42 protein-coding genes and 4 tRNA genes (1 of these 46 only partly in view) are annotated in these 43,242 nt (G+C 40.8%); 22 read left to right on the plus strand and 24 right to left on the minus strand.

From position 1 onward, the window contains the following. The 14 genes from infB to KZZ04_RS02755 all read left to right on the plus strand — a co-directional run. Positions 1-828 carry the 3' end of a translation initiation factor IF-2 gene (gene infB, locus KZZ04_RS02690; protein ID WP_058403400.1) on the plus strand. 1,830 nt of this gene lie to the left of the window's left edge, so the window shows 828 of its 2,658 coding nt (coding positions 1,831-2,658); its start codon lies off the left edge, out of view; it ends in the stop codon at positions 826-828. A 109-nt stretch (positions 829-937) separates the two neighbouring features. Continuing rightward, entirely contained in the window at positions 938-1,378 is a 441-nt protein-coding gene (gene rbfA, locus KZZ04_RS02695) for a 30S ribosome-binding factor RbfA (RefSeq protein WP_058403399.1), read from the plus strand. A gap of 14 nt (positions 1,379-1,392) precedes the next feature. Next, on the plus strand, positions 1,393-2,337 hold the full coding sequence (truB, locus tag KZZ04_RS02700; RefSeq protein WP_219421717.1) for a tRNA pseudouridine(55) synthase TruB: 945 nt from the start codon (positions 1,393-1,395) through the stop codon (positions 2,335-2,337). A 109-nt stretch (positions 2,338-2,446) separates the two neighbouring features. Next, positions 2,447-2,716: a 30S ribosomal protein S15 gene (gene rpsO, locus KZZ04_RS02705; protein ID WP_004585888.1), complete on the plus strand. Its 270-nt coding sequence runs from the start codon at positions 2,447-2,449 to the stop codon at positions 2,714-2,716. Positions 2,717-3,231: 515 nt separating this feature from the next. Then, positions 3,232-5,358 (plus strand): polyribonucleotide nucleotidyltransferase, encoded by a 2,127-nt coding sequence (pnp, locus tag KZZ04_RS02710; RefSeq protein WP_058552625.1) that lies wholly within the window; start codon positions 3,232-3,234, stop codon positions 5,356-5,358. A 209-nt stretch (positions 5,359-5,567) separates the two neighbouring features. Beyond that, positions 5,568-6,446: a lipoprotein NlpI gene (nlpI, locus tag KZZ04_RS02715; protein WP_058403397.1), complete on the plus strand. Its 879-nt coding sequence runs from the start codon at positions 5,568-5,570 to the stop codon at positions 6,444-6,446. Between the two features lies 1 nt (position 6,447). Then, complete coding sequence (locus KZZ04_RS02720) at positions 6,448-7,557, plus strand: hypothetical protein (RefSeq protein ID WP_219421718.1); 1,110 nt, start codon at positions 6,448-6,450, stop codon at positions 7,555-7,557. A gap of 200 nt (positions 7,558-7,757) precedes the next feature. Continuing rightward, complete coding sequence (locus tag KZZ04_RS02725) at positions 7,758-10,550, plus strand: monovalent cation/H+ antiporter subunit A (protein WP_219421719.1); 2,793 nt, start codon at positions 7,758-7,760, stop codon at positions 10,548-10,550. Further along, positions 10,550-10,903, plus strand: coding sequence for a Na+/H+ antiporter subunit C (locus KZZ04_RS02730; RefSeq protein WP_058403394.1), 354 nt, complete (start codon positions 10,550-10,552; stop codon positions 10,901-10,903). The genes KZZ04_RS02725 and KZZ04_RS02730 overlap by 1 nt, the downstream gene beginning before the upstream one ends. Continuing rightward, positions 10,900-12,417, plus strand: coding sequence for a monovalent cation/H+ antiporter subunit D (locus tag KZZ04_RS02735; RefSeq protein WP_058403393.1), 1,518 nt, complete (start codon positions 10,900-10,902; stop codon positions 12,415-12,417). The genes KZZ04_RS02730 and KZZ04_RS02735 overlap by 4 nt, the downstream gene beginning before the upstream one ends. Further along, positions 12,417-12,953, plus strand: a complete 537-nt coding sequence (locus tag KZZ04_RS02740; RefSeq protein WP_058403392.1) for a Na+/H+ antiporter subunit E — start codon at positions 12,417-12,419, stop codon at positions 12,951-12,953. The genes KZZ04_RS02735 and KZZ04_RS02740 overlap by 1 nt, the downstream gene beginning before the upstream one ends. Further along, a complete protein-coding gene (locus KZZ04_RS02745; protein ID WP_006793386.1) occupies positions 12,947-13,216 on the plus strand; it encodes a K+/H+ antiporter subunit F in 270 nt (89 codons plus the stop codon). Before KZZ04_RS02740 ends, KZZ04_RS02745 begins: the two co-directional genes overlap by 7 nt. Before the next feature lie 9 nt (positions 13,217-13,225). Beyond that, entirely contained in the window at positions 13,226-13,558 is a 333-nt protein-coding gene (locus tag KZZ04_RS02750) for a Na+/H+ antiporter subunit G (RefSeq protein WP_058403391.1), read from the plus strand. Between the two features lie 192 nt (positions 13,559-13,750). After that, the gene (locus tag KZZ04_RS02755; protein WP_219421720.1) at positions 13,751-13,966 is read left to right on the plus strand and encodes a TIGR02450 family Trp-rich protein; all 216 of its coding nucleotides are present in this window, start codon (positions 13,751-13,753) and stop codon (positions 13,964-13,966) included. A 162-nt stretch (positions 13,967-14,128) separates the two neighbouring features. Here KZZ04_RS02755 and KZZ04_RS02760 read toward each other — a convergent pair whose 3' ends face one another. Next, the gene (locus KZZ04_RS02760) at positions 14,129-14,371 is read right to left on the minus strand and encodes an RNA recognition motif containing protein (protein ID WP_058403389.1); all 243 of its coding nucleotides are present in this window, start codon (positions 14,369-14,371) and stop codon (positions 14,129-14,131) included. A gap of 218 nt (positions 14,372-14,589) precedes the next feature. Here KZZ04_RS02760 and KZZ04_RS02765 point away from each other — a divergent pair, with 218 nt between their 5' ends. Then, positions 14,590-15,867 carry a VCBS domain-containing protein gene (locus tag KZZ04_RS02765; protein WP_219421741.1) on the plus strand — a complete coding sequence of 426 codons (1,278 nt, stop codon included), beginning with the start codon at positions 14,590-14,592 and terminating at the stop codon, positions 15,865-15,867. A gap of 84 nt (positions 15,868-15,951) precedes the next feature. Here the strand turns inward: KZZ04_RS02765 and lipA are convergent, their stop codons facing one another. From lipA to leuS, 13 genes are all read right to left on the minus strand, one after another. Then, entirely contained in the window at positions 15,952-16,917 is a 966-nt protein-coding gene (gene lipA, locus KZZ04_RS02770; RefSeq protein WP_004585911.1) for a lipoyl synthase, read from the minus strand. After that, positions 16,914-17,567 carry a lipoyl(octanoyl) transferase LipB gene (gene lipB / locus KZZ04_RS02775; RefSeq protein WP_219421721.1) on the minus strand — a complete coding sequence of 218 codons (654 nt, stop codon included), beginning with the start codon at positions 17,565-17,567 and terminating at the stop codon, positions 16,914-16,916. The genes lipA and lipB overlap by 4 nt, the downstream gene beginning before the upstream one ends. Positions 17,568-17,586: 19 nt before the next feature. After that, positions 17,587-17,865: a DUF493 family protein YbeD gene (gene ybeD, locus KZZ04_RS02780; protein WP_006793392.1), complete on the minus strand. Its 279-nt coding sequence runs from the start codon at positions 17,863-17,865 to the stop codon at positions 17,587-17,589. 177 nt (positions 17,866-18,042) lie between these two features. Then, positions 18,043-19,203, minus strand: a complete 1,161-nt coding sequence (locus KZZ04_RS02785; RefSeq protein WP_058403557.1) for a serine hydrolase — start codon at positions 19,201-19,203, stop codon at positions 18,043-18,045. 100 nt (positions 19,204-19,303) lie between these two features. Next, positions 19,304-20,068 (minus strand): septal ring lytic transglycosylase RlpA family protein, encoded by a 765-nt coding sequence (locus KZZ04_RS02790; protein WP_058403386.1) that lies wholly within the window; start codon positions 20,066-20,068, stop codon positions 19,304-19,306. Then, positions 20,068-21,174 (minus strand): rod shape-determining protein RodA, encoded by a 1,107-nt coding sequence (gene rodA / locus KZZ04_RS02795; RefSeq protein ID WP_219421722.1) that lies wholly within the window; start codon positions 21,172-21,174, stop codon positions 20,068-20,070. The genes KZZ04_RS02790 and rodA overlap by 1 nt, the downstream gene beginning before the upstream one ends. Then, entirely contained in the window at positions 21,171-23,051 is a 1,881-nt protein-coding gene (gene mrdA / locus KZZ04_RS02800) for a penicillin-binding protein 2 (protein WP_058403384.1), read from the minus strand. The genes rodA and mrdA overlap by 4 nt, the downstream gene beginning before the upstream one ends. Before the next feature lie 8 nt (positions 23,052-23,059). After that, positions 23,060-23,530, minus strand: coding sequence for a 23S rRNA (pseudouridine(1915)-N(3))-methyltransferase RlmH (gene rlmH, locus KZZ04_RS02805; protein ID WP_002958522.1), 471 nt, complete (start codon positions 23,528-23,530; stop codon positions 23,060-23,062). A 37-nt stretch (positions 23,531-23,567) separates the two neighbouring features. Beyond that, positions 23,568-23,885 (minus strand): ribosome silencing factor, encoded by a 318-nt coding sequence (gene rsfS, locus KZZ04_RS02810; RefSeq protein ID WP_006793397.1) that lies wholly within the window; start codon positions 23,883-23,885, stop codon positions 23,568-23,570. 54 nt (positions 23,886-23,939) lie between these two features. After that, positions 23,940-24,575, minus strand: coding sequence for a nicotinate-nucleotide adenylyltransferase (nadD, locus tag KZZ04_RS02815; protein WP_058403382.1), 636 nt, complete (start codon positions 24,573-24,575; stop codon positions 23,940-23,942). Between the two features lie 24 nt (positions 24,576-24,599). After that, complete coding sequence (holA, locus tag KZZ04_RS02820; protein ID WP_219421723.1) at positions 24,600-25,637, minus strand: DNA polymerase III subunit delta; 1,038 nt, start codon at positions 25,635-25,637, stop codon at positions 24,600-24,602. Continuing rightward, a complete protein-coding gene (gene lptE, locus KZZ04_RS02825; protein ID WP_219421724.1) occupies positions 25,637-26,128 on the minus strand; it encodes an LPS assembly lipoprotein LptE in 492 nt (163 codons plus the stop codon). The genes holA and lptE overlap by 1 nt, the downstream gene beginning before the upstream one ends. 1 nt (position 26,129) lies before the next feature. Then, entirely contained in the window at positions 26,130-28,718 is a 2,589-nt protein-coding gene (gene leuS, locus KZZ04_RS02830; RefSeq protein WP_219421725.1) for a leucine--tRNA ligase, read from the minus strand. Between the two features lie 290 nt (positions 28,719-29,008). On the opposite strand from leuS, the gene KZZ04_RS02835 reads away from it, so the two are divergent. The 3 genes from KZZ04_RS02835 to KZZ04_RS02845 all read left to right on the plus strand — a co-directional run bounded on the left by KZZ04_RS02835 (position 29,009) and on the right by KZZ04_RS02845 (position 32,461). Further along, a complete protein-coding gene (locus KZZ04_RS02835) occupies positions 29,009-29,467 on the plus strand; it encodes a zinc ribbon-containing protein (protein WP_010555995.1) in 459 nt (152 codons plus the stop codon). A gap of 76 nt (positions 29,468-29,543) precedes the next feature. After that, positions 29,544-31,988: a Lon protease family protein gene (locus tag KZZ04_RS02840; protein ID WP_257903508.1), complete on the plus strand. Its 2,445-nt coding sequence runs from the start codon at positions 29,544-29,546 to the stop codon at positions 31,986-31,988. Further along, complete coding sequence (locus tag KZZ04_RS02845) at positions 31,985-32,461, plus strand: FKBP-type peptidyl-prolyl cis-trans isomerase (RefSeq protein WP_058403378.1); 477 nt, start codon at positions 31,985-31,987, stop codon at positions 32,459-32,461. Before KZZ04_RS02840 ends, KZZ04_RS02845 begins: the two co-directional genes overlap by 4 nt. A 49-nt stretch (positions 32,462-32,510) precedes the next feature. Here KZZ04_RS02845 and KZZ04_RS02850 read toward each other — a convergent pair whose 3' ends face one another. Further along, positions 32,511-33,035 carry a CIA30 family protein gene (locus tag KZZ04_RS02850; protein ID WP_058403377.1) on the minus strand — a complete coding sequence of 175 codons (525 nt, stop codon included), beginning with the start codon at positions 33,033-33,035 and terminating at the stop codon, positions 32,511-32,513. 221 nt (positions 33,036-33,256) lie between these two features. Here KZZ04_RS02850 and KZZ04_RS02855 point away from each other — a divergent pair, with 221 nt between their 5' ends. Genes KZZ04_RS02855 through KZZ04_RS02865 form a run of 3 tightly spaced genes read left to right on the plus strand, consistent with a single transcriptional unit; the run spans position 33,257 to position 35,649 of the window. Continuing rightward, positions 33,257-34,267: an RDD family protein gene (locus KZZ04_RS02855; protein ID WP_219421727.1), complete on the plus strand. Its 1,011-nt coding sequence runs from the start codon at positions 33,257-33,259 to the stop codon at positions 34,265-34,267. Between the two features lie 25 nt (positions 34,268-34,292). Beyond that, complete coding sequence (locus KZZ04_RS02860) at positions 34,293-35,159, plus strand: alpha/beta hydrolase (RefSeq protein WP_219421728.1); 867 nt, start codon at positions 34,293-34,295, stop codon at positions 35,157-35,159. A 52-nt stretch (positions 35,160-35,211) separates the two neighbouring features. Beyond that, complete coding sequence (locus tag KZZ04_RS02865) at positions 35,212-35,649, plus strand: hypothetical protein (RefSeq protein ID WP_219421729.1); 438 nt, start codon at positions 35,212-35,214, stop codon at positions 35,647-35,649. A 96-nt stretch (positions 35,650-35,745) separates the two neighbouring features. Here the strand turns inward: KZZ04_RS02865 and lnt are convergent, their stop codons facing one another. From lnt to miaB, 5 genes are read right to left on the minus strand one after another with little or no spacing between them, the layout of a single operon-like run. After that, on the minus strand, positions 35,746-37,296 hold the full coding sequence (lnt, locus tag KZZ04_RS02870) for an apolipoprotein N-acyltransferase (RefSeq protein ID WP_219421730.1): 1,551 nt from the start codon (positions 37,294-37,296) through the stop codon (positions 35,746-35,748). After that, positions 37,277-38,161, minus strand: a complete 885-nt coding sequence (corC, locus tag KZZ04_RS02875) for a CNNM family magnesium/cobalt transport protein CorC (RefSeq protein ID WP_058403372.1) — start codon at positions 38,159-38,161, stop codon at positions 37,277-37,279. Before corC ends, lnt begins: the two co-directional genes overlap by 20 nt. A gap of 22 nt (positions 38,162-38,183) precedes the next feature. Next, entirely contained in the window at positions 38,184-38,642 is a 459-nt protein-coding gene (ybeY, locus tag KZZ04_RS02880) for an rRNA maturation RNase YbeY (protein ID WP_058403371.1), read from the minus strand. 4 nt (positions 38,643-38,646) lie between these two features. Continuing rightward, positions 38,647-39,705 (minus strand): PhoH family protein, encoded by a 1,059-nt coding sequence (locus tag KZZ04_RS02885; protein WP_219421731.1) that lies wholly within the window; start codon positions 39,703-39,705, stop codon positions 38,647-38,649. Positions 39,706-39,756: 51 nt separating this feature from the next. Next, entirely contained in the window at positions 39,757-41,205 is a 1,449-nt protein-coding gene (miaB, locus tag KZZ04_RS02890; protein ID WP_138528589.1) for a tRNA (N6-isopentenyl adenosine(37)-C2)-methylthiotransferase MiaB, read from the minus strand. Positions 41,206-41,449: 244 nt separating this feature from the next. Here miaB and KZZ04_RS02895 point away from each other — a divergent pair, with 244 nt between their 5' ends. Continuing rightward, complete coding sequence (locus tag KZZ04_RS02895; RefSeq protein WP_219421742.1) at positions 41,450-42,631, plus strand: FAD-dependent monooxygenase; 1,182 nt, start codon at positions 41,450-41,452, stop codon at positions 42,629-42,631. Between the two features lie 144 nt (positions 42,632-42,775). On the opposite strand, the gene KZZ04_RS02900 is transcribed toward KZZ04_RS02895, so the two are convergent. The 4 genes from KZZ04_RS02900 to KZZ04_RS02915 form a co-directional block, all read right to left on the minus strand. After that, positions 42,776-42,850 (minus strand) — tRNA-Gln (locus KZZ04_RS02900). A gap of 40 nt (positions 42,851-42,890) precedes the next feature. Next, positions 42,891-42,975 (minus strand) — tRNA-Leu (locus tag KZZ04_RS02905). 66 nt (positions 42,976-43,041) lie between these two features. Further along, a tRNA-Gln gene (locus KZZ04_RS02910) sits at positions 43,042-43,116 on the minus strand. 40 nt (positions 43,117-43,156) lie between these two features. Beyond that, positions 43,157-43,241 (minus strand) — tRNA-Leu (locus KZZ04_RS02915). Position 43,242: the final 1 nt, after the last annotated feature.

A 43,242-nucleotide genomic window follows, 5' to 3' on the forward strand; every position in this document is an offset into this window, starting at 1 on the left:
AAAGACATCAAGTCTGCAGGTCCATCTATCCCAGTAGAGATTTTAGGTCTGTCTGGTATTCCGGCAGCGGGTGATGAAGCAACGGTAGTTAAAGATGAGCGTAAAGCGCGTGAAGTTGCATTATATCGTCAAGGTAAATTCCGTGATGTTAAACTAGCACGTCAGCAAAAAGCGAAACTTGAAAACATGTTTACTAACATGGCAGAAGGTGACGTTTCAGAAGTTAACGTGGTACTTAAAGCGGACGTACAGGGCTCTATCGAAGCAATTTCTGATTCACTAACTAAGCTTTCTACTGACGAAGTAAAAGTGAAGATAGTAGGTTCTGGCGTTGGTGGAATCACAGAGACAGACGCAACGCTTGCTGCAGCTTCTAACGCAATTGTTGTAGGTTTCAACGTACGTGCTGATGCATCTGCACGTAAAGTGATTGACTCTGAAAACTTAGATTTACGCTACTACAGCGTTATTTACGCCTTAATTGAAGAAGTTAAGCAAGCGATGTCAGGTATGCTTGCACCAGAATTTAAGCAAGAAATTATCGGTCTTGCTCAGGTTCGTGACGTATTCAAATCACCAAAAATTGGCGCAATTGCCGGTTGTATGGTGACGGAAGGTATTATTAAGCGCAGCGCGCCTATTCGTGTACTACGTGATAACGTGGTTATATACGAAGGTGAACTTGAGTCACTTCGTCGCTTTAAAGACGATGTTCAAGAAGTGCGTAACGGTATGGAATGTGGTATCGGTGTTAAGAACTACAATGACGTACGTGTTGGTGACCAAATCGAAGTATTTGAAACAGTTGAAGTACAACGTACTTTATAATTGTTAGCTCACTAAACTAATAAATGGGGGCTTAGCCCCCATTTGTGTATCTATAACTTAATTAGCTTATTATTAAATTTCAATAAGTTACATTTTTAGGACAAATTTCATGAGAGAGTTTTCTCGCACTGATCGTGTTGGCCAGCAAATCCAAAAGGAAATTGCTGTGATTTTACAACGCGAAATTAAAGATCCGCGCTTAGGCATGGTGACAGTGTCTGCGGTAGAAGTATCGCGCGATTTATCTTATGCAAAAATTTTCATCACGGTGTTCAATACAAAAGATGAAGATGCAGCTAAGCAAAGCGCAAAAGTTCTTAACGAAGCAACAGGCTATATTCGCTCGTTACTAGGTAAGCGTATTCGTGCTCGTATTATGCCAGAGCTAAAGTTTGTGGTTGATAATTCATTAATGGAAGGGATGCGTATCTCTAACTTAGTGGACACAATCATCAGAGAAGATAACGCAAAACATGTCAATGAAGACAGCGTTGATGAAGCGCAAAATAACGATGACAATATCGAGCAAGCAGGCGATAAAGACAGTTAAGAAGGCATGTAGCGATGGCAAGACGCAGTAAAGGCCGTGCAATAGATGGGATTTTGTTGTTAAACAAACCGCAAGGCATTTCGTCAAATAAAGCATTACAACAGGCAAAAGGTATATATTTTGCTCAAAAAGCGGGGCATACAGGCGCGCTTGATCCGCTAGCGACTGGTATGCTGCCAATTTGTTTTGGTGAGGCAACTAAGTTTACCCAGTTTTTACTTGATACTGACAAAACTTATGTTGTGCGCGCTAAATTAGGTGAAAGAACAACAACATCAGACTCTGATGGTGAAATAGTTCAGACACGAGATGTAAATGTAACTATAGAACAGCTGAAAAAAGAAATTGCAGCGTTTTTAGGTGAATCGGATCAGTATCCATCAATGTATTCTGCACTTAAATACGAAGGAAAACCTTTGTATAAATATGCCCGCGAAGGTATTGAAGTTCCAAGAAAGTGCAGAAAAATAAATGTGTTTAGTTTAACGCTTGATGAGTTTGATGAAGCAAATAATGAAGTACAAATGACGGCCCATGTATCTAAAGGGACTTACATTCGTACTATTGTTGATGACTTAGGTGAAAATTTAGGCTGTGGTGCTCATGTAATTATGCTTCACCGTTCAGCTGTTGGGCATTATCCTGCAGAGAAAATGGTATCGCTCGAGCAACTAGAGTCGTTATTAGCTAAAGCGAAAGACGAAGAAATTTTGCCATCAAGCTACCTTGATGAACTGCTTCTACCCATGGATACAGCATTAGTTGATTTACCTGTTGTAGAGATAAGTGAAGAGCAGGGCATTGCATTTAGCCATGGTCAAGCTGTGGTGCTAGGTAAAGAATTACCAGACGGTGCGATAAAAGTCTTAGCAGATGGCGTGTTTATAGGCACTGGTGAGAAAAATCCTGACGGGCATTTAAAATCAAAGCGCGGCCTATCTAATCAGCAGGCAGAGTAAAGTTTAACTTGTAGTTATTCTTATACTTGTTAGAATACGCCCGCTTAATCGTTTTGGCTGAATTAGTGATCGGCTAAGACACCTTTTAAATTTAATTTTTGGAGTTATTATGTCACTAAGCAATCAAGAAAAAATCGATATCATTGCTAAATTCGCACGTGCTGAAGGCGACACTGGTTCACCTGAAGTACAAGTAGCATTACTTACTTTTGATATCAACAAGCTTCAAGGTCACTTTGCTGATCACAAGCATGACTTCCACTCACGTCGTGGTCTGCTTCGTAAAGTAAGCACTCGCCGTAAATTGCTTGATTACCTTAAAGGTAAAGATATCTCGCGTTATACTGCGTTAATCCAAGAGCTTGGCCTACGTCGCTAAGAACTTGATTACGAGAAAAGGAGCTTTATAGCTCCTTTTTTTGTGCCTGAAATTTAGAAAATAACATCGACTAGTAACTGGCCATAATATTTACACCAATCCGCAATAATACTTAACCATGTTGCGGGGCTAAACGTGTCACTATTCGCGTTAAAAATTTATTTTGAGAACAACTTAATAGCAATTTTTTTGCTTAGTTATTTACACGTTTTTCCACTCTTAAAATAGATCACTTTATTAAGCGGATTAGTATAAAAGTCTTCTATAAAGCTGTGCGCAGTTTTTCTCGTTAATTCAACCCATTTAGATGATAAACATACATACTATAAACTGTTTGCTAGACTCGCATTTTTACGTGGCTTTGGTATATACTATGCGCGTAGATAAAAAGGTTTATCTACAGTTAATAACATCATTGCCAATTGTAGTACTTAATTGATTTCCAACTGAATACAATTATGTACTGTAATTGGTACTTTGATGGAACACTTATTTAGATTTAAAGGATATTTTAAGTGCAAGCAATTATAAAAGAATTTCAACTAGGTCAACACACTGTAACTCTAGAAACAGGCGCAATTGCGCGTCAAGCAGATGGTGCAGTTTTAGCAAGCATTGGCGACACGTCAGTTTTAGTAACTGTTGTTGGTAAGCGTGAAGCACAACCTGGCCAAGACTTTTTCCCACTAACAGTTAACTACCAAGAACGTATGTACGCTGCAGGTCGCATCCCAGGTGGTTTCCTTAAGCGTGAAGGTCGTCCAAACGACGGTGAAACACTAATAGCACGTCTTATTGACCGTCCAATTCGTCCACTTTTCCCAAATGGTTTCGTTAACGAAGTACAAGTTATTGCAACGGTTGTGTCTGTTAACCCTGAGATCCAACCTGATATGGTTGCAATGATTGGTACATCTGCGGCGCTTGCTATTTCTGGCATCCCGTTCAGCGGTCCAATTGGTGCTGCGCGTGTTGGTTACATTGGTGGCGAATATGTTCTTAACCCAACGTTAAAAGAACTTGAAGAAAGCCAACTAGATTTAGTAGTAGCGGGTACAGATAACGCGGTACTTATGGTTGAATCTGAAGCAGACGTTCTTGCAGAAGACGTAATGCTAGGCGCTGTTGTATATGGCCATGAGCAATCTCAAGCTATCATCAACGCTATTAACGAATTTAAAGCAGAAGCAGGCAAGCCTACTTGGGATTGGACTGCACCTGAGAAAAACGTATCTCTTGAAGAGAAAGTAGCTGAACTTGCTGCTGATAAAGTAGGCGAAGCTTACCGTATCACTGATAAAGTAGCGCGTAAAGAAGCACTTGGCGTAGCTAAAGATGCAGTTATCGAAGCACTATCAAGCGAGCTTGCTGAAGGCGAAACGCTTGATAAGCAAGAAGTGGGTAAGGTATTCGGTTCACTTGAGAAGAAAATTGTTCGTGGCCGTATCGCTGCAGGCGAAAAGCGTATCGATGGTCGTGAACCAGATATGATCCGCGCACTAGACGTAATGACTGGCGTATTACCGCGTACTCACGGTTCTGCTATCTTTACACGTGGTGAAACTCAAGCATTAGTTACGGCTACGCTTGGTACAGAGCGTGACTCACAGTTAATCGATGACTTGACTGGCACACACAAAAACCACTTTATGCTTAACTATAACTTCCCTCCATTCTGTGTAGGTGAAACAGGTTTTGTAGGTTCTCCTAAGCGTCGTGAAATCGGCCACGGTAACCTAGCTAAGCGTGGTATTGCAGCAGTTATGCCTACGCTAACAGATTTCCCTTACTCAATCCGTGTAGTATCTGAAATCACTGAATCAAACGGTTCATCTTCAATGGCGTCTGTATGTGGTACTTCACTTGCACTGATGAACGCAGGTGTGCCAATTAAAGCATCTGTTGCAGGTATTGCGATGGGTCTAGTAAAAGAAGACGAGAAATTCGTTGTTCTTTCTGACATCTTAGGTGATGAAGATCACTTAGGTGACATGGACTTTAAAGTAGCGGGTACTGCTGCAGGTATTACTGCACTTCAAATGGATATTAAAATTGAAGGTATCACGCAAGAAATCATGCAAATTGCGCTTAAACAAGCAAAAGCAGCACGTTTACACATCTTAGAAGTTATGGACGAAGCTATTTCTGCTCCTTCTGAAGAGCTTTCAATGTTTGCTCCACGCATTTACACAATGAAAATTCCACAGAAGAAAATCGCTGAAGTTATCGGTAAAGGTGGCGCTACTATTCGTCAACTTACTGAAGAAACAGGTACAACGATTGAGATTGGTGACGACGGTACAATTAAAATTGCCGCTACTGACGGTGAAAGTGCTGCAAATGCAATCAGCCGTATCGAGCAACTAACAGCTGAACTTGAAGTAGGTACTATTTACGAAGGTAAAGTTGTACGAATCGTAGATTTTGGTGCGTTCGTAAACATTCTTCCTGGTAAAGATGGTTTAGTACATATTTCTCAAATTAGTACTGAGCGCGTTAATAACGTTGCTGACCACCTTAGCGAAGGTCAAGAAGTTAAAGTTAAAGTACTAGAAGTAGATCGCCAAGGCCGTGTACGTCTAAGTATTAAAGAAGCAATGGAATCTGCTGCACCAGCAGCTGATGCGCCAACTGACGCGTAATTGCTAATGCTTAATCCAGATATTTACTGGATAATATAAAAGGGGGCTGTTTAGCCCCTTTTTTTATGCTTTAATGAGGAACTTGAATTTAAACAAAGATTATTCAAGGAGGTTCGATTACTTACGATGATATACAGTGTATATGTGATTATGAACCAAATTGGTCGTCGTCAGTCTTAGAGCTACCAACCTTGGTATTAAGGATTTTAATGATATTCAAACACATTGCTTTGGCGTCTTTTGCTATTTTGTCTTTAAGCGCTTGCCAAACAACAACTCAATCAGAACCAACACCAGTGGTGAATGTGCCTTTTACAGCACCATTAGCGTCTGACTTTCGTAGTGAAATAGCCATTGCGCGTTATTCTGAGTTACTCAACAGAGCTGATTTAACACCCGAGCAACAAGCTAAATTATATTATGATCGGGGAGTACTGTTTGACAGCTTAGGTATGACGACATTGTCGCGTATTGACTTCAACCGTGCTGTAAAGCTTAAGCCAGACTTAGCCGAAGTTTATAACTTTTTAGGTATTCAACATACATTAATGCAGCAATACGAAAAAGCGTATGAGCTTTTTGATTCTGCTTTAGAGCTTGATGAAGAACATGAGTATGCTTATTTAAACCGGGGCATTGCATTGTACTATGGCGATAGGCCTAGTATTGCAAAGACCGATTTTAGCCAATTTTTAGCGCGTTCTCCCAATGATCCTTACCGTGTGTTGTGGGTTTATTTAGCACAAGCTAAATTAGATAAAGACTCAGCGCTCGCCGAACTAAAAACCAATTCTAAAGCGCTTGATGACTCACAATGGGCTTATCAGCTAATTTCACTTTTTGCGGGTGATATGAGTGAGCATGCATTTTTATCTGGCGTTAGCGATGGCGTTAAGTCAGAGCAAGAATATGCACAACGTTTGTGCGAAGCTTATTTTTACTTAGCTAAGCTACATCAAGCTGCAGGTGATACCTATGTTGCTGCGGATTATTTTAGATTGGCACTGTCTACCAACGTACATGAGTTCATAGAATACAAATATGCACGTTTAGAACTTGAGCTGTTAATGGAAGCAGACGCAAGTTAGTGTGTTAAGAGCAACAATCGCGTTACTTTTTAGCTTATCAATAGCAGGGTCGAGTAACAGTTATGGCGGTATTGGTTTTTGGCAGGTATTAAATGCCAAGGCCAATCCGTTACAATTATATTGGCAATTTCCACACTACTTTTTAGCACGTATAAATAAGCTGCCTAAAAACACCCTTGGCCTACTTGCTAGGCATCAAATTCCTACTGCGCAATACGAGTATTCTTTACATCTGCTCAAGGTAAAACAGATCAAAGCTGCTAAATTATTTTGGCGTGCAAGTTTACCCAATATAAATAATGCTCAGATTACTAACTTATCGGAGCAACTACTCGCTACTGAGCAATGGGGCGATCTTAATATATTAAACACGTTAGGGTACCTTAAGCCTGGTTTTGTATTAAATCATTTTAATTTACACCATGGTGTTATTCACACACAGATCCCTAAGCCATTTTTACATTCATTGGAGTTTTTATCGTTAGACTCTAATATTTTGGCAAATAAAAAATGCCAGTTTAATGTTTTAACGATGAGCGATCATCGAAGTGGACTTTATAAGTTGTCGGCATTAATAAAAACCTATAATAAAAAACCTGAACCAAGACCGGGCGCTTTTTGTTTTAGTAAACCAGTATATGTGGCAGGTGCTTTAAAATGCAGCAATAGCATGAGTAAAGCGGCTAATTGTGATTGGCAATCAGCGTTAATAAATCAACAGCTTTTAAGAAAATTTGATTTTGTTGTGATGATGTCCAAATATGGAAGTGCTAATGTTAGCCGTGGTGTTATGCAATTAAATTCAGGCGCTAATTATGGTATTTTTTTGCACGAGCTAATGCACTTTAATGGCTTTGAAGATGAATATATTTTACCCAAGTCTAAGCAAGCGTGGTTGTGTAAAAGGAGAGGTTTAGTTGCTCCTAACTTGTATATTGCAAAAAAAGGAGAAAAATCACCAAATGGCTGGCATAAAAGTAAAAGCTGCCAGATTGGCGGTGTAGCCTACAAACCAAGTAAAGACTGGTCAATTCTAGAATATCAGCAGATCACGCTTTCTGATCAATACAGGGCCCTTTGGTTGGCACATATAGATAAAATTAAGCGTTAATATGTTTATAACCATAGGTTTTTAAGTCCCTATTTTCCCTCTTTAAATTAACTCAACATGCTTCGCTTTTTATAGACAAAATATCTGTTATTGAGTATAACTATTACCATTAATGTCGTTTAAAAACAGGCAGTAAAAGCATCACTTAATGTATAAAAGTGGCGCCCTGATAAACTTATGATTATAAAAGGCCCTACATTATGACTTTGCTCTGGATACCCTTGTTATCCTTGATTGGCAGTGTTATTTCTGCATTCACAGGCAAACTTTCTCGCAATCAAAGTACATTTATTACTGTGCTTGCACCGTTTACCGCTTTGGCTATTACTTTATACCACGCGCCTGCGGTTCTTTCTGGTGAAACTATTCGCTATTCATTAGCGTGGATCCCATCTATTGGGCTTGATTTATCGCTTCGTATAGACGGTTTAAGCCTCTTGTTTATGTTTATGATACTAGGCATTGGTTTGCTTGTTATTGTATATACACGTTATTACCTCAGCCCTAATGACTCAATGGCTAAGCTTTATAGCTACTTAATGTTATTTATGACGGCAATGCTAGGTATTGTTATGTCTAATAACGTTATACAACTATGGTTATTTTGGGAATTGACCAGTATCAGTTCTTTTTTATTGATAAGCTATTGGTGGCATAAATCTGAAGCGCGTAAGGGCGCGCGAATGGCGCTAGCTGTAACGGGTGCAGGCGGTTTAGCACTACTTGGCGGGTTAATGTTGTTAGGGGACATTGTTGGCAGTTACGACTTAGATGTTATTTTAGCGAGCAAAGCCATTATACAATCCCATGATTTATACGAATTAGCACTTGTTTTAGTATTGCTGGGTGCATTTACTAAGTCGGCTCAGTTTCCGTTTCACTTTTGGTTACCCCATGCCATGGCTGCGCCTACGCCTGTTAGCGCTTATTTACACTCAGCAACAATGGTTAAAGCAGGTATCTTTTTACTTGCGCGTTTCTATCCAGCTTTAGCTGGGACCGAGATGTGGTTTTTATTAGTTGGTTTAACGGGTTTAGCTACCCTGCTGTTTGGTGCTTACATTGCGTTATTTAAGCACGATTTAAAGGGGTTACTTGCATATTCGACAATTAGCCACTTAGGTTTGATCACGCTATTACTTGGCCTTGATACCGAGCTTGCAACGGTGGCAGCCATATTTCATATAATTAACCATGCGACATTTAAAGCCTCGCTATTTATGGCAACCGGTATTATTGACCATGAAACTGGTACGCGTGATATGCGTAAACTCAATGGTATGTGGCGGTTTATGCCTTATACTGCAACCCTTGCTATGGTTGCTGCTGCAGCTATGGCGGGCGTGCCTCTGCTCAATGGTTTCTTATCTAAAGAAATGTTTTTTGCCGAAACACTCCATCAGCAAGTACTTGGCTCTATGTCATGGTTAATACCGGTGCTTGCGACGGTGGCTGGTGCATTTGCAGTTGCCTATTCAGCCCGCTTTATTCACGATGTATTTTTTAACGGTGACCCAATAGACTTACCGCGAACACCGCATGAACCTCCACGCTATATGCGAGTGCCAATAGAAATACTGGTTGTACTGTGTATTTTGGTAGGTATTTTCCCAAGCTTTACTGTTGATAGTATTTTATCTGCAGCTTCATTAGCAGTATTAGGGGAGGCGATGCCAGAGTATAAATTAACAATTTGGCATGGTTTTAATTTGCCGTTACTGATGAGTGCAATGGCTGTTGTTGGTGGTTTGTTCATTTACGTAAATCGCAAATATTTATTTCAATTTCAGGCGTCATTACCCACACTCAATGCTAAAAAAACCTTTGAGCGTGCCGTGCTGAGTGTCGTTGCATGGTGTCAAAGTAAAATTAACAGTACTGAAAACGGTTCTTTACAGCGTTACTTAGTTATTATGCTGGGCGTGGTATTACTTTGTGCAGGTTGGCCATTATTTGAAATGCAACAATTAGCCGGCAGTATGCCGCGCACACCTGTTGATGTGCATAATGCGATTGGTGCTGGTTTATTAATAATTGGGGCAATAGCCACCGTTATTTGGCACAGATCAAGAATGGTCGCACTGTTAATGCTTTCTATTGTTGGTTTAATGGTGTCGGTCTTATTCACTCGTTTTTCTGCGCCAGATTTAGCGTTAACTCAGCTAACAGTTGAAGTTGCCACCATTATATTGCTAATGCTTGCGCTGTTCTTTTTACCGCAGCATACGCCTAAAGAGTCGAGCTCGTTGCGAGTGCTACGCGACTTAGGGATTGCTTCTACTATTGGTGTCGTAGTTGCTAGTATTTGTTATGCAATACTAACGCGCCCATTAAATTCTATTTCTGATTACTTTGTAGCTAATGCTAAAACGGGTGGCGGTGGCACAAACGTAGTTAACGTTATACTGGTCGACTTTAGAGGGTTTGACACCCTAGGTGAAATAACGGTATTGGGCATTGCTGCACTAGGTATATTTAAAGTGTTATCGCGTATTCCGCTATTTATGCCAGCTAGTGACAGTGAAGGGCGTCCTTGGGCGCGTGAACGATACCCAATTTTACTTGCAAGTATTTCACAAAGTTTATTACCGCTGGCATTGTTAGTATCAGCATATATATTCTTGCGTGGTCATAACTTACCCGGCGGTGGCTTTATTGCTGGTTTAGTTACGTCAATAGCCTTTATTTTACAGTACATGGCGCATGGCTCTAATTGGATCACCGAGCGCTTTGATATCAACTACCGTAAAATTATCGCCTCGGGTATAGGTATAGCAATGTTTACTGGTGTGGGTAGTTGGTTTTTTGGTAGACCATTTTTAACCACGTGGTTCGATTACTTTGATATTCCATTTGTAGGTAAAACAGAACTTGCTAGTGCAATTGTGTTTGACCTTGGCGTGTACCTCACAGTTGTAGGTGCAACATTAATGATTTTAGCTAGTTTGGGTAATATGACTTCCGATGCCCCTAAAAAAGAGGTGAATATTTAATGGAGCTATTATACGCATCGTGCGTTGGTGTATTAGTTAGCTGCGGTATATTTTTACTGTTAAGAGCACGTACGTTTCCTGTTGTACTGGGCCTTACCATGATTTCATATGCAGTAAACTTATTTTTATTTTCATCAGGGCGTTTAACTATAAACAAAGCCGTGGTGCTTGGTACCGGTGCAGATTACGCCGATCCACTTCCTCAAGCCTTGGTTTTAACCGCAATTGTAATTGGTTTTGCAATGACAGCATTTGTGGTTATTTTGGCTATTCGTGGACGTGCTGATTTAGGAAGCGACCACGTTGATGGAAGCCCCGTTAAATCAGCTGCAGCAAGTAAGGAGCAAAAATGATCCAACATTTAGCTTCGTTACCTATTTTACTGCCTATGCTTGCAGCTGTAATTTTGTTACTCCCACCTTGCGGTAAAAGTGTACAAATTCGTCGATACGCATCAAATACTATGGCGCTTATTACATTTGCTGTTAGTGTGTTTTTATTAATACATATTTACAACACAGGCATTAGTGTTTATGCCATCGGTGATTGGTCAGCCCCCTACGGGATAGTACTTGTGGCCGACAATCTATCAACATTACTCGTAGCGCTAACCTCGTTTTTAGGGCTTGGGGCCATTTTATATGGCAGTGCAGGCGATGATGAAAAAGGGAGCTTTTATCACCCACTGGTTCATTTTTTAGTGCTGGGTGTTAATGGCGCTTTTTTAACCGGTGATTTGTTTAACCTGTTTGTGTTTTTTGAAGTTTTACTGATTGCATCGTATGCATTACTTATGCACGGTGGCGACAAACAAAACACACGTGCAGCACTACAATATGTAATTCTAAACTTAGTGGGCTCGAGTGTATTTTTAATCGGTTTAGGTATTTTATATGGCGTATTAGGTACATTGAATATTGCTGATATGGCGCAAAAGGTATCACAACTTAATGGCGACGATGTATTTATTGCTAAAGCCGGCGGTTTATTACTACTTATTGTATTTGCTTTAAAAGGCGCATTGTTGCCGCTACATTTATGGCTTCCAAATACGTATGCTAGCGCAAAACCTGTTGTAGCAGCCTTATTTGCTATTATGACTAAGGTGGGTGTTTATGCCATGCTGCGTGTTTACACCGTTATATTTGGTGAACAGGCGGGTGCACTTGAGCACATGGTACAACCTTGGCTTTGGGGATTAGCGATTGCAACGATTGTGGTTGGCGCCATGGGCGCTATTGCTGCGCAAGATTTGCGTAAGTTAACTGCTAATTTAGTCTTGGTGTCGGTAGGTACTTTAGTTGCACTAGTAGCTTTACAAAATGTAAATGCAACGGCTGCATTGTTGTATTACTTAGTGCATTCAACATTAGTGAGTGCTGCGTTATTTTTACTAGCTGACTTAATTGCTAAGCAACGCGGTAAAGTTGCTGATAGGCTTGTTGGTGGGCGCGCAGTTAAACAGCCGCTTTTACTTGGGGCATGCTTTGTTGTAGCAGCCTTAACTGTGGTAGGTATGCCGCCACTATCGGGCTTTGTTGGTAAAATATGGATACTAAAATCGACGTTAAATAGTGAGCAAGCCTTAGTATTTTGGCCAGTGTATTTAGTGACAAGCTTTGCGCTATTAGTGGCACTTTCTCGGGCGGGTACAAGCTTGTTTTGGGAAAGAAAGGATAAACGCAGCGAAAGCGCAGACTGCGCTGATGCAAACCCATTGCAAGTGACGGTAATAATAGGTTTACTTGCTTGTTCGCCGCTGTTGGTTATTTTCGGTGGGCCGATTAGCGAGTACATGGTAGGTGCTGCTACGCAGTTACATGATATTAGCGGCGGTATAAATGCTGTACTTAAGGGAGGCATGTAATGAGACTACAAGCCCGTTTTCGGTGGTTACCAACGCCATTTCGTAGTTTATTTTTGTTTATAGTATGGTTGTTGCTTAACAATAGTGTGTCGGTTGGCCATATTGTACTGGCAACATTTTTTGCTATTTTTATTCCTATTTTAAGCTTTTCATTTAGGGATCCTCAGCCGCTAATTTTAAAGCCAGGGCTAGCTCTAAAACAATTTGTAATTGTACTTTACGATATTATTGTTGCTAACTTACAGGTTGCGTTATTAATTGTTGGGCCTTCCAAAAAACTACGCCCAGCATTTATTAAAGTCCCATTAGACTTAACTCACGATATGCCAATTACAATTTTAGCAAGCAGTGTCTCATTAACTCCCGGTACTGTAAGTGCTGAGGTGTATCCTATTCCAGAGTCGTTAGCTGAGGGAGAGGAAATGACACAGCGTTATTTGCTCATACATGTACTTGACCTTGACGACGAGGCTGAGCTTATCAAGCATATTAAAAAACGCTACGAAGCTCCACTAAAGGAGATATTTCAATGTTAGATACTGTATTACTTATTGTTTTCGCAATGATAGGACTTTCTTTACTGCTTAATTTATGGCGTTTAATTATTGGCCCATCAATCCCCGATAGAGTATTGGCGCTTGATACTATGTACATAAATGTTATTGCACTCATTGTTTTATACAGTATAAGCATGGGAACAGGGTTGTACTTTGAGGCCGCATTATTAATAGCTATGCTGGGTTTTGTAAGCACAGTAGCTGTATGTAAGTATTTACTACGTGGCGATATAATTGAATAAGGTGGCAAAATGATTAGCGAATGGGTTGTATCAATTTTATTGTTATTTGGTGGCACGTTTATTTTAATTGGTTCGTTAGGCTTATTAAAACTGCCAGACTTTTTTATGCGTTTACATGGCCCAACTAAAGCAACAACGTTGGGTATGGCAAGTATGTTAATTGCCGCTATGGTGTATTTTGCAAACTCTAAAACGGGTTTAAGTGTTAAAGAAATACTGATCACTATATTTCTATTAATAACGGCCCCAATTAGTGGCTATATGTTAATTAAGTCGGCTATTCATCATAAACTCAAACCAAAAGAGGGCACCAAAGGCCTGGACAATATTGAGGATGATTAAGCTTTATTGATTAGTAAACTATTAAGTTTACGTTAAAGCAAAGCGTTATCGATATTAAACCGAATAAAGAAATTTATTCGGTTTTTTGCTAATGGCAAACCAGTTAACGCTTTCATGAGGGGTTTTTAATTGAGCTTAGATGCATATTTGTTCGTATTAGGCTCTATAAATTAATAATAAGCTTTAAATTTTATGAATAACCTCAATCCAAAAAAATTACTTAATAGCAAATGGACTGCAACACCTGCCATTAATAAAGAAAAGCATTTTGTAATTGTAGAAGTAGAGTACGATGAAGATGCTAATGTAATAGCTTGTATTACTGAGTCGGTGTTTTCTAAAAACCAATATCCCATTAGCTGGCGAGATCTTAAAAACACTGAAAAATGGCGTCAAGGTTGGAAGTAGCTTTTAAAAAATCTAATATAAAACAGTAAGTTGGGGTGTAAACGTTCACTTGTCGTAGTCTAAAAGTAGCAAACTTAGGTACGATTTTGAGCTGAAAATACAGCAATACTAATAATTGAAAAAACCAGCATTTAGCTGGTTTTAAAAGTGCATATCAAGCGGCTATTTTTCATCTGCGTATTTTACGCGAATCTTACTTTTATCAACGGTTGATTGATTAAGTGCTTTAATCGCGCTTTTACTTTCAATGTCGTTTGGCATTTCTAAAAAGGCAAAACCTTTAGATTGGCCAGTTTCTTTATCAAGTACCAAGTTACAAGTTGTCACTTTACCGTGAGCTGTAAACAACGTACGAAGGTCTTGCTCTGATGTTGTGCGAGACAAATTACGAACTAATAATTTCATGTTTAACCTAAATAATGGGTTCAGCTTGATTATCTCAAGTAATTTGGCTTTAACCTAATTATATTTTTACTCAGCCATACACTCCTCAATTTAAGCTACTTAATTTAACATTAAGAACAATAGCGTTAATTGGTAATAAATAAATGGTTATTTAAATTTAAAATTGGTAAGTTATATTTTAAATTTATAGATGACCAATGTTTTGTGTGTGGGGTATTATGCCAATGTATCGCTTAGGTATTTTAAAAATTGTTATTGTATGTTTTTTATGTTGCGGATTGGCCGCTTGTGGTAGTTCGGGCTCACAAGGCGAACCAGTAAGTGTTGCCTTGACAGCCCAAACCCACGCTGTAATAGGCGGTGAAACTTCAGTCAATATTAACAGTGACCGTGATAGTGCGGTAACTGGCGAGCTTTCTATATCTGATGCTCAAGCCAGTGAGGCTGTATTTAATGCTCAAAATGATACTCAAACGAGTTATGGTACATTTAGCCTTACAAGTGACGGTAATTGGTTTTATACCTTAAATACACGCAATGCAAATATTAATTCTTTAGATGAAAATGAAATCCTACTTGACGAAATAGTAGTCAGTTCAGCCGATGGGACTGAAGCAACTATCACTGTCACTATCGTAGGTGTTGCCTCGGCTGATGATTTTTTAGTAACCGATGAAACAACACTTAATGCTGACGGTGTTAATTCAGGGCTGAGCGCATATGCACTAATAGAAACTGTTTTTAGCGAAGGGGCTATAGAGTCGCCAGATATGTATGCTGGTAACCATGAAGGTGTTACTCATATAATTGAAGATACCGACTCAATAATTGGTAATCACTTTGTTTTTTTAGCGCATCGCGATGACGACCAAGATAAAGACAAAGGCGTAAGCGACCGCCAGCGCAACGAAATAAAAGCTTACGACAAGTCACCTGCTGCAACCCTTGCTTTTGAAAATGAAACAGTACAATACAGTTGGAAGTTTAAAGTAAGTAGTGAGCTTGAATTAACGAGCAAATTTAGTCATTTTTTTCAAATAAAAGCTCGGAACGAGAGTAACGACAACACCAATGGCAACGATGACCAGCCAATTATTACGCTCTCTGGGGCGCAAAAAAACAGTACAGGGAATCAACTACAGGTGCGTTATAGCGCAGGTTTTGACGTAAATGGTAACAGCACAGTGCTTGATAAAAACCTCATAGAAACCGATTGGTCACTTATTACTGATGAATGGGTAGCGGTATTTGTTCAAGCGACCTTTAGCGAAGAAGGTCAGTTTGATATGACCCTCACCCGCGTAAGTGACAACGAAGAGCTATTTAGTATTAGCGAGCAAAACATAGATATGTGGCGTGGTTTTAGCGATGATGACTTTGCTCGCCCTAAGTGGGGAATTTATCGCTCAATAGTAGAAACCGACAGCCTTCGCGCTGAAGAAGAGCAGGTACGATTTGCTGATTTTGTGATTAAAAAAGGTGTTTTAACAAAGTAGCCGAAGGATGGATGTAGAATACTCACAAAAAAGCCCTTACCAATTAAATTGTTAAGGGCTTTTTTAATATGTTATAAAAAGTAATTATTTTACTTCTTTACCAGCGGCTTGTTGGTCAGCATGATAGCTTGAACGAACAAACGGGCCAGAGGCTGCATGAGTAAAGCCAATTTCATCCGCGTACTCTTTTAATGCATCAAACTCTGCTGGTGGCACGTAACGTTTAACTGGTAAATGATGCTTAGATGGCTGTAAGTATTGGCCAACAGTAAGCATATCTACGTTATGCGCACGCAGATCACGCAGTACTTCTTCTATTTCGCTAATCTCTTCACCTAAACCAACCATTAAGCCTGACTTAGTTTTTACTTCTGGGTGTGCTTCTTTAAAGCGACGAAGTAATTCTAATGACCATTTGTAATCGGCACCTGGGCGCGCAAGTTTGTATAGGCGTGGCGCTGTTTCTAAGTTGTGGTTAAACACATCAGGTGGCGTTTCAATTAAAATTTCAAGCGCACGGTCCATACGACCACGGAAATCGGGTACTAAAATCTCGATGGTGATCGTTGGGTTGTGTTTACGAATTTCGCGAATACAATCGGCAAAGTGCTGTGCGCCGCCATCACGTAAATCATCACGGTCAACCGAGGTAATTACCACGTAGCTTAGCTTCATGTCTTTAATTGTTAGTGCAAGCTTTTCTGGCTCTGCTGCATCAGGTTTTAATGGGCGACCATGGGCAACATCACAAAATGGGCAACGACGCGTACAAATAGCACCTAAAATCATAAAGGTTGCTGTACCGTGGTTAAAACACTCAGATAGGTTAGGGCACGAGGCCTCTTCACATACTGAATGTAAGCCATGCTTACGCATTGCTTGTTTAATACCATCGATACGCTCAGTTGATTTAGGTAAGCGAATTTTAAGCCACTCTGGCTTGCGCAACATTTCGGTTTTTTCTGTTGGTAAAACTTTAACGGGGATCAACGCCATTTTTTCTGCGTCGCGTAGTTTTACACCTGGTTCCATTTTGACTGGTTTATTCATTCGTTTTCAAACCCTTCAGTATGCTTAACCTGTGCTGCATTAAGCTTTTTTATCATGTGTTTTACTAGGCCTTCACCTGCGCTTTGTAGGTTTTGAGGACCATTCAATTCTTTCGTTTGCACCATATTCATGCCGGCATAACCACACGGGTTTATGCGTAAAAACGGGCTTAGATCCATGTTAACATTTAATGCTAAACCATGAAATGAGCAGCCGCGGCGAACTCTCAAACCTAATGATGCTATTTTGCTGTCGTTAACGTAAACACCCGGTGCGTCGGCTTTAGCGTATGCTTTTATATCGTATTCAGCAAGCGACTCAATAATGCACACTTCGAGCCAGGTTACAAGCTCTCGCACACCAATTTTTAAGCGGCGCAAATTAAATAATACATACATCATTTGTTGGCCAGGGCCGTGATAAGTTATCTGGCCGCCGCGATCAACTTTAATCACTTCAATATCGCCTGGGGCGAGTAAATGCTCGTCTTTTCCTGCTTGGCCTTGAGTAAATACACTTTCGTGCTCTACAAGCCAAATTTCATCTGGAGTGCTGTCATCTCGGGTGTCGGTAAAGTCTTGCATTTTTTGCCAAATTGGCATGTAACGCTGACGACCTAGTTGGCGTACGATCAAGGTGTTTTCGTTCACAACAAATCTCAATTATGGCTTAAAGCATGTGACGTACGTCATCGATGTTGCTGATCACGTTGTAAATTTCTTCAATGTGCTTCCCGCTTGTAACCGTAGCCACTAGCGTTACAGACTCATAATTACCTTTACTGCTTGGTTTTACTTTTGGTGCGTAATCACCCGGAGCAATAGGTTGTAATTTTGCTAATATTTGATCTGTTAAATTAACGTTGGCTAAACCCATAATTTTAAATGTAAATGGGCAAGGGTACTCTAGGTACTCATCAAATTTAGTATTTTTAACTGGTTGAACCACGATAGTGACTCCTCATACAAAAGTGTGAACTCTATGTAAAGCTCGAAGCTTAATACAGATAGGCGTTTAGCAGTGTTGCATATATGGGGAGCATTCTAGCATTTTTCAAGCAAAAAAAAACGCCTCATAACAGAGGCGCTTTTTTACAACCCAGCAACTGTGGGTTTATATTTACGTTTACATTATTTGTAAGCGTAAATAGTCGTAGATTTTGCTAAAGAAGCTGCCTTCTTCCACTTCTTCAAGTGTTACTAGTGGGTATTGTGCAATGTCTTCACCCTCTAGTTGCAAGAACAAGGTGCCTACTTTAGTGCCTTTGGCTAGTGGGGCTTCAAGTGTATTGTCTAATTCAAAGTTAGCCTTTAGGTTTTTATGCTGACCGCGTGGAATAGTAATAGGTGTATCTTCTAAAATACCTAACGATACATTTTCTTTGTTACCCATCCAAATACGTTGCTCTGCAAAGCTGTCGCCCGCTTTATAAGGTGTAATTGTTTCAAAAAAGCGAAAGCCGTAGTTAAGTAGTTTTTTGCTTTCTACTTTACGAGCGCGCTCGCTTGATGTACCCATAACAACAGCAATTAAGCGCATACCATTTTTAGTGGCTGAGGTAACAAGGCTGTAACCAGCTTCAGAAGTATGGCCTGTTTTTATGCCGTCAACGTCTAGGCTTTCATCCCATAATAACGAGTTACGGTTATATTGTTTAATACCGTTGTAGGTGTATGATTTTTCTTTGTAGATAGCATATTCTTCAGGTACATCTCTGATAAGTGCTGCGCTTAATGTGGCCATATCACGAGGTGTTGTGTAGTGCTCGTCTGTATCTAACCCGTGGCTGTTAATAAAGTGGCTATTACTCATACCTAATTTAGCGGCATGTGCATTCATTAAGTCGGCAAAAGCACTCTCACTGCCTGCTATGTGCTCCGACATAGCAACACAGGCGTCGTTCCCTGATTGAATAATAATGCCATGATTGAGCTCATCAACACTAATTTGTTTACCCACTTCAATAAACATTTTTGAAGATTCTGGGAAGTTTTTTGCCCATGCTTTTTCGCTAATTGTAACCATATCTGTAGGGGCTATGTTACCTACTTTAATTTCTGTACCAATTACATAACTGGTCATCATTTTAGTTAAGCTTGCTGGCGCAAGTTTAGTATCGGCTTCGCCCTCTGCAATAACCTTACCGGTTGTAAAGTCGACTAAAAAATAACCCTTTGCATTAACTTGAGGTGGTGCCGGAATGATTTGGGCGCTGGCTGAAAATACGGCGGCTGAACAAACTAAGCCACATACACCTTTGAGGATTTTATGTTTAATTGATTTCATCATACTCATTAATGGTTAAAGTTAAAAATTCGCGTTATGCCATTCTATACCCAAACCCCCCTGAGATGCGAGCCTCGTTGGGCTAGTTTGGGTATTTGTCTTACTGAGTGTAAAGCAAGAACGCGTTTTGAAATTGATCTTGTTTTAATTTTTTTAATACTTTTTCTGCGTGCTGCGCGTTTTTTATTGGCCCTAAATGCAGTCTATAAATAGTGTCTTTCTTAACAATATTTGTCGGTAATTTGTATTGTTGGCGTAAACGCTGTGCAAGGGCTTCAATATTTGCCAATGTGCTGCCAGCAGCCACTTGAATATACGTTTTATTAGCTGCAGAGCTAGGAAGCGTAACCGCTTCAAGCTTAACCTTTGCTGTACCATGTTTGTAATAGCCAAGCTTGTATGCGGCTGCATAGGAAAGGTCAATAATTCTGTCATCGTGAAAAGGCCCACGGTCGTTTACGCGTACAATGACTGACTTACCATTTTGCGTGTTTGTAACACGAACAAAACTAGGCAAAGGTAATGTTTTATGCGCCGCGGTCATGGCAAACATATCGTATATTTCACCATTTGAAGTGTGGTAGCCGTGAAATTTTCGGCCATACCACGATGCAATGCCTTCTTCTTTATAACCTGTTTCGTCAAGCATAGGGGTGTAACGTTTACCGAGTACCTCGTAGGGGCGAGAAGCACTGGCACTTTTTTGCACCTCGGTAACTATAGCGTCTTGCATTTCAAGCGCAGTTGGCGCACGCAGGGGGGCTGAATCATGACGCATGTGGTAACGCCCACTCGAACCACTGCTACAGGCACTGACAGTAATAGCGAGTAAAATGGTTATGAGAGTCTGAGCGTAACGTTGCATTATTTTAAAAGCATCCTTTTATCTGTTGCTATCGACATAATAATACCAAAGCCAGCCATTAGCGTAATCATCGATGTGCCACCATAACTTATCAGAGGCAATGGCACGCCTACAACAGGTAGTAGTCCCGATACCATGCCAATGTTTACAAATATATAAACAAAAAAAGTTAAGGTTAGTGCGCCTGCTAACAGCTTTCCAAACGCGTCTTGTGCATTTACTGCAATATACAAGCTGCGGCCAATAATAAACAAGTACAAGCTAAGTAAAACGCAAACACCAAATAAGCCAAACTCCTCACTTAATACCGAAAAAATAAAATCGGTATGGCGCTCTGGTAAAAACTCAAGTTGTGACTGTGTACCTTGCAACCAGCCTTTACCTTCAACGCCACCAGAACCAATGGCTATTTTAGATTGAATAATATGATAACCTGAGCCAAGTGGATCGCTCTCAGGATCTAAGAATGTCAGTACGCGTTGGCGTTGATAAGCATGCATACCGTATTGCCAAAATGGCCAAGCTGCTAAGGCAACGGCCGCGCTTAAAAAGCTAATTAGTCGCCAGCTCAACCCAGATAAAAAAAGTACAAATATGCCAGAGCTTGCAATTAGTATTGATGTTCCTAAATCTGGCTGCTCTTTGATTAATAATGTAGGCAGCATTACTATCGCAAAGCCGAAAATTAAGTGTAGTGGTTGAGGTGGTAAATGTTTGCGACCAATATACCAAGCTACCATCATAGGTACTGCTAGCTTCATTAGTTCAGAGGGTTGAAAGCGGGTTATACCTAAATCAAGCCAACGTTGTGCGCCTTTAGAGCTCACGCCAAATAACAACACACCAACCAGCATTAATAATCCAACGCAGTACATAGGTATAGTGAGCCTTTTAAGTGTAGCAGGGGGGATTTGTGCAAGTACTATCATGGCAATGATGGCCACACCCATCCGCGTCATGTGCCTTATCATCATGGCTGATTCTTGGCCACTTGCGCTGTACACAACCGTTATGCTTCCAGCCATCATGAGTAAAATAGCAATAAGTAAAGGCAAGTCTAAGTGCATACGCATCCAAATAGAGCGCTTGTCATGCAGGGCGGTCATAGGGTGTTATTCCTTGCCAGTTCAACAGGGTTAGCAGCAAAGTAATAATCCATTAACTGCCTGGCAATAGGCGCGCCAACCGTGCTGCCACCACCATTATTTTCAACAACAATAGACACAACTATTTGAGGGTTATTGTAAGGTGCAAACCCCACATAAATGGCATTATCGCGTTGTCGTTCTTTTAGTGATTCTGCATCGTACTTTTCACCCTGTGCAATGCTCACAACTTGTGCTGTGCCAGTTTTGCCTGCTGGATCGTAATTTACACCTTTAAATGCTTTATGAGCGGTGCCTGTTACCTTGGTTACGGTATTGTGCATAGCATCAATAGCTATACGCCAATTGTCTGGGTTGTTTAACACAACGGGTGGTTTTTCTTCATTATTTATTTGGGTTACATCGTCCTCTTTTTTAGCCACTTGCGCTAAGTGGGGAGGATGATTAATCCCTTTGTTAACGAGTATGTTGGTTGCGTTAGCTATTTGAATGGGTGTTGCGGTCCAATATCCTTGGCCAATGCCTACAGAAATTGTATCGCCAGGCCACCAAGACTCTTTAAATCTGTTTTCTTTCCATTCTTTTGAAGGCAATATGGCGGTGGTTTCTTCGTGTATATCTATACCCGATAGATCACCAAAACCAAAGTTCGCCATAAAATTACTGATTTTTGTAATGCCTAATCGGTATGCAGTATCGTAAAAGTATGTATCGCATGACTCTTCAATAGCTTTGTATACATCTACATGGCCGTGCCCCCAGCGCTTCCAGTCACGCCATTTATGCTCTACGTTTCGTATTTCAAAAAAACCGGGGTCCCACATAGTTGTCCCTTCCGTTACCATGTTTTCTTCAAGTGCTAAAATAGCCATATGCGGTTTAATGGTGGACGCTGGAGCATATCGGCCTTGGGTGGCTCTATTAATTAGTGGGCGATCTGGGTTTAGAAGTGCTTTATAATTTTTACTACTAATACCGTGTACAAATAAATTTGGGTCGTAGCTTGGGTTTGAGTATAGCGCAAGTATGCCGCCATCTTTTGCGTCCATAACAACAACCGCACCGCGCATATCTTTAAGTGCATGTTGGGCTATTTGTTGAAGGCCAATATCGAGCGTTAACACTAAATCACTACCTGGCTGCGGGGGGAGCATGCTCAGGGTACGAATAACACGACCTCGGTTATTTACCTCTACACGTTGCGAACCAACTTGGCCATGCAAGAGTTGCTCATAGTATTTTTCAATACCAAGTTTGCCAATATCGTGGGTTGCACGATAGTTAGTGGCTTGCTGTTCTTGTTCGAGTTTGTTTAGCTCTTTTCGGTTTAGCTTTGCCACATAGCCTAGTGCATGAGTCAGTGTGTCGCCGTACGGGTAATAACGGGCTAAACGGGCTTCTATACTAAAACCGGGGAATTTATGTTGGTTTACCGAAAATGTAGCAACGTCGGCTTCATCAAGGCGCGCTTTAAGTACTTGTGATTTAAAACGGCGCGTGTTTTTTATATCTTTTAAAAAGTCTTGTTTTTCTTGCTCTGTAATAGCGATTAGGTGGCTTACTTGTTCAAGTGATTCTTCAAGGTTGTCAACGTCTTCGGGGATCACCTCAAGATTATAAACGGGTTTGTTTTCGGCAAGCAGCACACCGTTTCGGTCGTAAATTAAGCCGCGATTAGGTGCAATAGGGATAACTTTAATTCGGTTGTCATTAGAGCGGGTTTGGTAATCTTGGTGGTCTTTTACTTGAATATTGTAAAGGTTAGTGATTAAAACAGCCACTAGCCCCAGTACAAAAACAAAACCCACAAACGCTCTCCGCGCAAATAAATTAGCTTCAGCAGAGTGGTCACGAATAGTGGGTCTTTTTTTTAACATGGCAAGCGTTACTCGCGATGATAAGGATGATTGTTATTTAAGCTCCAGCCTCTGTAAAGGCTCTCTGCTACAATAATGCGCACCAAAGGATGTGGTAATGTTAAATTTGATAACGACCATTTTTGCTCCGATGCCGCTATACATTCTGGAGCAAGTCCCTCTGGGCCGCCAATAAGTAAGCTTACATCGCGGCCATCGAGTTGCCATTTTTCCATGTTTTTAGCAAGTTGGTGAGTATCCAGCGCTTTGCCAGTAACCTCTAGTGTAACAATACGATTGCCTTTAGGAATAGCGGCTAATGTTTTTTCGCCCTCAATGTGTAAAATACGCTTTATATCTGCATTTTTGCCACGTTTACCGGCGGGTATTTCAATTAGCTCTAAAGCCATATCCTTGGGAAAACGGCGCTGATATTCAGCAAATCCCGTTTCTACCCACGCTGGCATTTTTGTGCCAACAGCAATCATTTGTATTTTCACGAATAACTTCCAAGCGTTGCTTTTAACAAGTGGGTGGTTAGCCCCACAGTTTTTCTAGATCGTAATAGCTACGTGCTTCAGTTTGCATCACGTGTACAACCACATCACCTAAATCAACCAGTGCCCATTCGCCGTCATTTTCGCCTTCATAGCCTAGCGGCTCTGAATCTGCATGACGTGCTTCTTTTGCTAAGTGGTCGGCGATTGATTGAACGTGGCGCTTAGACGTGCCAGTACAAATTACCATGTAATCGGTAATGTCTGATTTATCAGTTACGTCTATGTCAACGATGTCACGCGCTTTCATATCGTCAATTTTATCCATTGCAAAGGCGAGTAGTTGTTTTGAATCCAAGGTTTTGTCTCAATTTAAAATTTAATGGCGCATATTTTAACACGCTAGGCATTTTTAAGCATCAATTTGATAAAGCTGATGCATTTGTATGTAATGACTCACTGCATCAGGCAATAGTTCATTCTTTTTGTTACTTTTTTTAAGGTCATCACGAATAGTACTAGAGGCCGCATCAAGCATTTTACCGGGTAAAAAATAAAGTTTGCCGCCAGAATGCTTTAAAACACTAGCAGGGTCTTCCACTAGAGCCTGTTGCATGTATGCTTTGAGTTTGCCAGTAACATGGCACTGTTGTAATGGTCGTTGATACACCACAATATGGCAAAGCTCAGTAATTGCCTCCCATTCAAACCATTTATCAAGTGTATTAAATGAATCCATACCGATTAAAAATAATATAGGCTCATTAGGGTGTTCACTTCGAAGCTCTTGCAGGCTAAGTAATGAATACGACGGCCCCTTACGATTTAGCTCTCTTAAATCGAGTGCAAAATGAGGGAACGATTTTATAGCTGCATTGAGCATATTAACACGATGCTCTGTGCTTATACCGGGTGCCGCTTTATGAGCTGGTAGCGCGCAAGGCATAAAATACAAAGTGCTTAAATTAAATGCGCTTACACATTGCTGTGCCATATTAATATGGCCCAGATGAACGGGGTCGAAGGTGCCACCAAAAATAGCAATCATTTTATTGTCCAACAGGTTAAGCGATTAATTAAGGCTGTGACACGGCATAGGAATTTCGAGCGGTTGACAAAACTTAATACAAATATGTGCAAGTGCTTGATAGGGAGCTATTAAATTGCCTTGTTTGTAGCTTGCATCAAATAAAGCAACGTCACTGTTTATTTGCTCAAGCACAGCAATGTTTAGGCGATTAACGGCACTTTGTACAGGCCCTTGTTGATTTTTCCAAATGGCGTTTTGTTTAAATAAGTTGGCGATTGGCTCACCATTTAACAATCCTAGTTGCACATTCAACAAGGTGTTGAGTTCTTTTGTAATTGCCCACAATATACTCACTACTTCGGTGTTATCACGGGCTAATTTGTTTAACACTTTAATCGCTTGTTTAGCGTGACCATTTAATAAAGCATCGCTTAAATCAAAAATATCAAATTTGGCTTGATTTAATAGCCCTTGCATAACTAATTGCTGGGTAATAAGTGCATTGCCGTGGAGTAAAGAAAGCTTTTCGAGTTCCTGAAAACACGCTAATAAATTACCTTCTGTTGCATTGATAAGGCTTAATTTGGCATCGTTTTGCATGTTAAGAGCCAAGCGCTGGCATTGCTCATCAAGCCATCGTTTCACATGCGAGCCTGTAAGAGGGTAACAAGGTACAAATACCCCTTGTTTGTCGAGCGCTTTAAACCATGCCCCACGTTGTACTTCTTGGCTGGCTTTAGCACCTTTAATAATTAGTATTGTGTCTGGGTTAACAAGCTCAACTACACGCTTAAAGGTATTACTACCAATGACTCCGGGCTTTTGCTGGTTTAGATCAAACTCAACAATAGTGCGAGCGCTAAATAACGACATACTTTGATATTGCGCGATTATTTCCTGCCAATCAAACCCTTGCATTAAAGTAAGTTTAATAACTTCATCAAAGCCTTGTTCTTTGGCGGCATCGCGTATTTGTTGTACGCATTGCGCTTCTTGAAAAGGTTCTTCGCCAAACACTAAATAAAAAGGTTTTAAGCCTTTTTTTAATTCGTTGGGTAATTGATTAGCGTAACAGCGCATTACAGTTGCGACAGCTCTCTAACAATGCGGCGACTTGCTTGCTTACGAATTTCGTTAATTAGTAGCTCAAGCTCTTTTGCTTTTGCAAGGGCGTTATCGGGGTCGTCTTGATAATTTCGGTATAGTTCAAAGCGCTTTTCTATTGCATCTTTATTGGGATGTTTTAGAACATACGATACGCCATAGGCAAGTTCGTATTCAGCAACCTGACCATTTTTAAATAACGACAAGTTTTGGCGTTCTATGGTTTCTTTGCGTAAATACAGTTGCGCTACGTTTTTAGATGACGAGGTAAACTCGACTCCACTTGCTAACAGCTCTTTTTGTAGCTGTTCAAATAACGCTGATTTTTCATCATCGCCAATGAGCGTTATTACTTTTAAGTTATCAGGCAGGCTTGACGCTTGTTTTAAGTGAAATCCACAGCTAGATAACAAAAAACAGACTAACGCTAAGGCTAGTCCGTTTTTAATGGCGTTAAATAAAGCCATATTAGTTAGCAACTACGTTAAGTAATTTACCTGGCACGTAAATAATTTTACGAATAGTTGCGCCATTCGTAAATTTAGTTACGTTAGCTTCTGCAAAAGCCAGTGCTTCTACTTGCTCTTGCGTTGCATCCGCTGCCACAGTTAACTTAGCGCGAAGTTTACCGTTTACTTGTACGATGATGAGCTTTTCATCTTCAACAAGGGCTGATTCGTCAACCGTTGGCCATGCTGCATCTAAAATGTTGCCTTCTTTACCTAGCTCTTGCCACAATTCGTGAGATAAATGCGGCGTAATAGGGGCAAGCATAATCACAAGCGCTTCAAGTGCTTCATTTGCAATGGCAATGTCTTGTGCATCGTTAAGTGGCGCTTTAATTAACTTGTTAGATAGCTCCATGATGGCAGCAATCGCTGTATTAAACGTTTGACGGCGTTCAACATCATCACTTACTTTTGCAATGGCTTTATGTAGTTCGCGGCGAAGTACTTTTTGCGGGTTAGACAAAGCCGATTTATCAAGTGTTTGGTAGCCAACAGTTTTAACGTCTACCGCGTATTTCCATACACGTTTTAAGAAGCGATGCGCGCCTTCTACACCTGAGTCTGACCATTCAAGTGTTTGCTCTGGTGGTGCAGTAAACATCATGAATAAACGCACTGTATCTGCACCGTATTGGGCAATGACTTGTTGTGGGTCTATTCCGTTGTTTTTAGACTTAGACATTTTGCTCATGCCAGATGAGAATACTGGCTCACCGTCGTCTTTATGCCATGCTTTAGTTACGCGGCCTTTTTCGTCAGTTTCGGTTTCTACATCGCTCGGTGAAATCCAAATGTCACCACCTTTCTCATCTTTACGGTAGAACGTTTCGGCAAGTACCATACCTTGACAAAGTAAGCGATCAAACGGTTCGTCTGAATTTACTAAACCAAAGTCACGTAATAATTTATGGAAAAAGCGCGAGTACAATAAGTGTAAAATTGCATGCTCAATACCACCAATATATTGGTTTACTGGTAACCAGTAGTTAGCCGCTGCAGGGTCTAACATGCCTTCATCGTAGCGCGGGCTACAGTAACGTGCGTAATACCAAGACGATTCCATAAAAGTATCAAAGGTATCAGTTTCGTGAGTAGCAGGTACGCCGTTTACTGTGGTTTTAGCCCACTCTGGATCTGCTTTAATTGGCGATGTAACACCATTCATTACCACGTCTTCTGGTAAGCGAACTGGTAGCATATCCTCTGTTGCAGCAAGTTCATTACCATCTTCATCGCTAAGCATTGGGATTGGTGAACCCCAGTAACGTTGGCGGCTAACACCCCAATCACGTAGACGGAAGTTAACTTTACGCTCACCAACACCTAGCGCTTCTAGTTTGTTGGCAATCGCATTAAACGCTGCTGAAAAGTCTAACCCGTCAAATTCACCAGAGTTTACTAATACACCTTTTTCGGTGAATGCTTCTTGCTCTAGGTTTACTTCAAGGTCTGAGCCTTCAACTGGCGCAATAACTTGTTTGATATCTAAGCCGTATGCATTTGCAAATTCAAAGTCACGTTGGTCGTGTGCAGGTACTGCCATCACCGCACCAGAGCCATAATGCATAAGTACAAAGTTAGCTACCCAAATAGGCACTTGCTCGCCTGTTAACGGGTGAGTGGCGTAAAAGCCAGTTGCAATGCCTTTCTTTTCCATGGTTGCCATGTCTGCTTCGGCTACTTTGGTGTTTTTGCATTCTTCAACAAACATTGCAATTGCATCGCTGTTTTTAGCTGCTTCTTGTGCAATAGGGTGGCCACCTGCAACGGCTAGGTAAGTTACACCCATAAAGGTATCTGGGCGCGTAGTATATACGCTAAACTTTTCGTTGTTATCAGTACGTGTAAATTCTATGTCTAACCCTTCAGAGCGACCAATCCAGTTGCGCTGCATGGTTTTAACTTGTTCAGGCCAGTCTTCTAACTTGTCTAAATCGTCTAAAAGCTCTTGAGCGTAGTCGGTAATTTTAATAAACCACTGCGGAATTTCTTTTTGCTCAACCACAGCGCCTGAGCGCCAACCACGGCCGTCAATTACTTGTTCGTTAGCAAGTACAGTTTGATCAACCGGATCCCAGTTAACCGTTGACATTTTTTTATACACTAGGCCTTTTTCGTAAAGCTTAGTGAAAAACCACTGCTCCCATTTGTAATACTCTGGGTGACAAGTCGCAATTTCACGGTCCCAGTCGTAACCAAAACCTAATTGTTTAAGTTGGGTACGCATGTAATCAATATTTTCGTAGGTCCATTTTGCAGGCGCTGTTTTGTTTTTAATAGCTGCGTTTTCTGCTGGTAAACCAAACGCATCCCAACCCATCGGCTGCATTACGTTTTTGCCTTGCAAACGTTGGAAACGAGAAACAACATCACCAATGGTGTAGTTACGCACATGACCCATATGCAGTCGACCACTCGGGTATGGGAACATAGAAAGACAGTAATACTTTTCTTTGCTCTCATCTTCAGTGACTTTAAATACTTGGTTTTCTTCCCAGTAGCTTTGTACTTTTGACTCTATATCTTGCGGGTTATATTGCTCTTGCATCTACGATTCCAGACTTCTTGCAAACTAATAAAAAATTGCCGATATGATAACCCAAATAAAGTGCTATTCACAGCGTCAAAAACACCGTTTTGCTAAATTCTAACCTTCAGGTCAGGTTAACCTATACTTATCTATGTTAAACGTTAGGCGTGTTGACCTTTGTGGATTGAAATTTGCTCAGTTTAGAGTTCTCTAACCACACTATAAGATGTCACTTAGTGGTCTGAGTAAACATTAATAAATATTGCGTCAACCCAACTCGTTTATTAGCAATTTTGAAGGAGTACATAATGGCAGATTATAAAGCATGGCTTAGTGATTTAAGCGCGTGGCTAAAAGACATAAAAGATCATGAGGTAAAAGATGCGGTAACTCGTTTTGTTGAATCAGAGCAAGCACTTAAAAATTTAGGTGAAGAAAAGTATCAGCTTTACCGCAATTACCTAAAGCGCGATATAGAGCACCTTAGCGAGAACGACTCCCACTACAACTCGCTTGCATGGCAAGAGCTTAAAGAGTCTTTATGGTTTGAGCTTTCGCATATAGAAGACAAAACTCAGCTGGAATGGCAATCCCTAAACCAAGATTTTAAGCACAATGGGGTGTATCACGCAGGCGAATGGATAGCCATGGGCACATTAGTATGTAAGAATTGCACTCATAGTTATGATGTTTATCACGCGACACAAATTTTACCGTGTATTGAGTGTGATGGAATCTATTTTAGTCGTAAGGCGCTGCACCCTTAAGCATATGTATTAAGTGGCTGCTGGCCACTTAATACGCCCAAAGCCAGCGATTATGCTGGTACATAAAGAAGTTAGAATGACGAAAAAACTGCTGCCACTACCTGTATCTACGCTTGCACCTAGTATTTCTGCTAATCACGTACTGACGTGCATGAATAACCCCTATCCAGAGCAGCTCAATTTTATTGGGCAACAACGTGCACAAAGCGCGCTCGACTTTTCGCTGGGAATGGAATTACCCGGTTACAACGTATACGTTATGGGCGAAGCTGCACATGGGCGTTATACATTAGTAAAAGACAAGCTAAAACAACATGCTAAAGGTCGAGTAACGCCAAACGAATGGTTGTATGTTAACAACTACGACGACCACCGCGAGCCGATAGCGCTGTTTATGCAAGCAGGGCAAAGCAAGCAGTTAAGTGACGACATAGACTCGTTTTTAGACGAGGTACTCGATACATTTCCAGCCGCATTTGATAACCCAGCTTATCAACGTAAGAAGAAGTCAATTGATCGTGAGTTTAATGATGCTTACGACAGCGCAATTACCGCTGTTGAAGTGGCGGCACTTCAACAAAGCGTTGCACTGGTTGAAGAAAAAAGCTCAGTGGGGTTTGCGCCACTAATAGATGGCAAGCAATTGAGCGATAGCGAATTTGCAGAGCTAGAAGATGATTTACGCGAAGAGTTTTTTGAGAAAATAGAGAAACTAGAAGATGCGTTAATTGAAGCGCTGATAGAACTACCTCGTTGGAAACGCGAATCAAAAGAAAAACTCCGTAACCTTAAAAAGTCGACCGCTGAGCAAGCAACAAAACCGCTACTAAAAGACTTAGAACATAAATACGCTACCCATATTGGTGTACTTCGTTACTTAAAAGACATACGTGTAGAAATTATAGATGCCGTACTTGAATGGCTTGATGACGAAGACGAAAGCGAAGAAAGCAAAGAAGATTTTGATCGTAAAGGCATGCTTACTGACTTTTTTGCACCCAATATTTTAGTTGAGTTTAAGGAAGACGATGCAGCGCCTGTGGTATACGAGCCAAACCCCACCTTTGGCAATTTATTTGGCAAAATAGAGTATGCCACTTCACAAGGTACACTAATCACCAGCTACCGCTCAATTCAGCCCGGTGCATTACACCGTGCAAATGGCGGTTACTTAATAATGGATGCTGAAAAAGTAATGGCTAACCCGCAAGTATGGGATGGGTTAAAGCTATCGCTTAAAATGCACCAGATTAAAAACGATTTGCCGTATCAAGACAGCACAGTAGGTACGAGTTTTACGCTTCGCCCACAATTGATCCCGCTTGATGTAAAAATTATTTTATTAGGCTCGCGCGATTTGTATTACACCATAGGTGAATACGATGAAGAATTTGCTGAGTTATTTAGGGTGCTAGCCGACTTTGATTACTACCTACCAAGTAGCGATAAGTTACAGTATCAGTTTATTACTAAGGTGACTGAGTACTGCGAAAAAACCCTCAAGTGCACTACAACGCAAGCGGCTATGGTGAGGTTACTTAAATTTAGTTATCGCCAAGCTGAGCATCATAATAAGCTCTCAGCGCGTTTTGCTGATGTGTTAGAGCTGGTGGCTGAGGCAAGTTATTACGCAAAACAAGATACGCTAACGGTTATTGATGCGCACCATATTGATGAAGCCATTGAGGGTAAGCAATATCGCACCGGTCAAATTAGTGAAAATATGCTCAGTGATATCAAAGAAGGCCACACGTTAATTGCTACAACGGGTCAAGCTATTGGTAAAGTAAATGGTTTAACGGTATTGCATATTGGTGATACGTCGTTTGGTACACCGGCGCGAATTACCGCCACGGTATACGCCGGCGCCGATGGCGTAATAGACGTAGAGCGCGAAGCAGAGCTGGGTAAAGCTATTCACTCTAAAGGCGTGATGTTACTTACCGGTTATTTAGGTAATAAATATGCCCAGCAGTTTAGCCTTACGCTCAGCGCAAATATTGCAATAGAGCAAAGCTATGGCTACATAGACGGCGATAGCGCCTCGTTAGCTGAGCTTTGCGCGTTAATTTCTGCTATTACAAGCTTACCAATAAGCCAATCAATTGCGCTTACCGGCTCTATAAACCAACATGGCGATGTACAAGCTATCGGTGGTGTAAACGAGAAAATAGAAGGCTTTTTTAAGTTGTGTAAAATGCGTGGTTTAACAGGTGAGCAAGGCGTTATTATTCCTAAATCAAACCAAGTAAACTTAGTGCTAGATGACGAAATACTCAACGCCGTAGAGCAAGGTAAATTTAACATATACGCCGTAGAGACGGTGGATCAGGCGTTAAACTTACTGATGGATATTGAAGCAGGCGACCTCATCGACGATGAATACCCTGAAAATTCAGTAAATGGCATCGCACTTGCGCGTCTAAAGGAGATTGCTGATATTGTTAATGGCGACAACGAAGACGATGCAGATGATGAGTTAGAAAATGAAAAACCAGAAGATGAAAAAGGGGAGTTATGATCAACATTATTTTGGCAGTTGTCATCGCCATTTTGTGCGTTTTAATATTTAAAAACAGTAAAAAGGCCAAACAACAGGCGATTGCTAATGCGCAAATTGAAAGCGACTATTTAGTAGCAAACGCTAAAGTAGACGGTGTACTTGAGACTGCCTCTGGCTTGCAATACAAAGTATTGCACAAAGGAGAAAACAGCAACACGCCCAGTTCAACAAGTATGGTCAATGTGCATTACCACGGTACGCTTATCGACGGCACCGTGTTTGATAGCTCAGTAGAGCGCAAATCACCGATTAGTTTTGGTTTGCACCAAGTTATTAAAGGGTGGACCGAAGGGCTTCAATTAATGAGTCCGGGTGATAAATTTCAGTTTTATATACCGCATCAACTAGCTTATGGCGAAAAGCGGGTAGGGAGTATTCCGCCTGCATCACTGCTTATTTTTGAAGTAGAACTACTTGCAATAGAGTCATAAATATACGGTACTTGCTCACTTTGAACCGATTTAGAGTGAGCAAGTTATACTAATCTGCAAATTCAATATGTGCTATTTCAAGTTTAAATTTCCCCGCTTGCTTTCCTGCAATCATAAAACCAAGTTGCTTAATATCATTAAAATCAATTTCTGGTTGCTCTGTTAGCGTACGCCCACGAAAAGTAAGTGTAAAATCACTTGGTGTAAAATTAACGTTAGTCCACTCATTTTCTATTGTTTTAAATGAGTGTGTATACGCAGGCCCATCAAGGTAGTTAGATGTACGCAGCCTTAGTTGATAGGTTTGCCCATCACCTTTAACACGTAAATTAATAGTACGTGTGTTTTGGCTTTGTATATTTAGCTCAGTGCGGATAGAAGCAAACCCTCCGTTATTTTCGAGCGATACATTACCTTCAAATATCAAAGCATCTTTTGTATGACTTACTTGGCTATTAGATACACCGCCCATAACCGAATCGTTGACCACATACCAACGCTGATTGGCGTTTACTTCTGCGCTCAGCAGCAAAGCATTAAATACAAAAACAGATGATAGTTGTTTGGTGGTCATTGGGTTGCTCCTAAAGGCTTTGGTTAACTAATACGATTAAATACATGAATTGTTCACTTAATATAAAACTAATTTATTAACAATATTCTAGAGCTTGTAAACTTTCAGAATAAAAATTTTTAACCTCGAAAGATAAACTGGCCTTGGTTTGAATTAGCTTGAGCAAAAAATAAAAAGCGCGTAAGTTAACCGCGTTACCTATTTTAATAACAAGAATTAAAATGAAAGCAAAAGAAATAGAACAATTAGCGCTATCTAAAACCGAAACTCGAGAAGTCATCACCCCTTACGCGTTTAAAATTGATAACGCCCTACTAGGTTTACCCTTAGCAACGCCACTAAAGCGAGCTATAGCAATAGTAATCGATGTAGCCTTAATATTTATGGCTGCAAAGCTCAGCGCGACTTTAATTTCCTTTGTTGCGGCTATGGCATTCTATAAAGGGACGGCACAACAATACCTTCCTAAAATGTCGAGTGTGTGGCGAAGAATATTAAAAATAGTAGCCGCCGGTATTTTATTTGTAAGCGCTCTTGCGGTGCTTTCAATTGGCATAGATTACCTAGAGGGCGATAACGTCGATCAAGCCTTAACCGCTCAGGGCCTAAAAATCCAGGATGAGATTAAGCTTACCTCCTCGGAAAAGCAGCGGGTAAATACTTTTTTTGTGCAAACAGCAGACGAACGCTGTGAGCAACCTTGTCAGCAAAATGCACTTGATAATTTGATAGGGCAAGTACCCAAATTAGCAGACATGGACGACCTACAAAACCCACAACTTGCTAAAGCACTATTACAATTATTAGTGCTCAGTGAGGATAACGAAATAAAACCTTTGCAGTTATTAGAAGAAAAACCGGCACACACAACTACACACAGTATTTTGCAGTGGAGCAAAGGCATTATTCAAGACTTGGGTTTGGGTTTTGGTTGGGCTGCTGTCTACTTTACGCTATTCTCATTACTTTGGCGTGGTCAAACTCCCGGAAAAAAGGTGTGCAACATACGTGTTGTTGCCTTAAATGGTGAACCACTAGGCTTGCTGGATTGTTTTGGCCGCTACGGTGGTTACGGCGCAGGTTTTGCCACTGGGCTATTAGGGTTTCTGCAGATATATTGGGATCCGAACAGGCAAGCTATTCAAGATAAAATATCAGCGACCGTGGTTATTCAAGGCAGTGTTAACCAAGTTGTAAATGTGCAAACGGTAGAAGAGACTATAAAAAGTTAACTTTGCTTTTATTACAAGGATGGTTATGAAATCTTTATTAATTGTATTTATTAATCTGTATTTTATTAATCTGTATTTTATTAAGGTTTCGTATGCATCAGAAAATATTGTGTTAGCCAAAGCGCATCAGCTTAAGTCTGTTATTTTAGATGAGCAACGCAGCTTCAGCGTTTATTTACCGCCCAGTTATAATGAAAACTCTAATAAAGTATACCCAGTTATTTATTTGCTCGATGGTGACCAAACACATCTAAAAGCTGTCGCCGGGCTAGTCGAGGCACTCAGTACACAAAGGCTAGAGCAGCAAATACAACAAGTAATTATAGTTGCTATTCCTAACAGCAAAAACGCAATAAGAGAGCGCGATTTTACCCCAACCAATGTTGATTGGACACTTGACGGTAAACTTCTAGAAAGGTTTGAAAATATTGGTAATGCACCAAACTACAGTGCATTTTTTGAAAAAGAACTTATTCCGTATATTAATAAAACTTACCGCACATCAACTAAACGCGTATTAATAGGCGAGTCTTTTGGCGGCTTATTTGCAAGTTATGTACTTTTGACTAATCACACATTATTTACAGATTATTTAATAATTGACGCTACATATATCTGGGATAATAATTATCTAAACCGCTACTTTAAAAGTAACCAACTTGAAAACAAAGAGATGGCAGGGAATGTGTATTTTACCTTTGCAAATAATGCCGAAGCGTTTGGTGAAATTGGCAAAACAAATTACCAATGGGGTTTAGAGTTTGCTAAAAGATTAAAAATGCATTCAAGTAATAATTTACATATAAATCAACGTTACTTTGAAGATGAAACGCATGGTACAGTCGCTGCGCTTAGTTGGTACTATGGTTTGAGAGAGTTACTAAATAATTAACTTACAACTCTAGTAAAATTTATAAATAAAACGGATGCATAGAGAGTAATGAATGAGCGAAGAAAAGTGTGATTGGATCTTAGCACCGCATATGATTGAAACATCATATTTATATTTAAAATCATCTGAGCTTATGTGGCCTTACTCTATTAGTATTTCAATCGTTAACTCAGCATTAGCTTTAGAAATATTACTAAAAAGTTTCAACTGTCGTGTCATAAATGATGAACAGTATGAAAAATATCAATTTAACTCTAAAGTACTAAATAAAGGTGAGAATGCACATGATTTAATGCATCTTTATGATGCGTTACCTGACACAATAAAACATAAATTATCAAATGATTTCGACTTGGATTTAATAAAAAAGTACCGGCATACATTTACTAACAGCCGCTGTATTTACGAGAAAAATGCAATTACAGGAGGAAGTACTGCATTGATGGAAATGACGGCTCTGCTTTTAAGAAAAACAGTAGGTTTTACCTAGAAAGAGGTTGCTCTGATATATGGATAAAAAATTATCCGAACGTTTGAGTGCTAATTAAAAACTGATAGTTAACCAATGGTACCTATCAGTATTAATTTACTTCCTAAACCTAACCCCAAACCCAACAACCCCCATCAACAACACAAATCCCCACACAAACACATTGCCATATTGGCTATACACACTATTACCTTGTATCAGTTTTATATCGGCTTTTAATACAGCGGCTTCAAACTGTGGCATGGTTTGTTGTGTGTGGCTTATTGGGTCGTATACGGCGCTTACCCCGTTGTTGGTAACGCGTACTAGAGGGCGTTGTAGTTCGAGCGCCCGCATACGGGCTATTTGCATATGTTGCAAAGGCCCAATTGATTGACCAAACCATGCATCATTACTTACGGTAAAAAGTAGATCTGAGTTGCTTTTGTAGTTACCGCGTACTAAATCGGCAAACACTATTTCGTAGCAAATAGCGGGTAGTAAGTTAAAACCATTAGCACGTAAGTTGTTTTGTTCTCTATCGCCTCGGGTAAACGACGACATAGGTAAATCAAACAAAGGCGCGATAGGGCGCAGAAAATCTTGAAACGGCACAAACTCACCAATCGGTAGTAACTGGTGTTTTTGATAGCGATTTTTACCTAAGTATTGATAGTGGCCGTGTTCGTCGCCGCGCTCTTTGTTACCCAGTACTATCAGTGTATTAAATATGGTTTTAGTATCGATTTGGTAGTCGACTATACCTGTGATAAGGGCGGTTTCATTGAATGATGCAGCGCTATCTAGCCCAGCTAAGTAGCTATCGGCAAGGGCTTCTATTTCAGGAACCGCTGCTTCTGGCCATACAATTAAGTCAGCATCCCAATGTGGGCGTGTCATGTCTTGGTATTTACTCATGGTGGTCCAAAACTCGCTAGGCTCAAAGCGAAGGTGCTGCTTTATATTGCCTTGCACCATTAAGGTTGACATTGATTTACCTGAGTATTCAATTGTGCTTGTTGCACGCGAACCAATACATAAAACAGTAAATATGATGAGTGTAACAAGCGGGATCTTTATGTCTTTTTGCGTTAACCGATATAGAGCAAAGCCAATGGCAATACACACTAAGGTCAGCCCAAATTCACCAATGTAAGAGGCCAGTATATTTAATGGTCCATCGGTTTGGGTATACCCAAAGCTTAACCACGGAAATCCGGTAAGGACTACTCCCCGTAAATATTCACTGATGGCAAAAAAGCAAATAAGCAGTAAACCGAAGCTATTTGAGCTGGTGGCAAAACGTGTTGTTAAATAAAACGCTAAGGCGGGGTAAAGCGCTAAATAGGCGCACAATAGCGCCATTAACGACAAAGAGGCTACAAGCGGCATACCGCCAAAGGTAGCAATAGAGACATGTACCCAACTAATACCTGCACCAAACCAGCCTAAACCAAATATAAAACCATATTTAGCGGCACTTTTAGCGTGGCGTTTTCCGGTGTTGTTGGGATTGATACAAAATATGACAGCTGCAATACTAATAAATGCAATAGGCCAAATTTCAAAAGGGGAGTAGCTAAAAGTTAAAATAAGGCCCGCGATAAATGCGAGCCATGATTTTATATCTTTTGCTAATAGGGTAAGTCTAGTTAGCAGTTTCTTCACTGTCGTTATCATCAGCCTTAGGTACGGTGACTTGCAGTTGCAAGATACGACGATTGTCGGCATTGGTTACTTTAAATTGGTAACCGTCTATGTCTATAGTTTCACCTCGGCTAGGCATATGACCAAATGCATGCAATACCGTGCCACCAATGGTGTCTGCCTCGTCTGTGCTATATCCTGTGCTGAAATGTTCGTTAAAGTCATCTACTGGCGTTAACGCCTGAACCACGTGTACGTGTTTAGCAAGTTGACGAATATCTTGTTGTTCTTCTTCTTCGTCATGCTCGTCTTCTATTTCGCCAACAATGGTTTCAAGAATATCTTCAATGGTTACTAGTCCCGATACACCGCCGTATTCATCAATGACAACAGCCATATGGTAGCGTTGCTGACGAAATTCATTAAGCAGGGTGTCAACACGTTTGCTCTCAGGTACGACCATGGCTGGGCGTAAATAATCACGAATTGAAGGTAAATGTTCGTCTTTGTTTAAGATAAGTGGAAGCAAATCTTTAGCAAGTAAAAAACCTTCTACGTGATCTTTGTCTTCAATCACCACAGGAAAGCGTGAGTGAGTTGAGTCGACCATCATGGGTATTAGCTCTTCAAGCGGGCTGTCGATCTCAAGAGTGACCATTTGTGAGCGCGGGATCATGATGTCTCGCACTTTAAGCTCAGACACGCTAAGCACACCTTCAATCATCTCTTTTGTTTCTGGATCGATTACGTCTCGTTCTTGCGCATCGGCAATCACTTCGACCAGCTCTTCTCTATTCTGGGGTTCCCCTTGCAGCATTTGGGTTATTCTACCCAACCACGTTTTGCCAGAAGAACCCTGGCTAGATTGCGAGTTACCGTCGCTCATTGCGTCTAATTGCTCCGTTAATTTAAATTTCGTCCCGATATGGGTCTGCTATATTTAGTTCTGCAAGTAATTGCTTTTCTATGCTTTCCATTTGCAGAGCGTCTTCACTCTTTATATGGTCAAATCCAAGTAAATGCAAGCACCCATGAATGACCATGTGGGCAAAGTGGTCATGAAATGACTTCTCTTGCTCCACTGCTTCAGCCAAAACAATGGCTGGGCAAATAACTAAATCACCAACAAGAGGGAGGTCTATTCCAGGTGGCGCTTCAAATTCAAACGACAACACGTTAGTGGGTTTATTTTTACCACGGTAATCGTTATTAAGCTGTTGCGATTGCGCTTCGTCACTTATTACTATGGTGAGTTCCGACTCATCACGATATTGGCTTAAGGCTTTATCGGCCCACAAAGTAAATTGGGCTTCACTAGGGAGGTTGTCAAACTCACAGGCTATTTGTAAATCAAGTTCGGTCGTCAAAGTATTACTCTTTAGTAGTCGCGTTAAGTTGAGCGGCTTGCTCGTCTTTTGCTTTTTGTTTTTCAATTCGCTTTAGACGCTCGCTCTCATCGTTACGCTCGTATGCTTCAACAATACGCGCAACAACAGGGTGACGCACTACATCGTGTGCCTTAAAGTAGTTAAAACTAATTTCGTCTACATTGTCGAGCACTTCAATAGCATGGCGAAGACCCGAGCGTGTGCCGCGCGGTAAATCAACTTGTGTAATATCGCCGGTGATCACCGCTTTTGAATTAAACCCTATACGGGTTAAAAACATTTTCATTTGTTCTGCGGTGGTATTTTGGCTTTCATCTAAAATAATAAACGCATCATTTAATGTGCGACCACGCATGTAAGCAAGTGGTGCCACTTCAATAATGTTTTTTTCTATGAGTTTTTCGACTTTTTCAAAGCCGAGCATTTCGAACAGTGCATCGTAAAGGGGGCGAAGGTATGGGTCAATTTTTTGGCTTAGGTCACCAGGTAAAAAACCGAGTTTTTCGCCGGCTTCTACTGCAGGGCGCGTTAATAAAATACGACGAATTTCTTGGCGTTCCAGGGCATCTACTGCAGCAGCTACTGCTAGATAGGTTTTACCTGTACCAGCGGGGCCTATACCAAACGTAATGTCGTGATTTAATATATTGGCGACGTAAAGGCCTTGGTTGTCGTTTCGTGGCTTAATAACACCACGGCGCGTTTTAATAACCATTTCTTTACCGTATGCACTATTTGAAGCATCTTGTTCTAGGGCTTTAGATTCAGTAATTGCTAAGTGAACACTATCGGGTTCTATTTCACCAATAAAACCGCGTACAGGTTGAGTATCAACATAGAGATTTTTTAAGATTTCGACCGCAGAGGCACTATTGATTAATTTACCGGTTACTTTAAAAAAGTTATCGCGGTGAATAATTTCAACAGCGAGGCGACGTTCAATTTGTTTGATGTTTTCGTCAAACGGGCCACATAAAGAAGAAAGGCGTTTGTTATCGGCAGGTTCTAAATAAATCTCTAATGTTTTTAACTGATTACTCAAAATTGCTTCCTATAGAACGGCGCCAGTATTTACTGGCGCTGGGTATATTGACTAAGGAACGAAAGTAGCTACGCCAATTTCGTTAACAGTCTCTGGTTTTGGCTCATTGCTTGCTGCTTTGGTTAAAATAGCTGAAGGAGCGATATCACGTCGTAAGTTCATTTCTGATTCTGTACGAATTAAGTCACCACGTAAAGAGTTAGGCAGTGCTTCAGTGATACGTACATCAACGAACTGGCCGATCACCGTATGTGGGCCCACAAAGTTAACAACACGGTTATTTTCGGTTCGACCGCGTAATTCCATTGGGTTCTTTTTAGATGGACCTTCAACCAAAATACGCTGTTCTGTATCAAACATTTGACGGCTAATTTGCTGTGCCATTTGTGTAATACGGTTTTGTAACAGGTATAAGCGTTCTTTTTTCTCTTGCTCAGTTACATCGTCTGGTAAATCGGCCGCAGGCGTACCCGGGCGTGCGCTGTAAATAAAACTAAAGCTCATATCAAAACCTATATCATTTATAAGGTTCATAGTAGCTTCAAAGTCAGCTTTACTCTCACCCGGGAAACCGATAATGAAATCTGACGACATGCTTAAATTAGGGCGAATTTTACGCAGCTTGCGAATTGTTGATTTGTATTCAAGCGCGGTATGACCACGTTTCATTAAGTTTAAAATACGGTCTGAACCACTTTGCACTGGTAAGTGTAAGTGATCGACAAGCTCTGGCACATCAGCGTATACGTCGATGATGTCTGGCGTAAATTCTACTGGGTGTGAGGTGGTATAACGAATACGGTCAATGCCATCAATAGCTGCTATTAAACGAATTAAATCAGAGAAGTAGCAAATGTCGCCATCGTGAGTATCACCACGGTATGCGTTTACGTTTTGGCCTAATAGATTTACTTCGCGAACGCCTTGCTCAGCAAGTTGTGCCACTTCAAGGAGTACGTCATCAACGGGGCGGCTTACTTCTTCGCCTCGGGTGTAAGGTACAACACAAAAAGTACAGTATTTAGAACACCCTTCCATAATTGATACAAATGCACTTGGGCCTTCTGCTTTTGGCTCAGGTAGGCGATCAAACTTTTCAATTTCTGGGAACGAAATATCAACCACCGATGAGCCTTTATTACCTTGCACTTGCTTAATCATTTCTGGTAAACGGTGCAGAGTTTGCGGGCCAAAAATAACATCAACAAATGGTGCACGCTGGCGAATAGAGTCACCTTCTTGCGAGGCAACACAGCCGCCTACACCAATAATCAGCTCTGGTTTATCGTCTTTTAACAACTTCCAACGGCCTAATTGGTGAAATACTTTTTCTTGTGCTTTTTCACGAATTGAACAGGTGTTAAGTAAGATTACGTCGGCATCTGTTGCATCTTCAGTTAGCTGGTAGCCATTGGTGGCATCTAAAAGTTCAGCCATTTTCTGAGAGTCGTATTCGTTCATCTGACAACCCCAGGTTTTGATATGCAGCTTTTTGCTCATTGAAATTTAGCCTCGTGTTCAATTCGATAATGGCACAAATATGTGCTTGAAACAGAATTAAGGAGCAAGCTTGCTCACTTAAAGGACGCGTATTTTAGCTGGATACCCGCCCAGATCCAAGTATAGTTTTCATGTTTGTGATCTCAAATCAAACTCAGACGAGTTTAATAGCTTGATAGTTATATACTCTCGCACTAAAGCGGCGAGTTACGGTACAATAAAAATAGATTCACGTATTAATAAAATGATGAAAAACATGACTCAAAATAATGTGATAGTGGTTGGCGGCGGCATGGTTGGTGCGGCAATGGCAATAAAGTTAGCGCAACAAGGAAAGTCAGTGCGTATCATAGAAAAGCACCTAATAGATCCGCCTCATATTTTGAGCAATAGCAAGGTTGATATAAGAGTGTCGGCTATTAATCGTTTTTCAGAAAACTTACTTGATGAGTTAGGGGCCATGCCCATTTTAAGAAAAGGCCGGATTGCACCATACCAACAGTTAGAAGCTTTCGAGCGCGGCGACGATAACTTGTTATTTGATTGTGCCGATATTAATACCTCGCATTTGGGCCACTTAATCGAAAACAGTTTAATACAAGCTAGTTTATGGGTGCAGTTTGAGCAGTACGATATTGAAGTCATCGAGCAAAAACAGGCTGTGAGTAAAATAGAGCAAAATGCTGACTCAATTACCTTGGTCTATGGCGAGCAACGTTATACCGCGAGCTTAGTAATTGCAGCCGACGGTGGACAATCGCAATTGCGAACTAAAGCAAATATTGGTGTAACTGGTTGGCAGTATCAGCAGCAGTGTATGGGGGTGCTGATTAAATTGGATGCACCTCAACAGGTTAAAACGTGGCAACAGTTTACGCCATCAGGGCCACTGGCTTTTCTACCTATGCAAGCACCTTATGCTAATTTAATTTGGTACGACGATGCAAATACCCTCAAGGCATTTAAAGACCTATCGCCTAGCGCATTAAAAGCCCATATTATTGAACAGTTTCCAAAGCTTGCTGGTGATTTTGAAGTACAAAGTCATGCTGTGTTTCCAATTACCCGCCAGCATGCAAATACGTATTCTAGTGGTCGTTTAGTATTAGTTGGTGATGCTGCGCATACCATTAATCCACTTGCCGGTCAGGGCGTTAATTTGGGTTTCCAAGACGTAGTCGCTTTAGCTACTGCATTGAACGATGCAAGCGACGTTGGTTGCGCGTTAACGCTGCAAGAGTACGAACGCACCCGTCGAAAGGCCAACTTATTAATGATGAGTATGATGGATGCTTGTTACTTTGGTTTTTCAAACCAAATAGCGCCGCTAAAATGGGCGCGTAGCCAATTTTTGAAAATGGCTAACAGTACTGGAGTGGTAAAAAACTGGGTATTAAAATATGCAATTAGCGGTGAAATTGGTTAGAAAACAGTAAAGTAATATAAAGGCTCTTTTATGAGTCTTTTTTTTACGTGATAAGGCGACTAATTTATATGTTTTTAATTTTTACTTGATGTTTTTATGAAGTTTATGTGAGTGATGGGGAAATAGAGATAGCTTTTATAAAATTGGCTGGGATACCAGGATTTGAACCTGGGAATGCCAGGATCAAAACCTGGTGCCTTACCGCTTGGCGATATCCCAACAAAGAATTAGCTGATTAGTTTAGTTCTAATCTAGAACATGGTGCGGAAGGAGAGACTTGAACTCTCACATCCTAAGATACTGGAACCTAAATCCAGCGCGTCTACCAATTCCGCCACTCCCGCAAACAATTTTTATATTTATACTCATAACAGAGTTATTCTTTAACAACGCTCTTTGGTAGAAGAAGTTGGCTGGGATACCAGGATTTGAACCTGGGAATGCCAGGATCAAAACCTGGTGCCTTACCGCTTGGCGATATCCCAACAAAGAATTAGCTGATTAGTTTAGTTCTAATCTAGAACATGGTGCGGAAGGAGAGACTTGAACTCTCACATCCTAAGATACTGGAACCTAAATCCAGCGCGTCTACCAATTCCGCCACTCCCGCA

Source organism: Pseudoalteromonas sp. CR1 (assembly GCF_019392235.1).
GTDB lineage: Bacteria > Pseudomonadota > Gammaproteobacteria > Enterobacterales > Alteromonadaceae > Pseudoalteromonas.

What these genes read in the sequence shown, in the direction of transcription:
- KZZ04_RS02865 (WP_219421729.1), top strand. Translation starts at nt 35,212, where the DNA reads ATGAGCGAAGAAAAGTGTGATTGGATCTTAGCACCGCATATGATTGAA.
- KZZ04_RS02840 (WP_257903508.1), top strand. Translation starts at nt 29,544, where the DNA reads ATGACGAAAAAACTGCTGCCACTACCTGTATCTACGCTTGCACCTAGT.
- rpsO (WP_004585888.1), top strand. Translation starts at nt 2,447, where the DNA reads ATGTCACTAAGCAATCAAGAAAAAATCGATATCATTGCTAAATTCGCA.
- KZZ04_RS02740 (WP_058403392.1), top strand. Translation starts at nt 12,417, where the DNA reads ATGAGACTACAAGCCCGTTTTCGGTGGTTACCAACGCCATTTCGTAGT.
- KZZ04_RS02850 (WP_058403377.1), bottom strand. Translation starts at nt 33,035, where the DNA reads ATGACCACCAAACAACTATCATCTGTTTTTGTATTTAATGCTTTGCTG.
- KZZ04_RS02755 (WP_219421720.1), top strand. Translation starts at nt 13,751, where the DNA reads ATGAATAACCTCAATCCAAAAAAATTACTTAATAGCAAATGGACTGCA.
- rbfA (WP_058403399.1), top strand. Translation starts at nt 938, where the DNA reads ATGAGAGAGTTTTCTCGCACTGATCGTGTTGGCCAGCAAATCCAAAAG.
- KZZ04_RS02730 (WP_058403394.1), top strand. Translation starts at nt 10,550, where the DNA reads ATGGAGCTATTATACGCATCGTGCGTTGGTGTATTAGTTAGCTGCGGT.
- KZZ04_RS02745 (WP_006793386.1), top strand. Translation starts at nt 12,947, where the DNA reads ATGTTAGATACTGTATTACTTATTGTTTTCGCAATGATAGGACTTTCT.
- KZZ04_RS02860 (WP_219421728.1), top strand. Translation starts at nt 34,293, where the DNA reads ATGAAATCTTTATTAATTGTATTTATTAATCTGTATTTTATTAATCTG.
- KZZ04_RS02845 (WP_058403378.1), top strand. Translation starts at nt 31,985, where the DNA reads ATGATCAACATTATTTTGGCAGTTGTCATCGCCATTTTGTGCGTTTTA.
- KZZ04_RS02855 (WP_219421727.1), top strand. Translation starts at nt 33,257, where the DNA reads ATGAAAGCAAAAGAAATAGAACAATTAGCGCTATCTAAAACCGAAACT.
- nlpI (WP_058403397.1), top strand. Translation starts at nt 5,568, where the DNA reads ATGATATTCAAACACATTGCTTTGGCGTCTTTTGCTATTTTGTCTTTA.
- mrdA (WP_058403384.1), bottom strand. Translation starts at nt 23,051, where the DNA reads ATGTTAAAAAAAAGACCCACTATTCGTGACCACTCTGCTGAAGCTAAT.
- holA (WP_219421723.1), bottom strand. Translation starts at nt 25,637, where the DNA reads ATGCGCTGTTACGCTAATCAATTACCCAACGAATTAAAAAAAGGCTTA.
- rodA (WP_219421722.1), bottom strand. Translation starts at nt 21,174, where the DNA reads ATGACCGCCCTGCATGACAAGCGCTCTATTTGGATGCGTATGCACTTA.
- nadD (WP_058403382.1), bottom strand. Translation starts at nt 24,575, where the DNA reads ATGATTGCTATTTTTGGTGGCACCTTCGACCCCGTTCATCTGGGCCAT.
- KZZ04_RS02735 (WP_058403393.1), top strand. Translation starts at nt 10,900, where the DNA reads ATGATCCAACATTTAGCTTCGTTACCTATTTTACTGCCTATGCTTGCA.
- miaB (WP_138528589.1), bottom strand. Translation starts at nt 41,205, where the DNA reads ATGAGCAAAAAGCTGCATATCAAAACCTGGGGTTGTCAGATGAACGAA.
- lipA (WP_004585911.1), bottom strand. Translation starts at nt 16,917, where the DNA reads ATGAATAAACCAGTCAAAATGGAACCAGGTGTAAAACTACGCGACGCA.
- KZZ04_RS02785 (WP_058403557.1), bottom strand. Translation starts at nt 19,203, where the DNA reads ATGAAATCAATTAAACATAAAATCCTCAAAGGTGTATGTGGCTTAGTT.
- KZZ04_RS02895 (WP_219421742.1), top strand. Translation starts at nt 41,450, where the DNA reads ATGATGAAAAACATGACTCAAAATAATGTGATAGTGGTTGGCGGCGGC.
- leuS (WP_219421725.1), bottom strand. Translation starts at nt 28,718, where the DNA reads ATGCAAGAGCAATATAACCCGCAAGATATAGAGTCAAAAGTACAAAGC.
- KZZ04_RS02835 (WP_010555995.1), top strand. Translation starts at nt 29,009, where the DNA reads ATGGCAGATTATAAAGCATGGCTTAGTGATTTAAGCGCGTGGCTAAAA.
- KZZ04_RS02725 (WP_219421719.1), top strand. Translation starts at nt 7,758, where the DNA reads ATGACTTTGCTCTGGATACCCTTGTTATCCTTGATTGGCAGTGTTATT.
- corC (WP_058403372.1), bottom strand. Translation starts at nt 38,161, where the DNA reads ATGAGCGACGGTAACTCGCAATCTAGCCAGGGTTCTTCTGGCAAAACG.
- lptE (WP_219421724.1), bottom strand. Translation starts at nt 26,128, where the DNA reads ATGGCTTTATTTAACGCCATTAAAAACGGACTAGCCTTAGCGTTAGTC.
- KZZ04_RS02765 (WP_219421741.1), top strand. Translation starts at nt 14,590, where the DNA reads ATGCCAATGTATCGCTTAGGTATTTTAAAAATTGTTATTGTATGTTTT.
- KZZ04_RS02790 (WP_058403386.1), bottom strand. Translation starts at nt 20,068, where the DNA reads ATGCAACGTTACGCTCAGACTCTCATAACCATTTTACTCGCTATTACT.
- KZZ04_RS02760 (WP_058403389.1), bottom strand. Translation starts at nt 14,371, where the DNA reads ATGAAATTATTAGTTCGTAATTTGTCTCGCACAACATCAGAGCAAGAC.
- truB (WP_219421717.1), top strand. Translation starts at nt 1,393, where the DNA reads ATGGCAAGACGCAGTAAAGGCCGTGCAATAGATGGGATTTTGTTGTTA.
- KZZ04_RS02750 (WP_058403391.1), top strand. Translation starts at nt 13,226, where the DNA reads ATGATTAGCGAATGGGTTGTATCAATTTTATTGTTATTTGGTGGCACG.